Source organism: Marinobacter algicola DG893 (assembly GCF_000170835.1).
Lineage (GTDB): Bacteria > Pseudomonadota > Gammaproteobacteria > Pseudomonadales > Oleiphilaceae > Marinobacter > Marinobacter algicola.
This window is the reverse complement of the sequence record NZ_ABCP01000020.1, coordinates 1-57671: the sequence shown is the minus strand read 5'-3', so window position 1 is coordinate 57671 and position 57671 is coordinate 1. Positions and strand designations below refer to the sequence as shown.

Below are 57671 nucleotides of genomic sequence, written 5' to 3'. Positions count from 1 at the left end.
CACTATCGCTTCGATAGAAATGATATTGATCACCTTTTCACCGGCCATACGTTACACTGAACACCCGGCTGAATGGCCCGGAAGCCAGTCGTAGAGCGGCTTCCGGGGCAGTCGTTTTTTACCGGCGTCTCTGGCATAATAGCGCGCCTGAATTGACCCGATTGCTCAGATTTCCGTCAATTTTTAGGGGGGACGGCCTGAGCAATCACGATCACATCCCGAGGGCGAGGTCGAAGTGAGTAACACTTATAATGATCTGAGTGCAGCACAACTGGTTGAGCAGGCACTGGAAAGACGCGAGGGCCAACTGGCCGCAAATGGTTCCCTGGTGGTCAAAACCGGTGAACGTACAGGCCGGTCCCCGAAAGACCGCTACATCGTCGAAGAGCCCAGCACCTCTGACGATATCCATTGGGGCCCCATCAACCGCCCGTTCGACGCGGACAAGTTTGATGCCCTCTGGGATCGCGTTGAAGCCTACATCGCCGAGAAAGACAGCTTTGTAAGCCAGGTACACGTCGGCTCTGACCCGGAACATTACCTGCCGGTACGCATGACCACCGAAACCGCCTGGCAGAACCTGTTCGGCCAGAATCTGTTCATTCGCCCGGATAGCTTCAACCCGGCTGACAAGCAGGAATGGCAGATCCTCAACGCCGCCAACTTCGAGTGCGTGCCCGAGCGTGACGGCACCAACAGCAACGGCTGCGTGATCATCAACTTTGCCAAGCGCAAGGTACTGCTGGCAGGCATGCACTACGCCGGCGAAATGAAAAAGGCCATGTTCTCCGTGCAGAACTTCCTGCTGCCGGAAAAAGACGTGCTGCCGATGCACTGCTCCGCCAACGTCGGCGAAGACGGCGAAACCTGCCTGTTCTTTGGCCTCTCCGGCACCGGCAAGACCACCCTCTCTGCAGACCCTGATCGCTTCCTGATCGGCGACGATGAGCACGGCTGGGGCCCAGGCACCGTCTTCAACATTGAAGGCGGCTGCTACGCCAAGTGCATCGACCTGAGCCAGAAAAACGAACCCATCATCTGGGACGCCATCCGCTTTGGTGCCATCGTTGAGAACGTCACCATCGACCCGGAAACCCGCGAACCGGACTATACCGACGTCTCCCTCACCGAAAACTCCCGCTGCGCCTACCCGCTGGAGCATGTTGAGAAGCGCGTTATTGAGAACCGCGCCGGCGAGCCGTCACACATTGTCTTCCTGACCTGCGACATGACCGGCGTACTGCCGCCTGTGTCCATCCTCAGCAAGGAAGCCGCGGCTTACCACTTCCTCAGTGGCTACACCGCGCTGGTGGGCTCCACCGAAATGGGCTCTTCTTCCAAGCTGAAAGCCACCTTCTCCACCTGCTTCGGCGCACCGTTTTTCCCGCGCCCGGCCGGCGTCTACGCCGAGCTGCTGATGAAGCGCATGGATGAGTTTGGCAGCAAGGTCTTCCTGGTGAACACCGGCTGGACCGGCGGCCCCTACGGCGTGGGCGAGCGATTCAGCATCCCCACCACCCGTGGCATCATCGCCGCCATCCAGAACGGCGACCTGGACGATGCCGAGACCGAGCACCTGCCCACCCTGAACGTGGACGTGCCGGTTGACGTACCGGGCGTAGACAACAATCTGCTGAACCCGCGCAACACCTGGGCCAGCAAGGAAGACTACGACGCCAAGGCCGCCGAACTGATTGGCCAGTTCGTGGAAAACTTCAAGAAGTTTGATGTTTCCGACGCCATCGTAGAGGCCGGGCCGAAAGCGTAAGCCCGCCTTTATTGAGAAAGCGCCCTGCTCTTTGAGTACGGCGCTTTTTTTGTGTGCAGACAACCAGCCTGCTACTAAACGACTGCCTCTGAACCGGAGCGTGAAGTCGATATGATTGGGAGAACGTTGACTGCCTCGATATTACATGGCGGCATGGAGAGGTGTAGGCTAAGCTGTTGTTAATCTTGGTCGTTAGCGCACGAACACATTGCGATTTGATGGAATCATGAAGCGGTCACATTTTCGCAATCACTGTGACGTCGGTCTAACTGCTGTTATAAGCCAAGGCTCTGGTAATTTATTGGTGGTTGGGTGCATGGGCCTTGGCGGAAAATTGCGTGGTAGTTTTTGGTTTCGCGTCGTTGCCAAGGCCAGCAACATCGTCGTCCAAACTGGAAGCCAGTTTCCGCTTCTATCGGTTTATCATCAGGGTGCCCAGGTTGTGGGGCAATTCGCCGCAAATTCGAAACGGGTCGGGTAGTTTGGTGGTTTGTATCGGTGCCGGATCGTGAGCAGGTGCGGGGCTTCTCTGGCGTTCGCATGCGGGTTGTGGGGGCGGAACGGAAACCAACTGGTGAACCGGCTTCTAACCAGTCGCTGTAGTACGCGGCCGATGGCCGCCGGACGCCCTTTTCATTGCGGCTTCGCCTCCATTACAAGGGCGCCGCTAAGCTCAGCGTTAGCTGTGTAGTGCGTTGCACTTTTTAGTGGCTGGGTGCCATCGGGCCTTGGCCGCAGGCGGGCAGTAAAACCGGAAATTTCGGTGTTCTGCCAAGGCCGTCAGAATCCGCTGTCAGATTGGCAGCTCAGTCGGTCAGCGGTGTTGGTAAAAGCTTGGGTGTTCACCGTGCGGGGCTGTCCGCCGAAACCTGGTTCCTTGCTTACCTGCTACTCTGAAGTTCAGGTTCGTTCACCGCATCGTCTGTAGTGGTTTTTATCAAGGTGCATTGGCTAAGGCTTGTGCCCCAAAGAAACGGAGCAGGCTGTCATGTTGGTTGCCAAAGATCGGGTTTCATTCCGGTTCGGTAGTTCGCAGCTAACAAAGCCATCAAATTCGCTCCCTACGGTCGCCGGACGCCCTTGTCAGGGCGCCGTTTATGGCTGGCGTTATATGGAAATTGAACTATGAATGACCTGATAGTCCCGGTTTATCTCAATCAGAGGATGGTTTTCGACCTACTTGCGATGCTTCAAGGAGGGATCTCAACTGTAACTGCGGTTACCAAACAAGACGGCGGTGAGTCAGGATCAGTTGGTACAGCATCTGCATCGTTGGGTTTGAGCGAGGCACTATCATCTCTTTTTAAAATCGGCTTGAAAGCCGAAGTAGAGACGTCGGATAAGTCATCTACCAATAACTCTATTCAAGAGGAGCGCGTCCATACCCCAGCCTCGCTCTTTTACCAGTTGAGAACCACGCTTTCTGAAAAGAAACTGCTTCAGCAAATCGATGAAGGGAGCCACATCAACGCTGGGCAAATCGTTGAGTTCACCGTAAAGCTCAAGCGAAACCCCATCATCGAAATCATGGATACGATGACTGAAATGATGTCGATGGCTGTCTTGTTTGAAGACAAGTCCCCGAATAATGGTAAAGGAGGGAAAGCTGGAAAGGGAAAACCTAATGAAAACGTCCAGCTCAAAAAACAGATGGAAGAGTTTTCTCAGGCTTTGAAATCCGGGAACACGGTAGATTTGACTGCAAGTGATCTACCCTCTGGTCACAAGGCCGTAATCACGGTGGAGTCACTTTATCTAAACGACCCGGTTATGTCGGACCTAGTTGATGGGGAATTTAAGGTTGTTGGAAAGGTTGTGAGAAGTATTAGCGACGCGTCAGAATCGATCAATCTGATCAGGAAGACAGCCTTAAGCCGGATGCCAAGCCATATATTAGAGCAGGTTTTTCAACAATTTGCGGCGTTGGGTACAACCCAAGGATTTGACATTCCCGAACTCACAATGGAAATCGAAGGGCCTGCGATTCAGATTCTCCCAATCGCTATCTACGCTTAGTCATGGTCCATATAACTGCTGTTAGGCAAAATGAATGAGTAGTCTCAGTCTGATAGAAAAGCAGAAGTTAGAGCGTGAGCTAGGCATGTCGAGTGGCTACGTGCTTGGTTTTTCAAACCGTACATTCGATGACTTTTTCAGAGAAGTTGTCGGCGTTTCGATCTACGACTCCTACTACGATCAAGCGTCTGGTTCAAAAGCTCACAGAACACGTTCATTTTGGCGGCTGGCAACGGATGAACAAGTCTTGCTGTTTTTGAACGGTCTGCGCGAAGGTTGGGAGATCTATTCAGATGAACCTATTCCAGATTCTGCAGAAAAACTTCTAAAGCAAATCATCCGAAGGCTGGGAGGACATAGTGAACCTGTGGCTCAGCCAAAGGATGAGGAAGTACAAGTTCAAATTGATGAAAATCTAAGCCAGCGTATCTTCTCCCAACTTATTGAACTAGCAGATCTAGCCCCACAGAATCGCGGGTTCGCTTTTGAGCGGTTTCTAAAAGACCTGTTTGATGCTTACGGACTCTCTGCGCGCTCTTCGTTTCGTCTCATAGGCGAGCAGATAGATGGCAGTTTCGTATTGAATAAAGAAACTTACCTATTGGAAGCAAAATGGCAAAACGCGCCGACTGGAGCCGCGGACCTACACACCTTTGAAGGTAAGTTAAGCCAGAAGGCGTTCTGGTCCCGAGGTTTATTCTTGAGTAACAGTGGTTTTTCCAGCGACGGCCTTCAGGCTTTCGGTAAGGGAAAGCGGATCGTATGCATGGACGGCTTTGACTTGTCGGAAATGCTCAGACGAAGGCTGTCCGTAGTAGATGTTTTGGAAGCAAAAGTTCGACGAGCGGCAGAGACAGGGAGACCTTTCATCCCTGTCCGTGAACTGTTTGTCTAAACGTGAGCATGCCTAACCAATTGTTGCAGTTCGTTCTGGACTTACCCCGGTCTACTAGACACTCCTGGCCTATGATTGGACTTACCCCGGTCTACTAGACACTCCTAGCCTATGATTAGAGCATAGGAGGAATTGGAAATTGTGCGCCGTGTCGTCATTGATACTTGTTGCCAGCCATCCCACTGAGCCTTTCCTGCAAAGGCCCCACCACGGCATCCAAAAATTGCCGCACTCGTGGTGATAGCAAGCGGCTGTGCGGAAACACCAACTGCACCGGCAACGCCGGAGCATTGTATTCCGTCAACACCGGCACCAGGGTGCCGCGCTCAAAATCCTCCTGGGCCTGATAAGCCAGCACCCGGCAAATGCCAAGGCCCTCACGGGCGGCAGCGAGTTCAGTGTCGATCTGGTTCGCACTGACTACCGGGCGAATGCGCTGCTCCCACAGCTCTCCCTTTACCTGAAACTGCCACACCTCGCCGGCAGGCGTGAACCCCACGGTCGGCCAGTCTGATAACTGTTCGGGGTGGCTGGGCCGCCCTCGTTGTTCGATGAGTTCAGGGCTCGCACAGAGTACATAGGGCGTACTGCCGACCTGTCGTGCCACCAGTGAGCTGTCGGCCAGGTGACCAATACGCAGGGCCAGATCAAAGCCTTCCTCAATAACATCGACAACGCGATCAAGCAGGATCAGTTCCGCGCTCATGGAGGGGTTCTGTTTTAGCCATTGGTTCAGTAGTGGCGCAATGTGCAGGCGACCAAACGTGACAGGTGCAGTGATCGTCAGCTTGCCAGCGGGGTCGGCGCGTCGGCTGTCCAGTCGGAACTCTGCGGTCTGAATGTCCGCGAGAATGCGGCGGCAGTGATCGAGGTATTCGCGCCCCTCATCGGTCAGGGCGATACGGCGGGTGCTGCGATTGAGCAAGCGTACGCCAAGATGCTGCTCCAGACTGGCAAGGGTTCGCACGACAGCGGCCGGGGATCGGTCCAGTTTGTCGGCGGCGGCGGAGAGGCTGCCCTGATCCACAATGGCGACAAAGGTACTCATGGCTTTGAGTTTGTCCATCGGCAGGCACCGCGCAGCGTGTGGCAGGGATTTGTGCAAAAACCTGAATAATCCTAACAGGTAGACGGCATTTATTGAATCCGCGTGAAGGCGTTTACTGGTGACACCAAGTCACTCATTCGGAGTTTAATCTGCCATGGAACAACCTCAGCCGATTCGTCAGTACGATCACGTCGGTATTCGAGTCAGCGACCGCCAACAAGCCATTGCTTTCTACGAGCAGCTGGGCTTTCGGGAGGTGCGTCGCTTCGATAAGCATGAAGCCAACGAGATGGAAACCTCAGACGGCGTGCGTATCAACCTGATCTTCAACGCCACGCGTTTGCCCCACGGCCGGAACGTGTTGCTGGACGAGCCCGTCAAGCTACCCGGTGTGACCCACCCTGCCTTTGTGGTCGACGATCTTTACGCAATGAAGGACTGGCTTGATCAGGCAGGCATTGCCATTACCGAGGGCATCCATCGTCTCGGCCCACGCCGAATCACCCTGTTTATCCGTGATCCCGACAGGAACGTACTGGAGTTCAATCAGTTACTGCCCGAGTCCGCGAATGCTGACGCGCCCCCCAGTAACGACCACTAACCTAAAGGAAGCATCTCTCATGAAACTGTACGATCTGGAATTGTCCGGTAACTGCTACAAAGTTCGTCTGTTTGCTGCATTAGCAGGCATTGATCTGGAGCTGGAACCCGTGGACCTCCCTGGCGGGGCTCATAAACGATCCCCGTTTATCGAACTCAATCCCTGGGGCCAGGTGCCAGTGTTAGCCGATGACGGCGTTGTACTTCGCGACTCCCAGGCGATTCTGGTGTATCTGGCCCGCCAATACGGCGGCAACCAATGGTGGCCAGACGGCGCAGCACAACAGGGCGAAGTCATGCAGTGGCTGTCGACTGCCGCCAACGAGATTCACGCTGGCCCCAATGCAGCCCGTTTGATCGACAAGTTTGGATACCCGCTGGACAAGGAAAGGGCCTTGGCCGTCAGCGCAAAAGTTCTTCCGTTGGTCGAAAAGCACCTCAGCGAACACCAATGGCTGGCATTGGGCCGGCCCACCATCGCAGACTGTGCCGTGTTCCCCTATGTTGCAACCGGCTGGGAAGGTGGCGTAACACTCGAGCGATACCCAGCCATCCGGGCCTGGATCGACCGTATAAAATCGCTGCCTGGATACATCGGGATGCCAGGGATTAAATGAGGTTTAAGACTCCACGACGAGAACAATAATCGCTATGCTTTGATCTGGGTGGTAGAACAATGCAATCTACGCAGATCCAGGCATTTAAATCGTCCTGTTTTGGAATGGAGTCTGTACATGCAGCCAAAAGACGTCGTGGAGCAGTTCATCGCCGATACCCGTGCTCATCGCTTTGATGAGGCAAAAGCGTGGCTGGTTGCCGACGGGTTTGAATATGTGGGGCCGAACATGCATTTCCTCAGTCCGGATGACATGTTGTCCTACCAGTTCGGCATGGCCGCCATCCAGAAAGACCTCGTTCTCCGGCAGCTCAGTGCAGATGGGGAGCACGTATTCGCGATTCTGGATTACCGGACAAACTTTGAACCGATTGGGGATGTACGGCTGGCCGTCTGGTTTCGTGTGCGCGATGATAAGATCCAGACAGTTGAAGCCTTCTATAACGCAGCGGTGGTTGAGAACATGCTGGGAGGCAACCTGCCTTCGGCTAACTGACGCTGACGGGGACCAGAGGACATGAAAGAAACCGGAAAGATCAACTATGTTGAGCTCCCTTCACGGGATCTTGACGTTACGAAACGGTTCTTTACCAGCGCGTTTGGCTGGTCGTTTGTAGACTACGGGCCGGAATACGTTGCCATTGAAAATGCCGGGCTGGACGGTGGCTTCTTCAAATCCGATAAGGTCGCCACCACGAGCAACGGCAGTGCCCTGATTGTCCTCTACAGCACGGACCTGGAAGCCACCCTCGACAAAGTAACGTCTTCAGGTGGCACCATCGTGCAGGGCATTTTTTCATTTCCGGGCGGTCGCCGTTTTCATTTCTCGGACCCCAATGGCAATGAGTATGCCGTTTGGTCTGAGCCAGTGGTGTAAACCGACTTCAGGAGCCCAAAATGCCAAGGAAGACATTGCGCAATATCAGCTTGCCAGCACTTTTCACCCTGCCTGCCCTGACGTTAGCCGGCCAGTCCACATCGGTTGACTACCTCGCCAGCAAGCCTTTGCTTCTGGAAATCCGCTACTGTGAGTGCCCGGCCACCACACCTGGTGGCGCCCCAGGCGATGTGTTGCCGGAGTTTCTGGATGAGTCGAGGGTTCTGAGGGTGGGAGCAGTCACAACCGAACACAGTAACTTTGTTGCTTCGCGGGCGCTCTCCATGGGATACGAGATCAGCCCCGCGGAAAATCCTCCTGGTTCGTTTCAGCTTACCTATGCCAGTGAATACACAACTCGCGATGGCACCAGTTCCGCGCAGGGAACGGTGTTGCTGGAAGCGGGCCAATGGGTAAGTCTTTTCGGATCCAGCCACCACACTGAAGCCGGGGCGAAACATATCGGTATTGCGCTTCGGCTGGTGGATCAAAGCGCCTCCCAATAGAAAGCACCTCCCAATAGAGAGAAACGCCGTCGATGATACGCATTCCTTTTTTCCAGGCACCGGATTACCCGGCGGTTGAACCGGGTTTCAATGAACCAAAGGTGGCGGCGATTCACGGCCTCATGGGCCATGACCTTATGCGGAAGCACCTGCTTCGCATGATGAGGGAAACCGGTTACCGCGACACAACCATGTACAGCCATTTGCATCCCACAAAAGCAATCGCGGACGATTTAAGCGAAGCGGCTGACGCAAACCGCAGGATAGCCATCGTCGGCTATAGTCAGGGCGGGTTCGAGGCGATCAAGGTGGCGCGTGAACTCGCCCGGCGTGACATCACAGTCGACCTGGTTGTGACCATTGCGGCGGATGGCTTGGGCCGAACGCTGCCGGCCCAATGGGGGTTCAACCCCCGCGAAGTGCCGGCCAACGTATCCAGATGTCTGAATTTTTTCTCCGAGGGCGACCGGCTTGGCTCCGATCAAAAGCCTGAGCGCAATCTGGTGCAAGCCAGCCGCTCAGGCCAGGACCTTGAGAATATTATCTTCCCCAAGGACGAACACATATCCCACGTTCGATTGGTCATCTGCTACCCGGAGTCACGAGTGCATCCTACCGTCAGAGCTCAGTTGCTGGACCGGCTGCAAACTGAACTGGAGACGTTGACCCGCCAGCATCATGTTTCCGGCAGTGCTGAACGCGCCTCGAAGTAATCCGCCGATTTTACCTCTTCGTTCAGACTGGCGAGCCCCAGTTTTCGAAGCTCTAAGGTTTCCATCGCTTTTTTCATCAGCATCCGGCTATTACGACCTGAATTGGGGAATACACTCTGCCCAGCTCGAAGTTCAAGTGTAACGCCACCGTCTGTTTCCGTCGGAAGATTGCGAAGGCGCTGATACATGTCTCTGTGTTTATCGTGTGCGGGGTTTGTCACGAGCAACACAAACGCACTGGTTGAATGGCGTGCCAGGTAGGTTCCTCCATCGAGTGCTGCCCTAACACTCCTGGCCAGAGCGGCTATTGCGTCTTCAGCTTGGTTGTCGGGAATCTCCCGATGGTTGGCAACCTCCAGGTAGAGCACGGCGAACGCGTGTTTGTCGGCTTCACTCCTTGCCAGTTCCCTGACCAGATGATTCGCCAGGCTGGCCCGGTTGGGCAGTTCGGTGGTCGAATCGTACAGAGCTTTGCGCTCGACACGCTGTGATTCCTCCAGCGCCTGTATTTCAGCGTTCCGGCGTTGCTTGACGTCATTGGCGGAGGCATAGAGAGCAATCAGGATCAACACACCACTGACCAGGGCCAGAGGAGCTCCCAGCCAATCACCCGATAGCAGGTTATCTGCGGCGGGCATGGCGTTTTCAGGATAGATCATGGCGGCCATGCCAGTGTAGTGCATACCGCAGATAGCCACGCCCATGGCCAGGGCGGCGCCGAGCTGGAGGGCGGTTCCTTTCAGGCCTTGTATTGACTGCAAACGGCGACAAATGAACATGGCCACACCCGAGGCCCCGACCGCAATAACAACGGAAGCACTGAATAAAACCGGGTCGTAACGCATCCCCGGCTCCATCTCCATGGCCGCCATGCCGACGTAATGCATGGACGTAATGCCGCCGCCCATAAACAGGCTGCCGATGACGATCTGCAGCGCGCCCGCTCGGTCCTTGCCGATGATATGCAGGGCCAGTCCCGAGGCACCCACAGCGGCAACCCAGGAAATCAGGGTAATGGTGAGGTCGTAGCTCATTTCCATCGGCATCACATAAGCCTGCATGCCTACGAAATGCATAACCCAGACCCCGGTCCCCATCGTCAGAGCTCCGAGCACCAGCCATAGTCTGGCTTTTGCCTGTTCGAGCGTTACAAGCTGTGCGCCGAAGTAGAGCGCGCTGTACGACGCCAGTACCGCAATCACAAAGGATGCGGCAACCAGGGTGTAATCGTAGTATCCCGTCATTCTGAAACCCGTTTTCTGGATGGAGGCTGTTCACGATCAGTTTCGCCAGTGGCCAAACTGCCGTGAAATGAGAAATCCATCACATTTACGGGCGGTGTTGTTCTATCGTTTCAAAAACAATGTGAATTTTCGTGAAATGTATAATGGCGAGGTCGGCGGCTTACCATTGCTCCCGGTCTTCCGCGCTCTCCTCCGCCTCGATTTCGGCCTTGCGCTCCTGAATCTTTTTCATCTTTTCATCAGAAATTTTCATGCTGTTCGCATTGTCACGCAGCACCATCAGGCTGCCGACTATCAGGGCGAAAGCAACTAGGACAATAACCCATCCGATAAGAGGCATAGCTTGGCTCCTTCAATGAACCCGTTTACCTTATAGTGGACCACGCGCCTTCAACCCGACAACCGGATTCGGAAGTTACTCCATGTCCTTCTCCAGAATTTATAATCAGGCGGCCGCCCGAAAAGGAGGCGAAGTCGCGCTACGCGCCATGCTGCCGCGGGTTGCAGAGCCCGGCGAGCTTGAAGCGATGGGTGACGACCGCTACCTGTCGGAAGTTACCCGCTGTGTCTTTAAAGCGGGTTTCGTGTGGCGAGTGATCGAGAACAAGTGGCCGGGTTTTGAAGATGCCTTCAAGGGATTCGTACCGCTGTACTGGCAGCAGGTTCCGCCGGAAGTGCTAGAAGAACTGGCACAGGATGAACGCATTGTGCGCAACATGCAGAAAATTCGCACGGTGCCGGACAACGCCCGGATGATTGTGGATGGCGCCCGTGAGCACGGTGGATTTGGAGCCTTCCTGAGCCAGTGGCCTTCGCACGATCAAGTCGGCCTGCTGATGTGGTTCAAACGCCACGGTGCCCGCCTTGGCGGCAACACCGCCCAGTATTTCCTGCGCCGGGTAGGCTGGGATGGTTTTGTGCTGTCGTCAGATGTGGCTGCCGGGCTGCATCGCGAAGAACGGCTGGATGCCAGCCCCGGCAGCAAAAAGGCCCTGGTGCAGGCACAGCAGGCCTTCAACGACTGGCACAAGGAAACCGGCCTGCCCTACAGCCACCTGTCGCGAATTCTGTCTTACTCAGTGGGAGATTAAATGCGTTCCGCCCTGCCCGTCCTTGCCATTTTATTGATGACATCCACGCTGTCTTCGGTCCATGCCGACCCATTGCTTGAGGCGGTGAAAACCGTGGAGCAGCGCCTGGACGCACGCGTGGGCGTCGCCCTCTACGATTCCGGGACTGGAAAAACCTGGGACTATCACGGCGATGACCGTTTTCCCATCACCAGCACCTTCAAAACCCTGGCCTGTGCGGCGTTGCTGGCGAATGTGGACAACGGCACTGATGATCTTGATCGGCGAGTGGCCTTCAGCAAGGACGATCTGGTGACCTATTCACCGGTCACTGAGACACGTGCAGAGGAAGAGGCAGGTATGAGTTTGCGGGAGCTGTGTGAAGCGCCTGTAACCGCCAGAACCCCCTGCCGGTCTGTCAGAATATTTTACACGATGCCTTCAACGTTACACTCAGAAGTCTCCGTGGCACCTGAATTCATAGAGATTTTTTGATAGTGGCCTGCATGTTGCCCTTCTTGGTTCAGATCAACACCGATGACCATTAAGGAAAGGCCACATGAGCATTATCAACCGTATCGCCACGCTGGGCATCCTTGCCGCTGGCCTCGCATTCGCCACTCCGGCAACCGCCAACCTGATTGAAAATGGCAGTTTCGAAAACCCCAACGTGACCACGGGTACCTGGCAGTTTTTTACCTCTGATCAGGTCGCTGGCTGGACAGGCAGCAACATCGAGATCTGGGAAAGTGGCTTCAATGGCGTGAACGCTTATGAAGGCAACCAGTTCGCCGAGCTGAATGCCCACCCGGACATGGACGGCCCGTTTGGCATTTACCAGACCATTGATACCACCATTGGCCAGACCTACGACCTGAGCTTTGCTTACCGCGCCCGCCAGAGCAATTCTGAAAGCTTCATGTTGTCCCTGATTTCCGATGGCAACAGCACCGATTCGCTGTTGAATGATCATGTGACGAGTGGTTGGAGCATCTTCTCAGGAAGCTTCATTGCCAATGCCCTGGAAACGACCATCAAGTTCACGTCCGTTAGCCCGGATGGCACCATCGGTAACTTCCTGGACGACGTGAAAGTGACTGCGCAAGTCCCTGAACCCGGCACGCTGGCGCTTATGGGGCTTGGTCTGCTCGGCCTGGGCTTTCGCCGTCGTCGCTAGGCGCTGGCTAAGAAAACGCTCGACCTCTAAAAAGGCCCCGTAATGATGATTACGGGGCCTTTTTGCCATCATCGCCCGCCAATGGCAGGATAAGCGCTTTCCGTTGTCATGCTGAAGGGCGCTATGAATCCCACCATTGAACTTCTTAAATCACACCGTTCGATCCGCAAGTTCCAGAACCGCAGAATTCCCCGCGAACTCTTCGAGGAACTGATCCGGGCCGGCCAGAGCGCCGCTACATCCAGCCACGTGCAGGCCTACTCCATTATCCATGTGGTCGATCCGAAGAACCGAGAGGCCCTGGCCGAGTTGAGTGGTGGCCAGCGCTACGTGGCGGAGTGTTCGAATTTCCTGGTGTTCTGCGCGGATATGAAACGGGCCACGGATGCGGCTGAACGGGCAGGTGCCGACGTGGTCCGCGGGATGACCGAGCAGTTGCTGGTGGCCAGCATCGATACTGCCCTGGTGGCCCAGAACGTTGCCACCGCAGCAGAATCGGCGGGGCTGGGCCTGTGTTATATCGGGGGCATACGTAACAACCCAGCGGAGGTGAGCGAGCTACTACGTCTGCCGGAGCATGTATATCCGGTGTTCGGTATGTGCCTGGGGTATCCGGACCAGGCACCCGAGGTGAAACCGAGACTGCCACTGGCGTCCATCCTCAAAGAGGATTATTACCAAAGCGAACGCGATCCGGAACTGGTGGCGGAATTCGACACCACCATGAACACCTATTACCAGGCCCGCACCGGGGGCACCAAGGACACCAACTGGTCGCAACAGCTGAAACCACTGTTTACATCCAAGTTGCGCCCCCACATGCGGGATTTCCTGCGTGGTAAGGGCTTCGAGATGAAGTAAGGATGATCGCCGGGATACTTACCCCGGCGCACCTACCAGCGAGCGGTATACATCCACCATCGCCAGGGTAACCGCTGTGCGGCTACGCACGGCCGCATCCCGGGTAGCGGTGAACTCCTGTTCCGCCGTCAGCACCTCGAAATAGCCGATAAACCCCTCTTCATAGCGAGCCCGGGCCAGTTCCACGGCTTGCTCAGCGTTATTCATCGCCTGTTCCAGCCGTTCTTCCCGCTGTTGCGCCCGCTGATAACGCACCAGCCGCGTTTCTGCCTCTTCCAGGGCCTCAAGCACCGTTTGCTGGTAGCTGGCCAAAGCCGCGCGGCTATCGGCCCCTGCTGCCTCAATACGGGCCTTGACCCTATCGTGGTCAAGGAAGGTCCAGTCGATACCGAGGGCAACTCGGCGGGTTTCCGCCGGGCCGGTGAACAGATCGCTGGTGTCGCCGGCAACGGAACCGATCAGCCCGCTCAGGGTAAAGCGAGGGAACAGGTCAGCGGTGGCCACCCCAATGCGTGCGGTGGAAGCCGCCAGGCGTCGCTCAGCGGCGGCGATATCCGGGCGGCGGCGCAGAACTTCCCCCGGACTATCCACGGGAATCGTCGGCAGGGTTTCCGGCAGTGCCCCAAGAGGCGACAGGGTTTCGACAAGCGCCATCGGCGGCTGGCCGGTCAGCACGGAGATGCGGTGCATGGCCCCACGTATCCCGGCCTGCAGGGTGGGCAGCTCCGCCCGGGTCCGTTCCAGTTGGACACGGGCACGCACCTGATCAAACTCGGTACCACGCCCGGCTTCCACCCGGGCTTCCACGATGTCCAGTGACTGCTGCTGCAAAGCCACACTCTGCAGGGCGACCTGATACTGCTCCTGAAGGCCTCGCAGCTCAAAATAGCTGCTGGCCAACTGCCCCGCGATGGCTACCTGGACGGCACCGAGATCGGCACCGACTGCCTCCAGTTCAGCCCTCTGGGCCTCGGTCGCACGGCGAAGACGCCCGAACAGATCCAGCTCCCAACTGGCGGCAACGCCAGCCTGGTAACGCTGCACCCGCTCCGGCCCGGCACCAGGGGGAGACTGCTCAATATCCGCAAGATACTGTTCGGCGCCAGAGGCACTGGCCGTGACGCTGGGCCATTGATCCCGCTCGGCGCCATACAGCAGAGCGGCCGCGCGCTCATAGCGGGCCACTGCGCCTTCCAGGGTGAGGTTGGTGGCCAGGGCATCGTCAATCAGGCGTGCCAGCAGAGGATCATCAAACCCCTGCCAGAAACGCTGCTGGTCGGTTCCCCCAGCAACCATGGTTCGCCCTTCCGAAAACGCGTTCGGTTCCGGTGTCGCCGGGGCCTGGTAATCCGGGCCCACGGCGCATCCCGTTAACAGGGCCAGAACCCCAGTCATGGTGATGACTTTAAGCATGGCTACCTCCTGGCAATGCGTCTTCGCTACCGCCGTCATCGGAAGACAGTGTGGATGTATGATGGCTCTTCAGCGGGTGGCTTCCAGAGAGCTTGCGCAGCGCCACATAGAACACCGGTGTCAGGAACAGGCCAAACAGGGTGACCCCGATCATGCCGGCAAACACGGCCGTGCCCAGAGCCTCACGTACCTCGGCACCCGCACCGGTAGCCAGCACCAGGGGAACAACTGCTGCCGTGAAGGTGATGGAGGTCATGATGATGGGCCGCAGTCGCAAACGGCAGGCTTCCAGCGCGGCCTCTACAATGCTCCGCCCCTGAAGCTCCAGCTCGCGGGCGAATTCCACGATCAGGATGGCGTTCTTGCAGGCCAGGCCAATCAACACCACCAGACCCACCTGGACAAAGATATTGTTGTCCCCCTCGCTAAACCACACGCCGATCAATGCCGAGAGCATGCACATGGGCACGATGAGGATCACCGCCAATGGTAGGGTCCAGCTCTCATAAAGCGCTGCCAACACCAGGAACACCAGCAGGATGGCCAATGGGAACACCACCAGCGCGGCATTGCCCTGGGTGGCCTGCTGATAGCTCAGGTCAGTCCATTCAAACGCCATTCCGGCAGGCAGCACCTGGTCCGCCAGCGCGGTCAGCGTATCCATGGCCTGGGCCGATGACAGCACCCTTGGGTCCGCCTCCCCGGCGATATCCGCTGCGGGGTAGCCGTTGTAACGCAATACCGGGTCCGGTCCGAAGCTCTGGCGGATGTTCACCATCGAGCCGATCGGCACCATCTCGCCCTGGTCGTTACGGGTGCGCAGGCGGGCAATGTCCTCCACGCTGTCGCGGTAGGGGGCGTCTGCCTGGGCGATGACCTGCCAGGTACGGCCAAACCGGTTGAAGTCGTTGACATAGGTGGACCCCAGGTAGGTCTGCAGGGTGTCGAACACTTCGGTCAGGGGCACGCCCTGGGCCTTGGCCTTGAGCCGGTCCACTTCCGCATCCAGTTGCGGCACATTGGCCTGGTAACTGGTGATGGGATACCCCATGCCCGGTGTCTGACTGATGGCACCCTGGAACTGATTCACCGCGTTTTGCAGGGCCCCGTAACCAAGATTCCCACGGTCCTCGATGAATAACTGATAGCCAGAGCCATTGCCCAAGCCCAGGATCGGCGGTGGCATAAAGGAGAAGGCAAAGCCTTCTTTCAGCCCGCTGATTCTCTGGTTGATCTGGGCATTGATCTCCCCGGCACTGAGGTTGCGCTCGTCAAACGGTTTCAGGGGAAAGAACACCACACCGGTGTTGGAGGTGTTGGTGAACTGCAGTGCATTCAGGCCGGGAAACGCCACGGCGTTGGCCACACCTTCGGTTTCCATGGCGATGTCGGTGACTTTCTGGAGCAATTGATCGGTACGCTCCAGGGAGGCCCCTTCCGGCAGTTTCACGCCCGCCATCAGGTAGAGCTTGTCCTGGATGGGGATGAAGCCCGGCGGCACCGCCTTGAACATCAGCCCGGTACCCGTCAGCAACAGCGCGTATACCACAAACACCGCACCGCGCCGGCGCAGGGATCGGGACACACCACCCTGATACTTCTCGGCGCTGGCGTTGAAGAAGCGATTAAAGGGCCGGAACAGCCAACCAAACAAGACGTCTATCACACGCTGAAGCCGGTCCTTGGGGGCACTGTGAGGTTTCAGCAGCATCGCCGCCAGCGCCGGCGACAGGGTCAGCGAGTTAATGGTGGAAATTACGGTGGAAATGGCAATGGTCACCGCAAACTGCCGGTAGAACTGGCCGGTAACCCCGGAAAGGAACGCCATGGGGATGAACACGGCGCACAGCACCAGACCGATCGCAATGATAGGGCCAGACACTTCCTTCATCGCCTGGTGAGCCGCCGCCAGCGGTTTCAGGCCTTCCTCGATGTTACGCTCGACGTTCTCCACCACCACGATGGCGTCGTCCACCACGATACCAATAGCGAGCACCAGGCCGAACAGCGTCAGCGTATTGATGGAATAACCCAACAGGTAAAGCGCGCCGAAGGTACCTATGACCGACACTGGCACCGCCAGCAACGGGATAATCGATGCCCGCCAGGTCTGCAGGAACAGCGTGACCACCAGTACCACCAGCAACACCGCCTCCAGGAGGGTGGCAATCACCGCCTTGATAGAGTCGCTGACGAAGATCGTAGTGTCGTAAACCGCTTCATACTCTACGCCTTGCGGGAAACGGGCAGACAGTTCGTCCATGGTTGCGATCACTTCGTCGCGGATCTCCAGGGCGTTGGCGCCCGGCGCCTGGAAAACACCCAGGGCCACCGCATCCTTGCCATCCAGTTGCGAGCGCAGGGTGTAGTCACCGGCCCCCATTTCCAACCGGGCCACGTCTTCCAGGCGCAGAATCTCACCGTTGTCGCCGCGCTTGAGCACGATGTCACCAAACTCTTCCACCGTCTCCAGTCGGCCACGGGCGTTGATCAATGTCAGGAAGTCGCTATCCGGCACGGGTTCCGCACCGATCTGACCGGCAGACACCTGCACGTTCTGCTCGCGCATGGCACGAACCACGTCACTGGCGGTCAGGCCACGGGCCGCAATACGGTCCGGGTCCAGCCAGGCACGCATCGCGTAATCGCCACCACCAAAGATCTGAGCGTCACCAACGCCCTGAATACGGGCCAGCCGGTCGCGCACATGCAACCGCGCGTAATTACGCAGGTAGAGCGTATCGTAGGTGCCGTTCGGTGATGTCAGGTGCACCACCATCAGGAACGTGGGCGACTGCTTCTGGGTGGTCACACCCTGGCGCCGCACCTCCTCCGGCAGCCGGGCCTGGGCCTGGCTAACACGGTTTTGCACCCGCACAGTGGCCTCCTCGGCGTCGGTGCCTGGCCGGAAGGTGACGGTCATCTGAAGAACGCCGTCCGAGCCCGCCACAGACTTGAAGTACATCATGTCTTCGACACCACTGATGGCTTCTTCCAGCGGTGTGGCCACGGTTTCGGCAATTTCCTTGGGGTTGGCACCGGGGTAGACGGTGCGCACGACCACCGACGGAGGCACCACTTCCGGGTACTCGCTGACCGGCAGGTTCGGAATCGAAATCAGCCCAATGGCAAAGATGATGATGGACAGTACCGCCGCGAATATCGGCCGGTCGACAAAGAATCGGGAGATATTCATTGCGCCAGCTCCTGGGCGACGGCAACGGCGCCTTCTCCCTGGTCGGATTCTTTCATGGCAACCAGCTGCGGCTTGACTTGCATACCGGCGCCAAACACCTTCTGCACACCATTAATGATCACAAGGTCGCCATGGTTTAGGCCTTCACGGATCACCTGCAGATCATCCACCTGGCGGCCAGTGGTGACCTGCCGGGGCGCGACCCGATTCTGTTCATCCACCACGTAGACAAAACGGCGGTCCTGGTCAGTCAACACCGCCTTGCGGCTGACCAGCAGTGCCTGGTCCAGTTCGGCTACGGGCATTTCCACGCGCGCAAACTGGCCGGGTTTGATCAGGCCGTCCGGGTTGTTAAGCACCGCACGGTACTGCAGGGTACCGGTCCCCGGGTTCAGGTGATTGTCGACGAAGTCCAGCTCGCCCTTGTACTGACGGCCGCCCTCACCACCCAGTGAAATGCGCACATCCCTGGGCTGGCCATTGGCAAGCAGCTGCTGGCTACTGAACGCCGATTGCTCATCGGCCTCGAAATACACGTGCACCGGGTCCACCGAAACTACCGTGGTGAGCAGGCTCTGGTCGGCGTTCGCCAAGTTGCCCTGGGTCACCATGGCCCTGCCGGTACGGCCACTGACGGGTGCAGTGACACGGGTGTACTGCAGGTTCAGCTCGGCGGTATCCAGGGCTGCCTGGGCCGCCTGCACACGGGCCCGGGCGCTCATCAGCGCGGTATTGCGCTGATCGTATTCCTCACGGGATATTGCCCGGCTTTCCAGCAGCGTCTTGGCCCGGCCGGCTTCACTTCCGGCCAGATCAAGCTGGCTGTTGGCCAGCGCCAGTTCGGCACTGGCCGCCTGCTTTTGGGCTTCGTAGGGACGTGGATCTATCTGGAACAACAGCTCGCCGGCCTGCACCAGTCCGCCTTCCTCAAAGGCTACCTTGTCGATGTAGCCACTGACGCGGGGCCGCAAATCGACCGTTTCCGGCGATGCCACACGGCCTGTGAATGATTCCCAGAGAGTGACAGGTTCCACGACCACTTCCGCCACATCCACCTCCGGCGGAGGCGGCATGCTTGCAGCTTCATCGCTTTGCGCCTCGCAGCCGGTCAATAAAACAGTGATCGCTACAGCCAGGCCCAGTAAACGGCCAGACCCTCTGAACGGTTTTGCAGTCAGACTTTCCATGGTTTCTCGCTCCGCTATCGGGTTCACCTTGTGGGCGTTCCCGTTTTTGCCAAGTAATCGGTTGGATCGCTTGTTAAGTCGCTTGGGGTACAACGAATTCGACACGAAGCTTATTTCCTCAAGTTAACTTGAGGTCAATAACCTTGAATCGAGATGCGGGCTATGGGTGACATAGCGCCGGTTTATCGGATCGGGTAATGTTTACCCAACGGGAGCACAACAATAGCCAGTCGAAGGAGAAAAGCGGTATCGGGTTACTGCGGGAAGCTTGCCCGATTCTGCCGGCGTGGTTTATGCCGGAGAGATCGGGTTGCCAATTTCTGCGCGGTCATTGCCTGATTCTGCAAAAAGTGCATGAGGACCCGTACAGTTCAGGTTATGAAGGATTATACTGCCGCCAAAGGGAGACCCACCGATGACTGCCAACGTTCCTGAGATTTCCGGAAATCTCACGCTCAACCTGCAGCAACAACTCGCCCGTGTCGCCAGTCAATGGACGACACACCAGGGTATTCAGGGTTCCGCCATTGATGGCTTGGAATTAATACGCTGCGACGAGCCTTCCAGCTGTGGGTCCAGTGTCTATGAACCCTCTTTGTGCTTCGTGATTCAGGGCACCAAGACCATCCAACTGGGTGACCGCGAGATCACCTATCAGCCCCTGTCCTATCTGGCCAGTTCGGTACATCTTCCGGTACTGGGGCGAATTGTTGATGCCTCGGAGGAATACCCCTATCTGGCGGCAAAGCTCAAGGTCGACCCCCAGGAAGTGGCGGAGCTGGTGCTCGAACTGGGCGACAAGGCGCCCCCACTGCACCCGAACGAATCCTGCCCGGAAGTGCAGTGTGGCCTGTGCATGTCGTCGATGGACGAGCGGATGCAGAGCGCGCTCTACCGGCTTCTTAGCCTGCTGGATTCTCCCGGGGATATTCCTATTCTGGCGCCCCTGGCGCGGCGGGAAATCATATATCGCGCACTGATTGGCGAGATGGGGTCACGGATGCGCAAATTTGCCGCCGCTGATTCCCAGGCACACCGTATTTCCACGGTTATCTCGACGTTGAAGGACCACTACGCCGAACCGCTACGCATCAGTGAGTTGGCGGAAGCCGCCAACATGAGCGAGTCTACCTTGTACCACAGCTTCAAGCAGGTGACTCGGATGTCGCCACTGCAGTTCCAGAAGAAACTGCGTCTGCATGAGGCCCGGCGCCTGATGCTGACCGAGGGGCTTGAGGCTGCCACCGCCAGCTATCGGGTGGGTTACGAAAGCCCTTCGCATTTCAGCCGCGAATACAGTCGCCTGTTCGGTGCACCGCCCAGGGCCGACGTCACTCTGCTGCGTGGCGAACACCGGGCTGCAGAGCCCGTTTGACCCCTGAAACTCAGGCGTAGAACAGCAGCGGCACAAACGCCACCAGTACCAGTGAAATGCCCATGGCAATCAATGGCATGATGATGCGCTCGTGGCGCTGGTAGAAGGTGCCCTCTTCCTGCTGCGCCGCCAGCACTTCCCCCTCCCCGACGACCTGCCGCGTCAGCAGGTGGTTCAGCGCCACCGGCGGGCTTAGATACCCCAGCTCGAAGGCGACCAGGGTCACCATCCAGAAGTGAATCGGATGTATGCCACTGCTGTAGGCGATGGTAGCCACGGTGGCGGTCACCAGGATAACGGCTCCGAAGGCGTCCATGATCATGCCCAACACCACCAGGATCAGCACCATCAGCAGCATGGCAGACCAGGCACTGTCGAACGCCTGAGGGAAGGCTCCCATGATGTGGGAGCGTTCGATCACCCCGCCGATACTGACCGACAAGCCCAACAACAGTAACAACGCACCGATTTCCGCCGTGGTGTCGTTGGTGGCCGAGCGCAAGCTGCGTTCCAGGCCCTGGTGATTGATCTCGCCACTGGCCCGACCCTTACGGTTTTTCAGGCTGACATGTTCGTACAGCAGGATGGCCAGCATGATTACCGGCAACAACCGCGGGGCAGAGAATTCATCCATCTGCACATCCAGTGCAAAACGGTACAGCAGTACCACCGCAGTGATCACCAGCGCATAGGGGATCAGCTGCTTCAACGCTGACATCATGGGTGGGAAGGCCATGGAGGCCGGAGCCAGGTTGAACTTGCTCTGACGGTTCACCGTAAGGACCACCACCGTGAACATGGTCGCGGTGAGCACGAACACCCATATACCCCAGCCAAACAACTCGTCCGTGGTCACTTCCCGGTTCAGGTAGGCAATGACTACCACCAACAGGCAGGGCCGCAAGACCACACCCATGGAACCGGACATCGCGGTTGCCGCCAGCGCCAGATGGCGGCGGGCACCGGCAGCGCGCAGTTCACTGTAAATGACCGCACCGGCTGCAATGACAAAGATCCCCGACGCGCCAGTGTAGGCAGTAGGCACCGCAGCCACCAACACCGCTACGACAGCGAGCATTTCAGGCGGCATGCGCCAGGGCCGGAAGACGTTGAACACCAGGGTGGCCAGGCGCGTCTGCTTCAGCATCATACCTACCCACACGTACAGTCCGACGTTGAGGAACATGTCGGACAATTCCATCATCTTGCCCAGATAGATACCAATACCGGAGGCGTGACCAATCAGCGCAAAATAGGTCCCCGATATCAGGCACATGACGGTATAAAGAGGCACAGCCAGGAAAGCTTTGTTCAGATCACCGCCTTCCCTCAGGTCATCCGGCACCCTGATGAGCCGGTACAGGCTGGTGAGCGTCAGCGCCGCGAAACCGGTAATCCACAGGTTATGGAGCAACAGTTCATCGGACGACATGGTGGTGTCGGCGCCAAAACTGGACTGGCGGAAAATCACGCTGGACCCCAGAAGCATGGCATTGGCGATGGTCTGCAGCGTGTGGGAAACCATGTAGTCGAGGCGGGTTTCCATGGCCCGCATGGCAATATGGTGGCGAGTCAGGGTGGCGGTCACCGCGCACAGCATGACCAGGATCACCAGTATGTAACGCTGGGACTCCAGGCCGAAGGCGATCAGGTCGGCCACAAACAGCTCCACTGCCCGGTAGGCTTTGACGCCGGGGGTGAGCTTGTCCTTGAGGTTCTCGTAACTCTGATAGCTCTGGCGGCAGTCCGCCACCGAACGTTCAATGGCCAGGCGAACTTCATCCGGGTCCTTTTCCGACGCTCCCAACAGGGCCGCCATGGGGTTGTCGGAGCCCTCTTTCGCCAACTCTTCCTGAACAGCGGCGTCGATGTCCACGTTCGGGTCACAGGTGGGTTGTACCGGGTCGACCCTCAGCTTGTAGTAGCCGCTCCACAACTGCTCGCCGCCTCGCAGCATCTGATTGTGGATGTCGCTGCTGGTGGAAAACAGCACCACCGACAGCAACAGCAGACAGGCCGGCAGAGAGGACAACCACTCCAACCCATTACGTCGAAAACCACCCTGGGACATAACAGCTCACTCTGGGAACATTGATTTACAGCAGATCGTCCAGATCCATGGTTTCGACCGCTTCCTTCTCGTCATCCCAGAAGGTACCCAGTTGCCCCATGGGCGTCCTGTGCCCGGTGTTCTCCATCCACAGTCGGTCGGAGATGGCCACAATCATGTCTGTGGCCATCGCATCGACAAAGGTCCACTCCTCGTTCGCCGGCGTTTCCTCAATGGCCTGTGCGTGGCTACGGATCACATCACGGAGGCGTTCCTCGTCACCCTTGTTCTGGGCCGCGATGGCGTGGAACACATGGCTGATCCGGACACCGGCTTCCTCGCCCTGGGCGTCGGCAATTTCCAGCCGCTCAAAAGGATCCTCACCCTCTGGCAGTGCGCCAGGAATCATTGCCCAGACCGTCGCACGCAGTGCCATGGGAGCACCCCACCATTTGTCGTTTTCCAGACAACGGGTCGCGCGAGAAACCGTGGAGCCAATATTCTTGGGAACACCGATGGACGAGGTGGACTGAATTTCAGCGTTCAGGGCCTGCAAGCCAGATAACAGGCCTGCCATATAGATGAACTCGCCCAGGTCATCATCGAAACCAGGGCATTCACCCGCATCGGGTTTGCCATAGAAGGCGTTATGGTGTTTCCAGCCCCGGTGATAGCGCTTGGCGGCCAGGGCAAGTGCGCGCTTCTGGCGGATCATGGCGTCTTCCGCTTCTTCCGCGTCCATCGCGCGCAGGGCCGCCAGGCCATCCAGTTCGTGTTCCCGTGCCTGCTCCTCTGCACACCCGCCAGCGGACAGGTACAGCATTACCGCCAATTGATCAGGCTCGCTGGTAACCCGACCGAAAGACATCAGCAGGGGCGCGGTGGCCTCACTCATGGCGCAACCCATGGCGAGATCGTCACTTTCCAGTAGATAGGGCACGGTGTGATTGCGGGAAAAGCCCTGCATCACGTCACCGGTGGTTTTATAGATCATGTTGTTGACGACACCACAACCACTCAAAAGCACACTGGCAAGTACGGCGGCCACTGCGCCGCGGAAAGATGTATTGCTCCGGCAAGCCTGACTGGCAGGTTTCTGAATACTCGTCATAACGTTGTACCTTCTACTCTATCTGCGTTTTTGTTGTTCGGAGCGTTTGTTCAGAACCGGAGTGTCACCAGGCCACGGCCGCACTCACAATCTGTTACGGTTTGTAACCGAACCGGCATTATCGCCGACAACTCCCTGTTTTTATGAGACCTATCCCGCAAATGGAAACGGCGTTTCAAATGCATTCTGATTACCGGTTTGCACATTGGCCCACAAACCGCTATAGATTTGATCAGCCGACGGTGTCGCACCCGCCGGCCAGTGACCAAAAACGACAAAAAGGAGTACCTGATGCGCAAACCTGAACTTGCCGCCGCCGTTGCGGACAAAACCGGACTGTCCCGGGACAAAGCCAGCGAAGTCATCACCGCTTTTACCGACCAGATCTCCGCCGCCGCGGCCCGTGGCGAAGACACCACTCTGATTGGCTTCGGCACCTTCAACATCCGCAGCCGTGAGGCTCGGGATGGCCGCAACCCTCAAACGGGTGCAACCATCAAAATACCCGCCAGCAAAACGGTCGGCTTCAAGGCAGGTAAGGCACTGAAGGACTCCATCCGTTAAGGCGACAACCGGGGCCCGCCCGGGCCCCTTTCACTGTCGGCTCAGGAGGCACACTCGGAACGGGAACCGTCCACCCGGCAACGAATCGCTTTCATCAGGCTGATCGCACGCTCGTCGTAGACACCATCCTCCAGCAATGACAACCGCACCTTACGCAGCATCTTGTCGTATTCGGCAACGTCTTCCTGTGGCGGATGCATCCAAACATCGCTGGGAATACCGGCTTCGGCTTCGGCGATGATTTCATAGGCCTCGTCAATGCGCTTGATGGCCTGATCACGCACCATCTGGCCAGCGTCGTCCGGGAAGCGGTCGCGATGGATAATCACCTGGAAGTTCATATAGGCCAGGGCGTACTTGAACACCCCGCCGTTGGGATTCACGCCCTTGTAGAGTTCCAGGGGAGAGTAAGCAACTGCCGGAGCGTAGGCCAGGTCGACACTGCCATTGTTGAATTTGCCGGCAAAATTGGCCGAGTTGGAGCCCACCACGGACGCCCCCACGTGGCGCACCATACGTACGGACGCGGTGTCGAAATCCAGCGTGGCAATACGCTTGCCCTGCAATTTTTCCACCGAATCAATGGCCCGATCCCGGGTATGGAGATACACCGCGCCACCGGGGAACACACCAGCCACTTCGTAGTCACCGTCAATCAGGAACGGGCGCGCCTTTTCCTGGCTGAGGGTGTTGTAAAGCAGCCGCATTTCCTCTTCACCGGGCACAGCGCCCATCGCTTCCAGGGTGCCGGTAAATTTGTTGAACTCGCGGGCACGGGTACCTGTCAGCAGGACGGCGTCACATTGGCCGGCCTTGAAGTCCTCGGCCGCCACTTTCTCGTCGGTATAGGCACGCAGGTCCAACTTGATGCCTTGCTTCAGGGCAATGGGCTGAAAGGTTTTGGTAATGGCAAACAGGGGGCCGTTGGCACCAACCGGATCAAACACACAGAAGCTTCGCTCCATGATGTCCGATTCCGCCTGGACGAACGGCGACAACGCAAGAGCGGCACACAGGGCTGCCACCGCAGTGGCCTTTCGCGGGAGGTTGACTGATTTCACGGGGATGACTCCTGAATTATTATTGTTGGGCGACGGCACATCCACATGTGCACAGGTCACCGCATTCCTTCGCCGAGACTAGGCCGGCGACGGTAAGAATACGTTGGCACAGGTGCCTGTCTTCAAGGGCTCTGGGGCAAAAAGATAAGGAACTGTGACGGGCTCGACAGAGGTTACGCAACCTCTGCCACACTTTGCCGATGTGAAGCGATATGAAGACGGGAGCTACAGGTCAGATTGGGGCCATGCCTGCCGCCCGTCGCACAGAGTCAGTCGAACCACGCCTGGAAGTGTCTTTCCTGGCAGCGGCACATGACGCCCAACGGAGCTGAGGCTGCTGTCACCAGGAACCCAGGTGGCATCGGGATCAAACACACACAGATCTGCAACCGTACCCTCCCGGAGCTCGGCAGTACGGCCAATCACCCCAGCCGGGCCGCTGGTCAGCGCTCGAATCAGACTTGCCATGTCCAGCTCGCCGCGTTCGACCAGCAGCAACCCCATGGACAAGGTGCTTTCAATGGTGGACAGACCGGGTTCCGTGGCTGCCAGAGGTGCCTGTTTTGCAGCAGAATCATGGGGCTGGTGCTGGCTGGTGATGGCGTCGATCACGCCATCCCGCACACCGCCCAGCAACGCCTGGCGGTCCTTTTCGGAACGCAGTGGCGGTCGCACGTGATAGCGGCTGTCGAATCCCGACAGGGCTTCTTCGGTGAACATCAACTGGTGCATGGCCACATCGGCGGTCACCGCAATGCCGCGCTTGCGGGCATCAGCCAGCATTTCCACGCTGCGAGCACAGGAGAGCTGGCCAAGATGCAGCCGAACTCCGGTTTCCTCCGCCAGCAACAGCATTTCCATGATCGCGGCGGTTTCCGCCACCTCCGGGATGCCCAGCAGGCCCAGCCGCGAAGCCACCAGGCCGTCGTGGGCGTAGCCGTCCGCCGCCAGCGCCTGGTTCTCGGGGCTGAACATTACCGTCAGGCCAAATGTCCGGGCGTAGGCCATACAGCGGCGCAACACCCTGGCGTTTTTTACCGGGCGGGCGCCGTTGCCCAGGGCAATACAGCCTGCACCCGCCAGGCCCGCCATGTCACTCAGCAGGTCGCCTTCCAGGCCACGGGTTATTGCGCCAACCGGCAATACCCGAACCGAAGAGCGCTTCGCGGCCACGTCCAGGATCAGGTTAGTCACCGCGCCGGAATCATTGACCGGCGACGTATCCGGCGAGGCACACAGGGTTGTGAAGCCGCCATGAGCGGCGGCGAGGCTTTCCGAGGCAATATTGCCTTTCTGACCGTTGCCCGGCTCCCGCAGGTTACAGCACAGATCCACAAATCCGGGTGTCAGGAGGCAGCCTGTGGCGTCGAAATCGTGGTCGGCGGGTTCCTTCCCGGCCGCATCACCCAGGGCGACGATACGCCCGTTACGGACCAGTATGGTGGTTTCGGCATTGGTGTCGGCCAGGCGGCCACCGACAATCTTAAGGCTGCTCATCCCTGGGCCCTCCCCGCCAGCTTGCGACTGCGCTCGGCCATCTGACCTCCCATGGCCATGGACATCACCGCCATACGAATGGCGATACCATTGGTGACCTGATTAAGGATTACGGATTGCGGCCCATCGGCCACCGCGGACTCGATTTCCACACCCCGGTTGATCGGCCCCGGGTGCATGACGATGCACTCGGGGTGAGCCAACGCCAACTTTTCCTGATTCAGGCCATAGAGCCGGTAAAACTCGCGTTCGCTGGGTAACAGTGCGCCTTCCATACGCTCTTTCTGAAGACGCAGCATGATCACCACATCCAGATCTTTCATGCCCCGGGTCATGTCGTACTCCACGGTGCACCCCAGGCTTTCGACGTCCCTTGGCAACAAGGTGGCAGGCGCAATCACGCGCACTTCAGCGGCGCCCAGTTCATTCAGGGCGCGAATCTGGGAACGGGCCACCCGCGAGTGCAGCACATCACCGACAATCGCCACTTTCAAACCTTCAAATCCGCCCTTGTGCTGGCGAATGGTGAGCATGTCCAACATGGCCTGGGTTGGATGGGCGTGGCGGCCGTCGCCGGCATTGATAATGGCCACTCCAGGGGTCACGCTCTCGGCGATAAAGTGGGGCGCGCCACTCTGGGAATGACGCACCACGAACATGTCGCTGGCCATGGCTTCCAGATTCAGTAGCGTGTCCGACAAGGATTCACCCTTGGACGTGGCAGACGTGTTGATGTCCAGGTTGAGCACGTCGGCCGACAGCCGTTTGGCAGCCAACTCGAAGGTGCTGCGGGTACGGGTACTGGATTCGAAGAACAGGTTGACCACGGTGCGGCCACGCAGCAACGGCACCTTCTTGATACTGCGCTCTCCCACTTCGATAAACGAATCCGCAGTATCCAGGATTTCCGTCAGTAGAGCGCGATTCAAGCCGTCGAGGGTCAGGAAATGGCGTAACTGGCCATCTGCGGTCAGCTGCAGGGAGTTTTTTGAGGGATCGGTTGCCGTCATGGGTCGCCTGTTGGTGTTATGCGTTCGCTGATTAGTGGCCTGTTTCCTGAAGTTCTATGTGCAGTGGGTCCGGCCCGCGCAGTTTGACGCGCTGATGCGACTGCAGGGCAAGCACCCGCCCGGTCACATCCGGCTGCACGGGCAGTTCCCGAGCGCCCAGATCCACCAACGTGGCGAGGATGATACTCGCCGGCCGGCCATAATCGAAAATTTCGTTCATGGCCGCACGAATGGTTCGGCCACTCATGATCACGTCATCGATCAGGATGATGTCTCGGTCTTCGGTACTGAACGGCAGGCTCGACGGCTTCACTTTCGGGTTCAGTCCAATGCGGCTGAAGTCGTCACGGTAGAAGGAAATATCCAACTCACCCCAGGGTTCCTGGAGCCCCAGGCGCTTACTCATGACATCCGCCAGCCAGACACCACCGGTGCGAATGCCAATCAGTGCCGGAGAGGTTACTCCCCGCTCTTCCAGCTTCTCGCGCAGGCCAGCTTCCAGGTCATCCAGCAGCCGGTCGATTTCAAGCAATGCAGTCATTTAAATCCCCATAGTCAGCAACCCGGACCCGGTCATGACGAGCGGGACTCCTGCTGGTGAAACCAGGTTTCCAGAATCAGAACGGCGGCGCGGTCATCGACGCCATCGCGGCCGAAATCACGGCTGCCGCCGGACGCCATGACATCGCCCTTGGCCTCAAAACTGGTGAGACGTTCGTCCACCATTTCCACTTCAACGTGAAAGCGACCGTGCAGGCGTTTGCCAAACTTGCGAGCCCGTGCGCACATGTCATTTTCCGTGTCATCCATGTTCAGGGGCAGGCCGACCAGTACCCGGTCCGGCTGCCATTCTTTCAGTAGCCGACCAATCTGGTCCCAGTCAGGAACTCCATCACGGGCCGGCAGCATGGTCAGAGGCTTGCCGGTGCCCAGCATTTCCTGACCACTGGCCACACCGATTCGCCGGGTGCCGAAATCAAACGCCATTACCCGACGGTTTCCAGCCTCAGGCATGGCCCACAAACTCACTGAGCTGGTTGAGGTCGATGCCAATGAGCTTCAGCACAGCCTGATACCGGTCCTCCCAGGGTGTCCTGAACAGGACATCTGCGGTGGCGGGACAGGTCAGCCAGGCGTTGCTGGAAAGCTCTTCTTCCAGCTGCCCCTCACTCCAGCCCGCATAACCCAGGCACACCAGGTAACTCCTAGGCCCCCGACCTGCACCGATGTCCGACAGCACGTCACGGGAGGTGGTCAGCAGAATGTCGTCAGCCACCTGCGCAGTGTTCTGCCAGCCGGCGTCCGGGGAATGCAGCACAAACCCGCGCTCGGGCTGAACCGGGCCACCTCCGTATACCGGCACGTCCAGCTCGCCACCGTCCATGTCCAGCTGTTCCAGAATTTCCCCCAGGTGGATATCCAGGGGGTGGTTCACCGTCAGCCCAAGGGCGCCTTCATCCGAATGCTCGCACAGATAGATCACCGCACCGTGAAAACGTGGGTCCTGCAAATACGGAGACGCCACCAGAAACTGGTGCCGCAGGCTATGTGGAGAGTGTTTTGATGCTGTCATCCCGATGTCAGCCCCCGCCGTTCGAATACCCAGGTGCGGATAATTTCCAGTTCGTCGACATTCTCGCGCATTTCATCCGGAAAAGGCGCGAAAGGCGCGGCCATTCTCACGATGCGTATTGCCGCATCATCAAGCACGCTACTGCCGGATGATTCGAGTATAGCCAGTTCCTTTATTGTGCCATCCTTCTTCATGGAAACCAGCATCCGCAGGGTGCCATAGATTCCAGCTCGCCTGGCCTCGGTAGGATAGTTGATATTGCCAACACGGGTTACCTTGCTGACCCAATTCTGAACGTACCAGGCGTTGGTTGATTTCAACGTCGAGGCTGCGGTAACACGCATGACCCGGGGCTTCTTGGCGTAGGCCCTGCGTTGCTGATCAAACCGCGCCTCCAGACTGGCAATTTCCAGGCTCCGCTCCATCAGGCTTTTCTTTTCCTTTACCGGTAGCGGCTCATCCGATGTTGGTTCCGCTGTTGAAGGCTCCGACACCTGGCGCTCATTCTTAGCCTCGGTTTGTACCACCGGCTGTTCCTGTTGTTGCCTGGGCTCAACACGGGACGGAGGTTCCGGCTGCACCTCAGCGATCTCCGGCTGGCTGACGTCGGAGGGCTGCGGCGTGGTCATTTCCACCGGCTCCTCCTCGGTACCACTGCCTTTCTGGCTGGTCTGGGCCAGGAAATCGGCCTTCTCAGGGTCGGTTTCGTCGTCAAACTGGGAAAGGGTGATTTCCATGGTCTGGGCTGAAGAGCGCGGGGACTCCGGTGCGAAGGTAATACCCAGCACCACGATGGCATGGAGCGCCAGCGCCATGAAGAGCGTGAACGAAAACCGATCGAAATCGCTGACCTGTACTGCCATTCCTGCTGTTTACCCTCGGTTAGACCTGGCCGGAACCCATTATTTCAGACGGCGCTCGATGGCATCCAGCAGTTGACTGGAAATATCGATGCCATAGGCCGCATCCAGTTCCCGGATACAGGTGGGGCTGGTGACATTGATTTCAGTGAGGTAGTCACCGATGACGTCGATGCCGACAAAAATGAGCCCTTTTTCCTTGAGCACTGGCGCCACACGGTCACAGATTTCCCGATCGCGCACCGTGAGCTCACGACCTTCCCCTCGCCCTCCGGCGGCCAGGTTCCCCCGATTTTCACCCTGCGAGGGGATACGCGCAAGCGCGTAGGGAATCGGCTCGCCATCGATCAGCAGGATGCGTTTGTCGCCCTGCTTGATCTCGGGGATGTATTTCTGCGCCATGGCCTGGTGGGCACCATAGTTGGTCAGGGTTTCAATAATAACCCCGAGGTTGTCGTCGTTTTCCTTGACCCGGAAGATGGAGCGCCCGCCCATGCCATCCACCGGTTTCATGATGACGTCACCATGCTCGGCGTAGAATTCCTTCAGTCGTTCAGCCGAGCGGGTAACGATCAACGGCGGCGTGCAGTCCTCAAACTGGGCGGCGAACAGCTTTTCGTTACAATCCCGCAGTGTGGAGGCCGGGTTGACCACCAGCGCGCCCTGCTGCTCGGCGATTTCCAGAATGAACGTGGCCATCAGGAACTCCCGGTCCACCGGTGGGTCCTGTCGCATCAGGATGACGTCGAGATCCCCCAGTGCCCGGTCCTGTGTGCCACCGAAGCCGAACCAGTCTTCCGGGTCCGGGCGTACGGTCAGGTCACGGGTTCGCGCCCTCGCCTGCCCGCCTTTCAGGTACAGGTCCGGCAGCTCCATATACTCAATTTCCCAGCCCCGCTTCTGCGCCGCCAGCAACATGGCCAGAGAGCTGTCTTTTTTGAAATGGATCTTTTCGATGGGGTCCATCACGATGCCAAGTCGGACTGTCATAATGCCTCGCCAGTTAAAAGGTTGAAAACACGAACCGGTCTGCAGAGCGATCCTGGGAATAAGTGCTATGCTGTGGACACAGATGGTATTGTACCCGAGCCGCGAATGCATCCGGAGAAATCCCGTATCAATTACGTGACTTTCCGGGCAGAAGTACATTTGGTCACAAAGTTATACTTTTTATCCGGCCGCCAATACTCTATAAATGAGCGGGATTTATAGAACATCGTTAATGTTTGTGTTAAAAACCCCGGTTGAAAATAACGACAGTCGCTGAGCGCAAGGCAGTTGGACAATGGATGACAACTTCGAGAATCTGAAGATTATGGTGATCGACGACAGCAAGACCATTCGTCGCACCGCCGAAACCCTTCTTAAGAAAGTCGGTTGCGAAGTCATTACCGCAACGGATGGCTTTGACGCTCTGGCGAAAATTGCCGATTCCCAGCCCAATATCATTTTCGTCGATATCATGATGCCCCGGCTGGACGGCTACCAGACCTGCGCACTGATCAAGAACAACTCCTCTTTCAAAAAGACGCCGGTCATCATGCTCTCCAGTAAAGACGGACTGTTCGACAAGGCCAAAGGCCGGATTGTCGGGTCAGACCAGTACCTGACCAAACCGTTCAGCAAGGACGAGCTTCTAAACACGATTCGCCAGTATGTTCCCCAGGCGGAACAATAAACCTGCTGAAGCAAAGAACTATTGAGGACACCATGGCCCGCATTCTGATTGTTGATGATTCCCCGACCGAGGTTAAGAAAATCTCGACCATTCTGGAAAAGCACAAGCACGAAGTGCTGACTGCTGACAACGGCGCAGACGGCGTTGCCAAGGCACGCGCCGAAACACCGGATCTGGTCCTTATGGACGTCGTTATGCCCGGCCTGAACGGCTTCCAGGCAACTCGTCAACTGACCCGCGCCCCGGAAACCGCTTCCATCCCGGTGGTGATTGTCACCACCAAGGATCAGGAAACGGACCGCGTATGGGGAACACGCCAGGGTGCAAAGGGTTACCTCGTAAAACCTGTCGTTGAAGACGACCTGATCAAAACAATCAATAGCCTGATTGCCTGATCCCCAACCGTGGAGTAAGCATGTCCGCCCAGGCCGCCCCTTTTGCCGTTCTGACGGATATCGCCCGACGCAGCCGCGCCATGGCTGCCGGTCTGCCGGAACAACAGGAAGCCGTTGAACTCTGGAACGGAATCGGCTTTGTTCTGGCGGGTGAGCGTTACGTAGCGCCCATGGGTGAAGTCACTGAAATTCTCCATGTCCCCCGCTATACCCATATACCGGGGGTTCATCCGTTTATGATGGGCGCCGCCAACGTACGTGGCCGCCTCCTGCCACTGGTCGATCTTGCCGGTTTTTTTGAAGTTCCCCGTTCTTCACGCAGCACCCGCGAACGCAGGGTGCTGGTTGTCGAACAGGGCGACGTATTCAGTGGCCTGGTGGTCGATAGCGTCTCAGGCATGCAGTATTTCGCAGTGGACAGCTTCGTGGCATCGCCACAGGATGTGCCTGCAAGCGTTCAGCCGTTTGTGAATGGCGGCTACGAGCGTAACGAGGAAGTCTGGAAAGTGTTTTCCGCCGCCGAGCTTCTTGGCGACGAACGCTTCCTGGATGTAGCGCAATGGTAAGGGTGGTGACATTGGCAGGAACATCTTCCCGCCTGCCCAACGCCCGCAGAAACAAACTTGCCACTATTACGAAGAGGCCGGGAGCCAGAAAATGAAAAATAGAGCCGGAAGACTCAGTATGGGACAGGGAGGCAACAAACTGGTTGCCGGCCTGATTGCCGCGCTGATCGCATTGACCGTCCTGCTCGTTGCGGTGCTGTTCATTATCAATCGGGACAGCCAGAACGATCAGGAATACATCGCTCACTCAGCCGAACTGAGGGTGCTGTCTCAGGAAATCGCGAAAAACGCGACGGAAGCCGCTGGCGGCACCGCGTCAGCGTTCGACGCACTGCGACGTTCCCGTGACGAGTTCGAACGGCTGTGGGGCTATGTAGTTGACGGTAATCCGGAAACCGGCCTGCCCCCAAGCGAGGTTGCACAGGACAGCAATGTGCAGGCGACCTGGGAATCGGTTCGTGACAACGCCGACAGCATCCTGTCCACCCAGGACGCGGTACTCGGCCTCCACGAAGTGGCACGGACCCTGAACGAAACCATCCCGCAGTTGCAGGTGGAATACGACGACATCGTTCAGATCCTGCTGGATAACGACGCACCCGCCGAACAGATCGCACTGGCACAGCGCCAGTCTCTGCTGGCGGAGCGGATTGTGCGCTCGGTTAACAACGTACTCTCCGGTGACGAAGACGCGGTTATCGCCGCCGACCGATTTGGCCGCGACGCCAGCCTGTTTGGCCGAGTTCTTGACGGCCAGGTCAATGGCAACCCGGCCATGGGCATCTCCCAGGTAAACGATGAAGATGCCATCTACGGCCTGGAAGCCGTTGGCGAACTGTTCGAATTCGTTTCCCAGAACGTAGACGCCATCCTTGAAGCCTCTCCCGACCTCTTCAAGGTGCGTACTGCGGCCAGCGACATCTTCCAGAACTCACAGGTTCTGCTGGACGAACTGTCGGTTCTGTCCGAAAAATTCACCGGCCAGGCCGGATCCCGTTTCGTCAGCCCCACGCTGGCGTTCATCATCCTGGCCGCGATGGTCGGTATTGTTGTGATGATCGGCGTGGTGCTCTACCGCGAAGCCCAGGAGCGCCTGGCAACAACCCAGGAACAGAACGAACAGAACCAGAACGCGATCCTGCGACTGCTGGACGAACTGGCTGACCTGGCGGATGGTGACTTGACGACGGAGGCCACGGTTACCGAGGACTTCACCGGTGCCATCGCCGACTCCATCAACTACGCGATCGACCAGATGCGCGGACTGGTTCAGGCGATTCGTGGCACGGCGGTACGGGTAGCGTCAGCCGCCCAGGAAACCCAGGCCACGGCCATGCATCTGGCTGACGCTTCCGAGCACCAGGCCCAGGAAATTGCCGGCGCCTCCGCCGCGGTGAACGAGATGGCGGTGTCCATCGACCAGGTATCTTCCAACGCGGCTGAATCCTCTGCGGTTGCGGAGCGGTCGGTTGCGATCGCCAAGAAAGGCGCGGAAGTGGTACAGAACACCATCCGCGGCATGGACAACATCCGTGAGCAGATCCAGGAAACCTCCAAACGGATCAAGCGTCTGGGTGAATCTTCCCAGGAAATCGGTGACATCGTATCCCTGATCAACGACATCGCCGACCAAACCAACATTCTGTCTCTGAACGCGGCAATCCAGGCCTCCATGGCCGGCGACGCAGGTCGAGGCTTCGCGGTCGTTGCGGACGAAGTTCAGCGACTGGCGGAACGTTCTTCTGCGGCAACCAAACAGATCGAGGCACTGGTTAAGACGATCCAGTCAGACACCAACGAAGCCGTTATCTCCATGGAACACACCACCGCAGAGGTGGTCCGTGGTGCCCGTCTGGCACAGGACGCGGGTATCGCGCTCGAGGAAATCGAGAACGTATCCATGTCCCTGGCGGAATTGATCCAGAACATCTCCAACGCCGCCCGTCAGCAGTCGTCCTCTGCGGCGCACATTTCCAACACCATGAACGTCATCCAGGAAATCACCTCGCAGACGTCCTCCGGTACCAACGCAACCGCGAAATCTATCGGTAACCTGGCAGAGATGGCGTCTGAACTGCGGTCCTCTGTTGCGGGCTTCACGCTGCCCGAAGAAGAGTCGGCCGATCAGGAAGAAGAGGAAGACAGCGACGTACCGGTGGTGAGCTGACAACCGCTCCGAGGCTGCTGACAGTTTATGGCTGAAACACGCAACCATCTGTCACCCGCCGAAGGCATCTGGTCACTGCGCCGACTTCCCGATATGGACGAGGCGCAGTTCAACCAGTGGCAGACGCTGCTTGAGCATCGTACCGGCATTACCCTGTCTTCCGGGCGCAAATCGTTTCTCGAGACCAACCTCGGGATTCGCATGCGGGAGATTGGCTGCAGTAGTTATCAGGCCTATTACGAGAAGATCGTATCCGGCCCGGACGCTGTCGTTGAATGGTCCACCCTGGTGGATCGGCTGACGGTGCAGGAAACCCGGTTCTTCCGGGATCCGGATGCCTTCCGGCTGGTGTCTGACTATGTGCTGACCCGGCCCCGGGAGACGCTGAAACGGCGCCCTCTGGAGGCCTGGAGTGTGGGATGTTCCACCGGCGAGGAACCCTACACGCTGGCCATGCTGCTGAATGAGAGTATGGAGGGGTTGTCGCTGCAACCATTGTTTGGCGTTACCGGCTCCGATATCAGTAAACCGGCCATCGACAAGGCCCAGTCCGGCCTGTTCAGTGCCCGCAAGCTGATGGGAATGGATGATGCCATGAAAGCCCGGTATTTCCGGCCGGCGGAACGGAACAACGTCGAGATTATAGAAAGCATCCGGGAGCGGGTGTGTTTTACCAGACTGAATGTGCTGGATCTGAACCACGCTCCGATGCATGGAATGAACATTATCTTCTGCCAGAACCTGCTGATTTATTTCCGGCGCTGGCGCCGGCGGGAAATCGTGAAAAGGCTTGCAGAGCGGCTGGCGCCCGGGGGGTTGCTGGTCCTGGGCCAGGGAGAGTTGACCGACTGGCAACCCCCTGGCTTACAGAGGGTACCCTCGGAACATGTGCTGGCGTGGATCAAACGCCAGACTGACGAAGAATAACCGGAGTGGTTATGGGCAATCACCATGACAGCATCGCCCTGGACTGGGTTCGGGGCGAAATACAGGACACGTTGACCCAGGGTCAGCACGCACTGGAAGCGTATGTCGAGAATCGTGACGACACCGCACGCCTGCGCTTCTGCCTGAACTATCTCCACCAGGTTCACGGTACCCTGCAGATGGTCGAGCTATATGGCGCGGCGCTGCTGACCGAGGAAATGGAGAAACTGACCCAGGCGGTCCTGAATGAAACCGTCGCCAGTGTGGACGATGCCGTCGATGTGCTGATGCAGGCCATTCTGCAACTGCCCCAGTATCTGGAGCACCTGGCCAGTAGCAAAGACGATTTCCCGATGGTGCTGCTGCCGCTGCTGAACGATCTCCGTGCTGCACGGGGCGAGTCTCTGCTGTCCGATACATCGCTGTTCAAGCCAGACCTGTCGCCCTCACGGGCAACGGCTGCCGCCAACGTGTCCCAGCGTCTTCAGGATCCGAAGGTACTTGGACATATCCGCAAATTGCGTCAGATGTATCAGTTCGCCCTCGCTGGCGTGATTCGCGAGGCCGACCTGGACGCCCATTTCGACTACATGCAGAAGGTGATTCAGCGCCTGATCAGGTTGTGCCAGAAAACGCCTCGGGGCGAACTCTGGAAAGCAGCCGGAGCATTCGTGGAAACGCTCCAGCAGCATGCAAACCCGGTCAATACCGCCGTGAAGTCCCTGCTGCGCGAGCTGGACGCCGAAATCCGCCGTCTTACTGACGAACACATTGATATCCTGCAACAGGCGGTTCCAGAAGCGCTGTTGAAGCATCTGCTTTACTACGTTGCTCGCGCCCGCGACCTCGACACACCCCACGTGAAGGAGCTACGAGCCAGTTACCGGCTCGATCAGGCACTGCCTTCCGACGATGATGTGGACGCTGCCAAGAGCCGGGTTTCCGGCCCTGGCCGTGACGCTATCCATTCAGTGGTCAGCGCCCTCAACGAAGAACTGGCCAAACTCAAAGATCAGCTCGATCTGTTTGTGCGCTCCGAGCTACGCCAGAACGATGAACTGGAAGAACTGCTTCCGGGCCTGCGTCAGGTCGCCAATACCCTGGCGGTACTGGGCCTGGGCATACCCCGCAAGGTCATTACCGAACAGATCGAACTGGTGGAAAAACTGGCCAACCAGTCCGACTCCGTGGATGACGGCACCCTGATGGATATTGCCGGCGCTCTGCTTTACGTCGAAGCCAGCCTGGCTGGCCTGGACAGTGACCGACCGTCGGAATCGGATGTCACCGGCGACGACACCCAAACCATCAACCTTGGCTCCCGCGAACTGGGTGAAGCCAGCAGCGCTCTGCTGAGGGAGTCCCGCAACACGTTGGAGCAGGTGAAAACGGCCATCGTCAACTTCATCGCTTCCCAATGGGAAACCGGTGAAATCGAACACGTCCCCGGCCTCCTCCACAGCATTCGTGGTGGCCTGAGCCTGATTCCCCTTGATCGCGTGGCCGACATGCTCGCCTCCGCCGAGCGTTACATCTCCGAGGTTCTGCTGGGGGGCAAGCAGGTTCCCGACTGGAAGCAGCTCGACACGCTGGCCGATGCCATTACCAGTATTGAGTACTATCTGGAGCGTCTTGCCGAAGGTATCAGCGATAATGAGAGCGTGCTCGGGGTTGCCGAGGCGAGCCTTGATTCCCTGGGCTTTCCGGTCGGAGAAGAGCCTACCTGGAAACATCCAACAGCTGACGACGTGCCAGTTGTTGACTCGGAAATACCCGTTGAGTCAGTGGAAGCCGAATCCAAGAGCTCCGATAGAGAACTGCTGGATGACGAAATCCTCGGCATTTTTATCGAGGAAGCCGAAGAAGTTCTGGAAACCATCAACGAATTCTATCCTCGCCTGCGCCGGAACCATGATGACCGCGACGCGCTGACGGAAGTCCGGCGCGCGTTCCATACCCTCAAGGGCAGCGGTCGGCTCGTGGGAGCCACCAGTATCGGTGAGCTGGCCTGGTCGGTGGAAAACCTGCTCAACCGGGTGATCGATCAGACGCTTCGGCCCACCGATGACATGTTCAGTTTGATCGATGACGTCAACAGCCGAATTCCTGCGCTGATCAATGACTTCCGTGACGGCCAGGCCGATGGCGAAGTTAGCAAGCTGATTGAACGCGCTGAAGCTCTGTCGACCACGCGAAAAACGGACATCGACACTGCCTCGGAAGACGCCAGTTCGGCGGATGAAGAGCCACCCGTTATCGACAGTGGCAACGACAGCGAAGCCGTCAGTACCGGGCAACACTCCGCAGCCGAGGCAGAGTTTGAGGATGACCTGATCGACGATGAAATCCTCGAGATTTTCATTGAAGAAGCCGGCGAGGTGCTGGACACCATCCGCGAATACCTTCCCATGTTGCTGCGCCAGCACGACGACCGTACGGCGCTCTCAGAAGTCCGGCGTGCTTTCCATACCCTGAAGGGAAGCGGTCGAATGGTGGGTGCGCTGGTTGTCGGCGAACTGGCCTGGTCTGTCGAGAACATGCTGAACCGCGTGATTGACGGCAGCATTTTCATGAACGATGACATTGCGGCGCTGCTGGAAGATGTTACTGCAGCCCTGCCGGAGTTGGTTGACGATTTCGAGAAACGCCAGCCCCCTTCCCGCGATACATCGAGCATGGAAGCCCGCGCCAATGCCCTGGCAAACGGTGAAATTCCCGATGCCAGCACCATGCCTCCGTCTGAGCCACAGTCAGGAGCGGTGAGCGGAGAAGCCGAGCCAGAATTGACAGCCGCGGAAGATGAAGACGATGCCGTCGTCGATCCAGTGCTGCTGGATATTTTTGAGAGCGAGACCGAAACCCATCTGCAAACCCTGCAGGACTTCCTCGACGCCGCAGGCGACAAAGCGAGCGTTGCCTATACCGATGACCTGTCACGCGCGCTGCACACTCTTAAAGGCAGCGCGCACACTGCCGGTATCGCACCCATTGCCGCAGTCATCACGCCCCTGGAACGTTTCGTCAAGGAAGCCCGGGCACAAAACAAACGGGCCGATCGCGACGCTATAAGCCTGATTCACGATACCTGTCATTTCCTGACTCAGGGCCTTGGCCAGATCCGGGAGAACCCCCAGGCGGACCTACCCGGAACCGAAACCTTCCTGGCAAAACTGGAGCAGGTCAGCGATGCCACCCTTCGTGGCGACGGCTCCCGAACCGATGAACCGCAAGAAAGCGCTCGCCCGCAACTGGTCCAGCTGTTCCTGAATGAAGGTCTGGATATCCTGCTGGATGCAGACCGAATTCTCGATGAGTGGGCGGAGAACCCCGAAGCAACCTCTGCCCTGGAAACCCTTCGCAAGGAACTGCACCTGCTCACCGAAGGCGCCCAGGACGCCGGGTTAGCCGATGTTGCTGAACTGTCAGGTGCTCTGAGACAGGTTTACGAGCGTGCCTCAGGCCCCGATTTCGTTCCGGATTCGCCTTTCTACGACAGTGTACGCGCAGGCCACGAACACTTGATCAACATGATGGATCAGGTCGCGGCCGGACTCGCCACAGAGGCCAACGCCGATCTGATTGCCGACCTGGAAACCCTGGCTCCCGCAACGCCAGAAGACAATGAGCCGGATGCGTTTGAGCAGGAGTTTACCGAGGATCTGGAAGAGATCGATCGTAGCCTGGAAGCCGAGGTGGAGGATGCTCCGGAATCCAGTGGCGAGCAGCCACCGTTGGCGGAAACCGATGAAGACATGGATCAGGAACTGGCGGAGATCTTCCTTGAGGAAGCCCGCGACCTGATCGACAGCACCGCCGATGCCTTACAGAGCTGGAGCGACAACACCGAAAATCTCGATCTTTTACGCCTTCTGCAACGGGACCTGCATACCCTCAAAGGCGGCGCTCGCCTGGCGGATATCCAACCGGTGGGTGATCTTTCCCATGAGCTGGAGAACCTGTTTGAAGGACTGACCGAACAGCGGCTTGCCGTTACCGGTGAGCTTTCCGACCTGTTGTTCCGCAGCCATGATCGACTGGCAGGCATGGTCGATGCCCTTGAGCAACAGGAGCCACCGCGCCCGGCGCCGGACCTGATCAGTGAAATCCACGCCTACATGGACAGCGCCACGGGCTCCAGACCAGTGACCGATGTCAGACAGCAGGACGCTGAGCCGGAAGACGACGAGATTCCGCTGGCCGAATTGGAAGAGGATGATACCGAGGAGCCAGAAACAACGGCGGAGCAACCGGAAGAGGAACACGCCACCGATCTGTCTCACCTGGATCCGGAACTGATCGGCATCTTCCTGGAAGAAGCCTACGATCTGATCAACTCCACAGGCAGCGCCTTACATACCTGGAGTGAGGACCCCAACAATCGCGACGTGGCGGCGGAGCTGCAACGCGACGTGCACACGCTCAAAGGCGGCGCCCGGATGGCGGGCGTCGACGCTATTGGCGACCTGACCCATGTTCTTGAAGATTTGTTCGAGAAAGTCGCCGAAGGCCAGCTGAACGCCAGCAACGACATGAACGATCTGTTGTTTGCCTGCCACGACCGGTTGGCACAAATGGTTGAACAGGTTGCCACCCAGAAACCCTGCCCGCCGGCAACAGAACTGGTGGCCAAGGTCGAAGCCATACTCTCTGGCAAGCCAATACCATCCGCTGAATCTGAAGAACCTGCCGAAGAACCGGAGCCCGTCGACGAGGTACCCATAGCCGACGAACAACCGGCATCCGTCACGGACGCTATTGCAAAGGCCTCCGACGATGACCTGGTCGGTATCTTCCTGGACGAGGGCCTGGAGATTCACGAAGCCATCGGCGAATGCCTCGCCCAATGGCGCGACGAGCCCGAAGAACTGGCTGGTGTTACCCAGTTACAGCAGGAGTTGCACACGCTTAAAGGTGGCGCTCGCCTGTCCGATGTTGATCCGATTGCCGATCTCGCCGAGGCCTGGTCCGATGCCCTGGACCCTCTGATCGCCGGTTCCAGCAATCAGTCGATCCTGTTGGAGCTCAGTGACAAAGCGCATGGCACATTGAGAGCCATGCTCACCAGTCTGGAAGAGGGCAACAAGCCCACTGCAGACGAGGTATTGGTTGAGGCGCTGAACGACGCCCACAAAGTATCCGGTGACGAACTGTCCGGGTCCGCCGCTCAGGCAGAACCGTCTGCAGACGGTGAAACCGTCGATGCCGAAGTCCTGGAGATTTTCCTGGAAGAAGCCGGCGAGATCCTCGACCAGTTGGAGCAGTTACTGGATGACTGGCGTAAGGACCCGGCAAACCACCACTTTAACCAGGAAGCCCAGCGTGCCCTTCACACCCTGAAAGGTGGCGCTCGACTGTCGCAGCTTGTCGAGCTGGGCGACCAGGCCCACGCCCTGGAAACACGGCTGATCGATCTGGGCGGTAATACCCCGGGCGACGAGGCTTGGCAGGCCATTACCAATGACCACGACGCGATTGTGGCGCTGGTGGGTGATATCCGAAAGCGGTTTGAAGACACAGGCGCTGTTCCAGAGCCCACCAAACCAGATTTAGAAACAGAGGATTTGCCGAAGCCCCAGGAGCCGGCTGCGAAAGCGCCTGCCAAACCGGAAAAACCAGTCGCTCCCGCACCCAAACCCAACAAGGTTCCGTCCAAGGCACCGGCGACTGCCGCCCAGCGTGCGCCTCAGGAAACCATACGGGTCTCCGCACCGCTGCTGGACGAATTGGTTAACCTGGCCGGTGAAACCAGTATTACCCGTGGTCGACTGGAACAGCAGACCAGCGATTTCAGCCACAACCTGGACGAAATGGCCGCTACCATCGAGCGTCTGCGCGAGCAGCTGCGCCGGATGGAAATCGAGACCGAGACCCAGATCCTGTTCCGGGCGGAGAAAGAGCACGGCCCGGATTACGGCGACGACTTCGATCCACTGGAGATGGACCGCTATTCCGCCATCCAGCAGCTGTCGCGGGCCCTGACGGAGTCATCGTCTGACCTTGCGGACCTGAGGGAAACCCTGTCCGACCGGGTTCGCGATACCGAGACCCTGCTGGTGCAGCAATCGCGGATCAACACGGAACTTCAGGAAGGTCTGATGAAGACCCGCATGATTCCGTTTGCCTCCATGGTGCCCAGACTGCGTCGGATTGTCCGCCAGATCAGCGGCGAGCTCAGCAAGAAAGTCGAGTTTGATGTCCGTAACCCGGAAGGGGAAATGGACCGCAACATCCTCGAGCGCATGATTGCGCCGCTGGAGCACATGCTGCGCAACGCGCTGGACCACGGCATCGAAAAGCCGTCTGACCGCAAGAAGGCCGGCAAACCGGAAACCGGCGAAGTCACGCTGTCGCTGACCCGCGAAGGGGGCGATGTGGTGTTGCGGATGATTGACGATGGTGCGGGTATTCCTGCCCAGGTCATTCGCGACAAAGCCATCAGCCAAGGCATGATGGCCAAGGACGAGGACCTGAGCGAGCGGGAAATCCTGCAGTTCATCCTGCAACCCGGTTTCTCCACCGCCCAGGCTGTTACCCAGATTTCCGGCCGTGGCGTGGGCATGGATGTGGTGGCCAGCGAGATCAAGCAGCTCGGCGGCAGCCTGGACATCGACTCCACCGTTGGCAAGGGCACGGTCTTTACGGTTCGACTGCCGTTTACGGTATCGGTCAACCGGGCATTGATGGTGTCTACTGGCGAGGACTTCTACGCCATTCCGTTGAACACCATTGAAGGCATCGTTCGGGTCAGCACCTACGAGCTTGAGGAGTACTACAAGCCCGACGCACCGATGTACGAATACGCTGGCCAGCAGTACCGCCTGCAGTATCTGGGCAGCCTGCTGAACAGTGATCACCATCCCAAGCTTCAGGGTCAGGCACTGCCGTTGCCGGTCATCCTGGTGCGGGGCGCCGAACAGCCCATGGCCCTGCAGGTGGACAGCCTGATGGGCAGCCGCGAAATCGTGGTCAAGTCTCTTGGGCCGCAGTTCAGCACAGTCCGGGGTGTGTCGGGCGCCACCATTCTGGGTGACGGTAACGTGGTGGTGATCCTCGATCTGCCGGCCATGATCCGTTCCGATATTCTCTCCGAGCGCCAGCGCCTGGCGAACCTCGAGAAGGCGAAAGAGGCCTCGCGCCGCGAGGAGCAGTCCACCGTGGTGATGGTAGTGGATGACTCGGTGACCGTGCGCAAGGTCACGTCCCGCCTGTTGGAGCGTAATGGCATGGAAGTGATCACGGCCAAAGACGGTCTCGATGCGGTCGCACAGCTGCAGGACCACAAGCCGGATATTATCCTGCTGGATATCGAAATGCCCCGCATGGACGGCTTCGAGGTGGCGAGCTTTGTACGCCATGATGACAATCTGCGAGACACACCGATCTGTATGATCACCTCCCGTACCGGTGAAAAGCACCGCGAGAGGGCGCTGGCCATTGGTGTCAACGAATACCTCGGCAAGCCTTTCCAGGAGACCGAGCTGCTTGACACCATCATGCGGTTGACCAGGGATCAGTGATGGCCGGCCAGCCAGGACGGCCAGCGGTCGGTATCGTTTCGGATATCATCCTGCAACGCCACCGCCTGCAGGAAGCCTCGTCCAGGTTCGGCCTGGACGTTTGCTTTTCCGGAGACCCGGATCGCCTGCAGGGCTACCCTGAATTCCCGGAAGCCAGCCTGTGGTTGATCACCCTGGAAGATGAAGCTGATCACCCAGTGTTGTTTGACCACCTGTTGGAGAATACCGAAGCCCCCGTACTGTTTGGTCTTGACCCGGCCCCAAAACCGGGCACCACTGACTACTTCCGCTGGGAACGCCGTTTGCTGGACAAGCTGGAGCAGTCCCTGGGGCATCTGGAAAAACTGGATTCCGCAGCCGCTATTGAAGAGCTGGCCGCCGAACAACCGCCGTCGGAGACCTCTCCCAAACTGCCTCACTGGATCCAACCAGCCTCAGTGGACCTGCCGGCGGAAGAGGTCTGGATTCTGGGGGCGTCACTGGGCGGCCCTGCAGCGGTCAAAACTTTCCTGGACAACCTGCCCCCCGGCTTGCCAGTGGGGTTTGTCTATGCCCAACACATTGATGATAACTTCACCGAAGTGCTAACACGGGTGCTTGGCCGCCACGCCCACTACAAGCTGAGACGGGCGGAAACCGGGTATCGTGTTCACAATGGCGATGTGGTGCTGATGCCGGTCGAACGCGAGTGGACTCTCGATGACAGTGGTGCACTCAAGGAACGGGAAACGCCCTGGCCCGGCCCCTATGGCCCTTCCATTGACCAGGTGCTGCTGAACATCGGAGACCATTACGGTGCCCGGTGCCATGCCATCATCTTTTCCGGTATGGGCAACGATGGTGCCATTGCCGCGCCACTGCTGAAAGCCTATGGTAGCCGCATATGGGTCCAGGAGAGTAGCAGCTGCGGCAACAGTTCCATGCCGGATTCCGTGGCGGCAACCGGATGTTCCGTATACTGTGGTACACCGGAACAGCTCGCCCGCGAACTCGTCAAAACGATTGAAGAATCCTGCCTGCTCAAGGGCCGGCAAAAAAGGGATTCCGCCTGAGGAAATGAGTGATGAACGATAACAGCCAAACCCTGCCCTGCGTCATGATACCGATGAGCGAGAAACAATTGCTGCTGCCCAACGTGTCGATTGCGGAAGTGGTGGATTTCGCCAGCTCCGACCCCGCTGCGCATTCGCCGGAGTGGCTGGTGGGCGAGCTTGATTGGCGAGGCCTGAATCTGCCGGTGATCTCCTACGATGCCGCGAATGGCGGCAAGCTGACCGTGCCCGGTGGCAATCGCGGTCGAATCGTCATCCTGAACACCATCGGTGATCACCATAACTCGGTCCCCTTTATGGCGCTGGTCACCCAGGGCATCCCCAGCCAGACACGTCTGACCGAAGATCAATTGAAGAAGATTGACGGCGATACGGGCCCCGCCGACCTGATGGCGGTTGAAGTCGAAGGCGAAACCGCCTTTATTCCCGACCTCGGCTACCTGGAATCGTTGGCACTGGAAGCCTCCCGCTAGCGCCTGCCGGCAATCAGCACACCTATCATACGTGGCACTGTTTTTTGCTAATGTTATAATGTTGCAAATTCTACAGGACAGTGCCCATGTCACCCAGCGCTCTTCCCTATCGACCGCACAATCATGACGCCTGTGTCGCCCAGGCGCTGACAGAGGCCCGAACCATCTGCCAGCAGCACAATGCCCGTCTGACGCCCACCCGTGAGCGAGTATTGGAACTGATCTGGCAATCCCACAAGCCACTTGGCGCCTATGACGTGCTTGCCGTGCTGGCCGCGGATGGTCACAACGCCGCCCCCCCGACGGTGTACCGCGCATTGGATTTTCTGCAGCAGCACGGACTTGTTCACCGGATTGCGTCACTGAACGCCTTCGTCGGCTGCACTCACACAGATAAAAAACACCATGGGTTGTTCCTGATCTGCCGTTGTTGCGGCAACGTGCTGGAACTGACAGCGCCCGGCGTGTCCGATGCCGTCCAGAACGCGGCGGCGGACGAAGCTTTCCAGCCGGACAATATGACCATCGAGGTATCCGGTACTTGCCCCGGCTGCACATCGGACACCACCCATGACTGATGCATTGGTAGAACTGCACCGATTAACCGTCAATTTCGATGACCGCCCCGTGGTGGACCACGTGGACCTGCGGGTCCAACGCGGCGATATCATCACCATTATCGGCCCTAATGGTGCCGGAAAGACCACACTGATCAAGGCGATACTGGGCCTCCAGCCGATCTCGGGCGGTGCCCTGAAAATCGCCCCCGGGCTGACCATCGGTTACGTGCCCCAGCACCTGACACTGGAGACGACACTGCCACTCAGCGTAAGGCGGTTCATGCTGCTCAGTGGCCGGTCACACCAGGAGTGCATGGAGGCGCTGACCAAGACCGGCGTCGAGCACCTGCTCCACGCTTCGGTTCATCGATTGTCCGGTGGTGAAAAGCAACGACTGCTGCTCGCCAGAGCACTGGCTCGCAGGCCAGACCTGCTGGTTCTGGACGAACCGGCCCAGGGCGTGGACATCAATGGCCAGGCCGCGCTCTATGAGCTGATCCGTAGCCTACGGGACGAACTGAACTGCGGCGTGATCATGATCTCCCATGATCTGCACCTGGTCATGGCGGCCACCGACAAGGTTATCTGCCTCAACCAGCACGTCTGCTGCAGCGGATATCCAGCCGATATCTCTCACGATCCAGCCTTTATCGAAACCTTCGGTCGTCCGGTGGCGGAAAGCCTCGCCGTATACCATCACCACCATAATCACAGCCACGACCTGCATGGCGATGTGGTGTCCGCCGACCACGACGACCACACGGAGTGTTCCCATGCCCATCATTGATGCCGTACTCGGCGACTTTTTCTGGCGGGCGCTGATTGGTGGTCTCGGTGTAGCCCTGATCGCCGGCCCGCTGGGCTGCTTCGTGGTGTGGCGGCGGATGGCCTATTTCGGTGACACACTAGCGCACTCGGCGCTGCTGGGCATTGCCCTGAGTTTTTTGATCAGTGTTCCGCTGAATGTGGGGGTTATCGTAACCTGCGTCGTCCTGGCGATTGCCCTGGTGCTGTTCTCCCGCAGCAAGACCCTGGCCACCGATACCCTGCTGGGTATCCTTGCCCATAGCGCCCTCGCCATCGGCCTGGTCACACTCAGCTTCATGCCCGACATTCGAGTGGACCTGACCGGCCTGCTGTTCGGGGACCTGCTAGCCATGAGCCGAAACGACCTGCTGTGGATATACGGCGGTGCACTCTTGATTCTGGCGCTGTTGACGGTGCTCTGGCGTGGCCTTCTGATGAGCACCATTCACGAGGAACTGGCGCGGGTTGAGGGGGTACCGGTTGAACGCCTGCGGCTGGTGCTGATGCTGATGTTTTCCATCGTGATTGCGGTGGCAATGAAGATTGTGGGGGTACTGCTGATTACCGCATTGCTGATTATTCCGGCCGCCACCGCCAGAAGATTGGCCGGCAACCCCGAACATATGGTGGGACTGGCCATCCTGTTCGGTTTTATCGCTGTCAGTGGTGGCCTTACGATGTCCTGGCACCTGGACACACCGGCTGGCCCCTCGGTGGTGGTGACAGGTTTTGCCGTCTTCCTGCTGGTCTACGGTTCGGCACGGCAGGTCCAGACCTGACAGCGGTGGATTCCGGAGCAAAGTTTCCCAGGTCACGAGCAGTGGTCTAAAGTAAAGGAGCAGGAAGTTCCCAACACGTTCGCCACCGGTTATGGATCAACCTATGGAAAGCCGCCGATTGACAGGGACAGGACACGTTATGGCGCTGCCACACCTATGGGCGCCTATGCTGGTATTGTTCGTCGGCTTCGTTGTTACCGGCCTGACCGCACAGGCACTTGAAGCGCAGTCGCGTTCACTTGCCGAACAGGTATACCGCAAGCAGCATAACGCGCTAGTCGCCCGCTTACGTGGGTATGACGAGCTTCCGCCGCTCTATACAGACGGCGCCGCACCAGCGAGAACCATTAATAACGTAGCGCCCGCTGAGCTATGGCTCGCCACGGTGTTCAAGGATGCGATACCCGGCATGCTCGATTTGCGCGTGGACACCCTGGAGCGACATACCAAAATCCCACTGTTCCAGGCCACTCACACGGAGAGCCCGGACCGTTCCCACTCCCTGCGTTCTGAAGTCGCAATCGGAGAGCATCGCTGGCTGATAACCACATTGCCGGATTCCGGATTCCTGGCGCAACCCGCCCACCGCTCCTTCCGTTTTATCTGGCTTGCAGGGCTGGTGATCACAGGGCTGGCAACGGTGGTGGCGGTTTTCCTGTGCCTGCGCATCCGCCGGTGGCAAAGCCACTATCGCAACGCCGAAAAAGTCTCGCACGGGTACGAACAGCAACTGAACAACATGCAGGTTGAAAAATCGATCCTGAGGCAGGCACTGAACGACAGCGAACAACGCAGCCGGGACCTGGTCGCCCTTTCCGGCGCCACTATCTGTGAGCTGGATGAGAAGGCAATGACCGGATACATTTCACCCCAGGTGGTGGACCTTCTGAAAAAGGCACCGGCGGACCTGGCCGGTATCCCATTCGAGCAATTGGTCGACCCCGCCTACCTGGAAAACTTCCTCAGGACCCTGCAAGCGTCCCGCCAGGAGCGGCAAATACAGCGTATCGACCTGAAACTGTTGGATGCCGACGATCGCCAAGTACCCGTTACGCTAAGAGTGCTTGCATTGCAGGATACGCTACACGGTTTCAGTGGTTACCGGCTAAGCCTACAGCCTGGTATTCAGGCGCCCTGATCCAGAGTTTTGTGGGTGCCATCGCACAATGGTGGGTTGCCGGTGTGCTTGCAGCCGCAGAACCACACCCATTCCTTCTTTTCGGCCGTGTATTTAACCGGCGTAAATCCTGTTCCCTTGTGGGAACCGTCGCAGAATGGCTGGCTGTTACTGCGGCCACAGGCGCACCAGAAGTAGTTCTTGCCGCCCTCGACCAGCACTGAACACGGCGTGGTTCTGGGTATTTCCGGCTTGTCATCAGTCATGGGTTAGCCCCTGCTTTATTCTTTTGTCTTCAGGGGCAGTATAGTCAAAGCGGAGCTTGTTGCCTGCGCTCAACGCTTCCCATTCAGAGGCCGCATGACATCCTTCAGACGGCCGGACACCACCAGTTCCATGAACTCATCGCCTAACCGGTCACTTTCGGCAATCGCCTTGCGCCAGGCGCGCTCGCGGCCAGCGTCGTCTCCGATGTAGCGCTCGAAGTCCTTGCGGTCCGGCAGTTTCCTGTCTGGCAGGGATTCCAGGTATTCCGGGGAGGGTGACACCAACAGCACATCCTGCAGTCGGGTGGCATCGCCCCGACGCCAGGGCAGGGTTTTATCGAACCAGCCTGGAACCACCTTGTCGGTAAAGTGGGGATAGAGGATCACCCCGGGCTGTTCGTACGGCAGGTCAAGATGGTAATCCAGCAGGCCGCCGTCCCGATATAACCCATCAGGGGCACCGGGAATATTGCGGACGCCGGACATCACCATGGGTATGGACGCAGACGCGAGCAGCGCTGACATCAGGTTATCGCGGCTCAAGGGCACCTCGTGGCTGGGAAAATCCACCAGCTTGGCCAGGGGCGCTTTCACTCGCGCATCGTGGATGATGCCCCGCTCCATGAACCGGCCCAGATGTCGACGGCTGACCATGTTGGCACTGATGGCATTCATCAGGCCCAGGCTGAGGCGCCCCCTGGTATCGTGCTCCAGCATGCCGCGGCTGCGAACCACAACCACGTTCAGGCGGTACCAGGGATGATTGAGAATATGGTCTTCGTGGCCTGCCAGCAGTTCTTCCAGAAACAACACACTCTTGCGACTGACTTCCGCCATGCTGACGCCTTTGGCGAAGCGCTGGGATGTGTAGAGATCCGCCAGCCGGGCCAGTTGCGCCTTGGGGTCATCCGTCGAGGCCACCGCGGCAAACCGCCAGCTACCGATGGAGGAGCCTATCAGCGAGCGTTCCTGTGGAACGCCAGGCAGGAAATCCCCGAAAATGGCCTTGTCCAGCCCGGATATGCCCAGTGCCTTGGGCCCCCCGGCAGCTCCCGGGATGACATGCACGTCGCCCGCTGTAAACGGTTGCTCCCGCAAGCGCTCAAAAGCGCGGCGACCGGCGCGGACAGTCAATGCGGGATAACGGGTATGTACTGCGCTCATAACGGCTCCTTGTTCCGAGCCCGCCAGTTTAGCGAACTGGGCTCCCAGCAACCAGAGCGCGATTAGCACGCATTGAAAGGTGTAAAACCAACTACCTTCCCATGAAGGCCGTGCTAGACTTTGAAAAAGCCCGGATCAAGGAGTGCGGGCCCACCACAAACAGCGGGAGTGTGCTGTGAATCCTCTTGCCACTACAGACAACCTGGCCACCAACCCCACCCTTGCAGTGATCGGTTTCAAGCGTCAGATCGTTTATCACCTGCATTTCTGGGCTTTTATTGCCGTCGCTCCGTTGGTCATGGTGCAATGGCAAAAGGGTAATGGGCTGTTGGCGTCACTTCTGGTGCTGTTCTGCCTGAATGCGGTGGCCGTTATTGCGTTCCTTCGGTTCCGCGGTATCTATTTTCTCCAGGGACGCCTGTTCCCAACATTGGCGGTGGTCTGCGCGGTGTACTCCACCCTGATCAATGGCCACGCCGGGCTCTACTGGGCATACCCGGCTGCTGCCGCGCTGTTCTTTTTGCTTCCGTTGAAGGAGGCCACCGCCAGCAATATCGTGTTTGTAGTCAGCATGTCCGTCGTGTCGTTTATTACGTTTCCGGAAGCGGATTTCTGGCGCATTACCTTTTCCCTCGGCCTGACCTGCCTGTTCGTGATGATCTTCGCCTGGCTGGTGGGCCGCCTGCAGGTCGAACTGACTCGCCTGGCCACCACCGACCCCCTGACCGGTTGCCTCAATCGCTCGCAATTGGCGGACATCCTCAACGGACAGATTCAGATGCGTGAGCGATACGAACGAGTGTCCAGCCTCATATTGCTGGACCTGGATTACTTCAAGATGATCAATGATCGTTGGGGGCATCTGGCCGGCGACAAGGTGTTGCAGGAGCTGACACAGCGGATTGGCAGGCGGCTGAGAGAGAGCGACCGCCTGTTTCGTATAGGCGGAGAGGAATTCATGTTGGTATTACCGGAAACCCGCCAGAAGGACGCTGACAAAGTCGCGCGAGAACTGCTGACCAGCATCAGTGCCCGCCCGTTCGTAGAAGGGATACAGATCACGGCCAGCGCGAGTGTGGCGGAAGTGGGCAAGGGTGAAACCTGGTCGGTCTGGCTGAACCGGGCGGATCAGGCACTTTACGAAGCCAAGGCGAGAGGCCGTAACCAAGTGATCAGTGCTGCCAGGAGGCTGCACGAACAGCCACCCGAAGATACTGAAAACAGGGCTTTGGCCGACGACCTGTAACACCTTCAGGCCTCACTCGGACTGCTTGCAGAAGTCACGCCACGCCCGATACACCTCACCAGCGGTTTCAAAATGTGGGTAGTGGCCGACGTTGCGAAGGCTCACCACATCCGCGTTCGGCACCAGTTCCCGATAACGTCTGGCCATGGCGGAACCGGACACCGGGTCGACAACACCCGAGATCAGCCTCATTGGCTGTTCTGCCTTCTGTAAGGCCCCTACCCAGCGGTTACGATGGCAACGGCGCTCTTCCATAAAGTGGATCAGGTTATGCAGAATTCCGCGGCCGTTGTTGTAGGTCAACAGATACCAGAAGTCATCCATATCTTTTCGTGACGGCGGGTTCTCCGGTCCGAACAGACGCCGGAAGTTGCGCTCGAAGGTGCGACGGGTGAGGCCGCGACTGATCAGGCCACCGAGGGGGCTTCCCAGGAGCTTCTGGATTAACAGCGGGCTGTGAACTTCCGGGAACAGGGCTCCGTTAAGAAAGCCGACCCGGGTAATGGAGAAAGGCAGTAGCCCTTCCTGATCCCTGGCCAACAGTTCCTGGGCGACACTGCCGCCATAATCATGGGCGAACAAACTGACTTTCTTCAATCCCAAACCGGCGATCCAGCCTTCGAACATGTCGGCCTGGTCTTCGATGCTGTAATCGTATAGCGACGGCTTATCGGAAAAGCCAAAGCCCAGCATGTCGAGAGTGAACAAGGTGTGATGTTGCAGCAGCATTGGCCACAGCCGGCTCCAGTCCCAACTGGCCGTCGGAAAACCATGCAGCAATACCACGGGATCGCCCTGGCCCGCCATTCTGCTGAAGACAGCGTGGCCGCCGTAAGAAAACCACTTACCCTCCTGTTGCCACCATTCCAGTGTCGCATTCCCTGCGCCGGGGGCGGCACCCCGAACTCCCGGTATTACCTGTTCCATTGCGGTTTCCTGAAACCAGCCTGAAACTGAAACTCTAAATCAATCCAATGGTCCCTGCCAGATCTGGTCCGACAATTTGCGAACCAGAGCGTTCCGGGGTGGTCTTTTCGCCCTGTATGGTCGTAAATCTGGAGGGTGCGGGCAAATTCCCTTAAGCTTTCGCCCTGAACTGACTCATTTAACCGGAAGCGACTATGACCAACAAGCTCGACGACCTGGCCAGCCATTTTCAGCAGATCATTGCAGGCCTGGGCGAAAACCCTGATCGCGAGGGACTTCAGGACACCCCCATACGGGCAGCCAAGGCCATGCAGTTCCTGACCCAGGGTTACAGGCAAAGCCTGGATACATTGGTCAACAACGCGGTTTTTGAGTCCGCCATGGACGAAATGGTGGTGGTTCAGGACATAGAGCTATACAGCATGTGCGAGCATCACATGTTGCCGTTCATCGGAAAATGTCACATTGCCTACCTGCCCAGTGGCAAGGTGCTCGGCCTGTCCAAGTTTGCCCGTATCGTCGACATGTACGCTCGCCGGTTGCAGATCCAGGAAAACCTGACTCGCGAGATCGCCGAGGCTATCGAGACGGTCACTGGCGCCAAGGGCGTGGCCGTGGTTATTGAAGCACAACATATGTGCATGATGATGCGTGGCGTTGAAAAACAGAATTCCCGCATGAAAACCTCAATGATGCTGGGCCAGTTCCGCAAGTCACAAGCCACGCGGACTGAGTTCCTGACGCTGATTCGGGATCGCTGAACACCCACTGTTGACCAGGAGATCAGATGACTGCAGTGACCGGAAATCACAAGGCAACCGTACGCATCAAGGATTTGCTGCTGCGCGCGTATATCGGCATCAAGGAAGAAGAGATCAACAATCAGCAGGATGTGCTGATCAACGTCTGTCTGACCTACGATGCCGCGGCCGCCATTTACGAAAATGATATTCGCGCGGCATTGAACTACCGCACCATTACCAAGCAGATCATCGGCCACGTGGACGGCAACCGTTTTGCCCTGCTGGAACGGCTGACCCACGAGGTGCTCAGTATTGTCATGGAGCACGAAGCGGTTCATTGGGCGGCGGTGGAAATCGACAAACCCCATGCGCTACGCTATGCCGAATCGGTGTCCGTTCGTCTTGAGGCGCACCGGGATTCCTGAAGAGTTGACATCGCATGCCCCGAAACAGCCCTGAACAACTGCGCAAAGTTCTGGAAACCGTCCACACGATTGCGCTTGTGGGCGCCAGTGACAAGCCCCATCGTCCGAGCCATGAAGTAATGGCCTACCTACAGGGGCGTGGCTACCGGGTGATCCCGGTAAACCTGCGGCTGGCGGGCAAGACACTATTAGGCGAAACCGTATACCCCAATCTTGCATCCGTTCCCGAGACGATCGACATGGCGGACCTGTTCCTCGCACCGAACCACACCGACCCGGTTATCGATGCCGCCATAGAACAGGGCATACCGGTTATCTGGATGCAGATCGGTGTCATCAACGAAACCGGGGCCCGCAGAGCGGAAAATGCCGGCATAACCGTGGTCATGGACCGATGCCCCAAGCAGGAAATCCCTCGCCTGTTCTGAAGACAACACTTCTGCCATAATCGAGTCAGACAATCAGAAGACTGGCAGAGCCATGTGGTTCCGACGTAAAACCAGCAAACCTCCTTCACGAAAACCAATCGCCCGCTCGCAGGCAGGATTGTATGACCCTGATGCTCAAACCAGAGTCGACCGCGTCCGTCTGCCGGTCGATTTGCTGACCTACGGAATGCGCATCGTCAAGCTGGACCGCCCGTGGACCGAAGTGCCTGTGCTGTTCCAGGGATTCACTTTAGACAACGACCATCAGGCTCGCATACTCCGTCAGTACTGCGAATGGGCACTGGTTGAAGGCGACGAGCACGTATTGGCGGAGGCCCTCGCAAGAGTCACCAGCCACAAGCAGCGCACGGCAAACCCGCTTCCGGAAACCCGCTCCCTGGCGGAAGAAATTCCCCGCGCCAATCGTGTCTGGGGAAAAACCCAGGCGTTCGTGGAACAGATTACCCTTGCCATTGAGCAGGGCAACGACCTGAACCTGCAGGACGCCCGCCCGGTTATCCGGGAGTGCGTTGAAAGCGTCAAAGCCAACGCCAGTGCGATGTTCTGGATGAGCCGTATCAAGTCCAGAGACGCCTATACCGCCGAACACTGCCTGCGGGTAGCCATTTTCACCGTAGCCTTCGCGCGTTTTCTGGGCCTTCCCGAAGAGGACCTGGAAACTGCCGGTATGTGCGGACTGCTTCACGATCTGGGCAAGCTTAAGGTTCCTGACGAAATTCTTAATAAACCTGGCGCTCTGAGCCCGGCTGAATATGCGATCATGCAACAACACACGACGTTCGGCTATGAGCTGCTGAAGTCTGACCCGAATCTGGACCCGATTATCGGGGACGTGACCCGTCACCACCATGAGCGCCTGGATGGCCGCGGCTACCCGCAGCAACTGGAGGAATGGCAGATTAGCCGCTTTGCACGTCTGGTCTCCATTGTTGACGCATTCGATGCCATGACCAGCGACCGATGCTACCGCGACGGGATTCCGGCGTCTGACGCCATCCGGGTGTTGTATCGAAATCGCGGCAGGCAGTTCGATGCAGACATGGTAGAAGCCTTTATTCGCATGGTGGGCATTTATCCACCCGGAACACTAGTGGAGCTCAATAGCGGAGAAGTGGCCTTGATTGTGGCCGTACATCCCGGCAAAAAACTCAAACCCAGGATTGAGATACTGATGGATGCCAACAAAAAACCGGTCACGCCTCGGATCGTTGACTTGGCAAACCCGACAGCCGATGAACAACTGGCGATAAACCATCCTTTGCCGGATGGCGCTTTCGGGATTTCGTTGGAGAACAGGGTTCAGCAATTGGTAACAGGTCATCGCGTTTATCCCTCATAATGAGGTGAGTTCGGCCGATACGCTGTTCAGTCAATTCATAATCGGAGTACGTTGTGGACAAACCTGCATCAGCGCTAACCCTGTTCGTGAGGGGACTGCTGAATCCGGCATTTCCAGTACTGATTTTCCTGGTATTCCTGGGAATCGCCCTGGTATTGCAGTACGGCATCGAAAAGCAGGAGCACACCCAAATCCAGTCCAATCTCGGCAGCGAGGCCAGTTCCATGGCAAAGCGGCTGGAGCGGGAATTCCTTGTTCACGCCAACTCCATCAGCCGTATGGCGAAACGATTTGAAGCCTTACCGAACATGCCAAAAGAGATCTGGGAGCAAGACGCCCGCCGATATCTGTCGGATTTTGGTGTCTACCAGGCGATTGAATGGATTGACCGCGACTATATCATCCGCTGGATGATGCCGGTCGAAGGTAACGAAGACGCCATTGGTTTCAATGTGGCCTTCTCTCCGGAACGACGGGCATCACTGCTTGAGGCAAAGACCACCGGGAACCTCGATATCTCCGGCATTGTGAACCTGAAACAGGGCGGCAAGGGTATGGTCATCTACGCGCCCATATTCACCGGCGATGCCAACAACGGCTTTATCGCCGGCGTTTTCCGGATGGAAACCCTGGCCAGCCACATGCTTTCCAACCGAGCCCTGACCTCCTTCCACATCGAAATCAGAGAAAAAGGTGACCCCGCCTACGAGCTCAACGGTTCAATGGATACCGACTCCCGTTTCTCTCGCACCCTCGATGTTGACCTGCCAACACTCGACTGGACACTGGCGGTAACCCCATCCATCTCGTGGGTTGAGGAACAACGCAGCCGCTGGCCATTTGTGACCTTCGTCGTCATGCTGTTCATGGGCTTGCTGACCAGCCTTACCACACTTCTGGTGCAACTGACTCTCAAGCGCAACCGGGCACTGCTGAAAACCCGCCAGGAGCTGGATGCGGAAATCAGCCAACGTCAGGCTGTGCAAAAGGATCTCGCTCGCCTGGAAACCACCGACGCGCTGACCGGCCTGGCCAACCGCCGCTTCTTCATGGAAGATCTGGCGCACACCCTGAGCATCGCCGACCGTCAGATGCGCCAGGCAGCACTGGTGATGATCGACCTGGACCGTTTCCAGATGCTTAACGATTCCCTCGGCCATCAATTCGGCGACGAACTGCTCATCAAAGTCGCTGAACGCCTGAATGCCCTCAGTGACGAAAAAGTGATGGTGGCCTATTCCGGCGGCGACGAGTTCATGGTGTGCCAACAGCATGTTGAGAATATCGACGATGTGATCAATCTGCTGGGCCAGATCAAGCAGTGCTTTGAAGAGCCATTTGCTGTGCAGGGTGAGGAACATAGCATCACTGCCACCATGGGGGTGGCTGTCTATCCTCAAAGCGGCCTCGATGCCGATACCCTTCTGCGCAATGCCGATGTGGCGCTCTACCGGGCCAAGGAGCAGGGCCGCAACACCTACCAGTTCTACACCGAAGGCATGCAGGACCGGGAGGTCATGCGCCTGGAATTGGACAAGGATCTTAACCACGCGCTGGCCAACGACGAGTTCGTGCTCTATTTCCAGCCCCAACTGGATCTCAACGACTCTTCCATTAACAGCGTGGAAGCGCTGATCCGCTGGCAGCATCCTCGCCGTGGCCTGTTACCGCCGGTGGACTTCATTCCCCTGGCGGAGGAAAGCGGCCGTATTACCGACATCGGTCGTTGGGTGGTTATGGCCGCCTGTCGGCAACTGGCGAAGTGGCAGAAAGGCCCGTACTCCCATCTGCGTATCGCGGTGAATCTCTCTGGGCGTGAGCTGGATGACGAAAGCATTGTCGATCATATCCAGGAAGCGCTGGAGAGCAATGGCGTTCCCGCGAGCCGGCTGGAGGTGGAGCTGACCGAAGAGATCTTCATCCAGAATATCGAGCACAATCTGAACCAGTTGACCAAGCTCCACAAGCTGGGTGTGCACCTGGCCATTGATGACTTTGGTGTGGGTTACTCTTCGCTGGGCTACCTGCGGGATTTCCCGGTGGATCTGCTGAAGATCGATCGTTCCTTCATTACCGACGTTACCGAGCGCCACGACGACGCGGTGATTACCCGCGCGGTGATTAACCTGGCCCATAACCTGGGCATTCAGGTGGTGGCAGAAGGCGTGGAAACCCATGAGCAGCTGACCTTCCTCAAGAATCACCGCTGCGATTTGATTCAGGGTTACCTGATCAGCCGCCCGATTCCGGCAGGCGAACTGGAGCGGGCACTGAGTGCTGGTTTGCTGGAAATCGACACGCCGGTTGGTAGCTGATTGAAATGAGTGCCGCAATTCACCACTATTGCCGTATTCGTTTTCAAGGTGCGGTTTAATGAGTTCAAGATATCTGACGTCGGAACAGGATGTTCGTCTGCGACGGTGGGAAGCCTGGAATAAGCGTTACTTCATTTTCGCGTTCTTCTCGCTGGTCATTGTTCTGGTCTTCAGTAGCCAGCTAGGGCTGTCCAGTGGCGACAGCTGGGGGCCGCTCGGGCTTCTGATTGCTGCGTTAGTTACCCCTATTATCATTCTGCAACTGCGTCTTGCATGTCCCGCCTGCGGGCAAAAGATTGGCTGGCAGGCCAAGCTGATGGCCCCGGACCAATGCAAGGCCTGTGGCACCTTCCTTCGAGCTAAAAGCGCCTCTTCCTGAAAAAACCTTTGACCTGTGAGTTGCTCACAGGTTTTAGTCTACTCTTAATCCAAAACAGGATGGCATCCGTGGCCGGGTGCCCATCGTGACTG

General features: G+C 58.0%; 54 protein-coding genes (1 of these 54 running past the window's edge). 35 read left to right on the top strand and 19 right to left on the bottom strand.

The genetic code is table 11. The annotated features are described in order from the left end of the window. The 4 genes from hslO to MDG893_RS13030 all read left to right on the top strand — a co-directional run. Window positions 1-60, top strand: partial view of an Hsp33 family molecular chaperone HslO gene (gene hslO, locus MDG893_RS13045; protein ID WP_007154260.1) — the end only. Its footprint begins 795 nt before the window's first position; only the last 60 of its 855 coding nucleotides appear in the window; its start codon lies beyond the left edge, outside the window; its stop codon occupies window positions 58-60. A gap of 175 nt (window positions 61-235) precedes the next feature. After that, a complete protein-coding gene (locus MDG893_RS13040; RefSeq protein WP_007154259.1) occupies window positions 236-1768 on the top strand; it encodes a phosphoenolpyruvate carboxykinase in 1533 nt (510 codons plus the stop codon). A gap of 1125 nt (window positions 1769-2893) precedes the next feature. Continuing rightward, the gene (locus MDG893_RS13035) at window positions 2894-3784 is read left to right on the top strand and encodes a DUF6414 family protein (protein ID WP_007154258.1); all 891 of its coding nucleotides are present in this window, start codon (window positions 2894-2896) and stop codon (window positions 3782-3784) included. Window positions 3785-3818: 34 nt separating this feature from the next. After that, the gene (locus MDG893_RS13030) at window positions 3819-4679 is read left to right on the top strand and encodes a restriction endonuclease (RefSeq protein WP_007154257.1); all 861 of its coding nucleotides are present in this window, start codon (window positions 3819-3821) and stop codon (window positions 4677-4679) included. Between the two features lie 154 nt (window positions 4680-4833). Here the strand turns inward: MDG893_RS13030 and MDG893_RS13025 are convergent, their stop codons facing one another. After that, a complete protein-coding gene (locus MDG893_RS13025) occupies window positions 4834-5745 on the bottom strand; it encodes a LysR family transcriptional regulator (protein WP_007154256.1) in 912 nt (303 codons plus the stop codon). A 136-nt stretch (window positions 5746-5881) separates the two neighbouring features. Here MDG893_RS13025 and MDG893_RS13020 point away from each other — a divergent pair, with 136 nt between their 5' ends. The 6 genes from MDG893_RS13020 (at window position 5882) to MDG893_RS12995 (ending at window position 9039) form a co-directional block, all read left to right on the top strand. Beyond that, window positions 5882-6328, top strand: coding sequence for a VOC family protein (locus MDG893_RS13020; protein ID WP_007154255.1), 447 nt, complete (start codon window positions 5882-5884; stop codon window positions 6326-6328). 19 nt (window positions 6329-6347) lie between these two features. Continuing rightward, complete coding sequence (locus MDG893_RS13015) at window positions 6348-6944, top strand: glutathione S-transferase family protein (RefSeq protein ID WP_007154254.1); 597 nt, start codon at window positions 6348-6350, stop codon at window positions 6942-6944. 117 nt (window positions 6945-7061) lie between these two features. Continuing rightward, entirely contained in the window at window positions 7062-7439 is a 378-nt protein-coding gene (locus MDG893_RS13010) for a nuclear transport factor 2 family protein (RefSeq protein ID WP_007154253.1), read from the top strand. Window positions 7440-7460: 21 nt separating this feature from the next. Then, on the top strand, window positions 7461-7820 hold the full coding sequence (locus MDG893_RS13005) for a VOC family protein (RefSeq protein ID WP_007154252.1): 360 nt from the start codon (window positions 7461-7463) through the stop codon (window positions 7818-7820). A 20-nt stretch (window positions 7821-7840) separates the two neighbouring features. Beyond that, window positions 7841-8326 carry a hypothetical protein gene (locus MDG893_RS13000; protein WP_007154251.1) on the top strand — a complete coding sequence of 162 codons (486 nt, stop codon included), beginning with the start codon at window positions 7841-7843 and terminating at the stop codon, window positions 8324-8326. A gap of 32 nt (window positions 8327-8358) precedes the next feature. Next, complete coding sequence (locus MDG893_RS12995) at window positions 8359-9039, top strand: lipase family protein (RefSeq protein WP_007154250.1); 681 nt, start codon at window positions 8359-8361, stop codon at window positions 9037-9039. Here MDG893_RS12995 and MDG893_RS12990 read toward each other — a convergent pair. Beyond that, window positions 9003-10283 (bottom strand): MHYT domain-containing protein, encoded by a 1281-nt coding sequence (locus tag MDG893_RS12990; RefSeq protein ID WP_007154249.1) that lies wholly within the window; start codon window positions 10281-10283, stop codon window positions 9003-9005. The genes MDG893_RS12995 and MDG893_RS12990 overlap by 37 nt on opposite strands. A 160-nt stretch (window positions 10284-10443) precedes the next feature. Next, the gene (locus MDG893_RS12985; protein WP_007154248.1) at window positions 10444-10623 is read right to left on the bottom strand and encodes a DUF2897 family protein; all 180 of its coding nucleotides are present in this window, start codon (window positions 10621-10623) and stop codon (window positions 10444-10446) included. Window positions 10624-10705: 82 nt separating this feature from the next. On the opposite strand from MDG893_RS12985, the gene MDG893_RS12980 reads away from it, so the two are divergent. The 4 genes from MDG893_RS12980 to nfsA all read left to right on the top strand — a co-directional run bounded on the left by MDG893_RS12980 (window position 10706) and on the right by nfsA (window position 13391). Then, a complete protein-coding gene (locus MDG893_RS12980) occupies window positions 10706-11374 on the top strand; it encodes a DNA-3-methyladenine glycosylase I (protein WP_007154247.1) in 669 nt (222 codons plus the stop codon). Beyond that, complete coding sequence (locus tag MDG893_RS12975) at window positions 11375-11848, top strand: hydrolase (RefSeq protein WP_007154246.1); 474 nt, start codon at window positions 11375-11377, stop codon at window positions 11846-11848. A 64-nt stretch (window positions 11849-11912) separates the two neighbouring features. Further along, entirely contained in the window at window positions 11913-12530 is a 618-nt protein-coding gene (locus MDG893_RS12970) for a PEP-CTERM sorting domain-containing protein (protein ID WP_007154245.1), read from the top strand. Between the two features lie 123 nt (window positions 12531-12653). Beyond that, a complete protein-coding gene (nfsA, locus tag MDG893_RS12965; RefSeq protein WP_040474588.1) occupies window positions 12654-13391 on the top strand; it encodes an oxygen-insensitive NADPH nitroreductase in 738 nt (245 codons plus the stop codon). A gap of 18 nt (window positions 13392-13409) precedes the next feature. Here nfsA and MDG893_RS12960 read toward each other — a convergent pair whose 3' ends face one another. Genes MDG893_RS12960 through MDG893_RS12950 form a run of 3 tightly spaced genes read right to left on the bottom strand, consistent with a single transcriptional unit; the run spans window position 13410 to window position 19292 of the window. After that, window positions 13410-14804 carry an efflux transporter outer membrane subunit gene (locus MDG893_RS12960; RefSeq protein ID WP_007154243.1) on the bottom strand — a complete coding sequence of 465 codons (1395 nt, stop codon included), beginning with the start codon at window positions 14802-14804 and terminating at the stop codon, window positions 13410-13412. After that, complete coding sequence (locus tag MDG893_RS12955; protein WP_007154242.1) at window positions 14797-18000, bottom strand: efflux RND transporter permease subunit; 3204 nt, start codon at window positions 17998-18000, stop codon at window positions 14797-14799. The genes MDG893_RS12960 and MDG893_RS12955 overlap by 8 nt, the downstream gene beginning before the upstream one ends. Beyond that, window positions 17997-19292 carry an efflux RND transporter periplasmic adaptor subunit gene (locus MDG893_RS12950; RefSeq protein WP_244264429.1) on the bottom strand — a complete coding sequence of 432 codons (1296 nt, stop codon included), beginning with the start codon at window positions 19290-19292 and terminating at the stop codon, window positions 17997-17999. Before MDG893_RS12950 ends, MDG893_RS12955 begins: the two co-directional genes overlap by 4 nt. Window positions 19293-19602: 310 nt before the next feature. Between MDG893_RS12950 and MDG893_RS12945 the strand changes: the two genes are divergently transcribed. After that, entirely contained in the window at window positions 19603-20562 is a 960-nt protein-coding gene (locus MDG893_RS12945) for an AraC family transcriptional regulator (protein ID WP_007154240.1), read from the top strand. A gap of 10 nt (window positions 20563-20572) precedes the next feature. Here the strand turns inward: MDG893_RS12945 and MDG893_RS12940 are convergent, their stop codons facing one another. Next, window positions 20573-22633, bottom strand: a complete 2061-nt coding sequence (locus tag MDG893_RS12940) for a TRAP transporter large permease subunit (protein ID WP_007154239.1) — start codon at window positions 22631-22633, stop codon at window positions 20573-20575. Between the two features lie 25 nt (window positions 22634-22658). Next, the gene (locus MDG893_RS12935) at window positions 22659-23723 is read right to left on the bottom strand and encodes a hypothetical protein (RefSeq protein ID WP_007154238.1); all 1065 of its coding nucleotides are present in this window, start codon (window positions 23721-23723) and stop codon (window positions 22659-22661) included. Window positions 23724-24014: 291 nt separating this feature from the next. Here MDG893_RS12935 and MDG893_RS12930 point away from each other — a divergent pair, with 291 nt between their 5' ends. Continuing rightward, a complete protein-coding gene (locus tag MDG893_RS12930; RefSeq protein WP_007154237.1) occupies window positions 24015-24287 on the top strand; it encodes an HU family DNA-binding protein in 273 nt (90 codons plus the stop codon). A 41-nt stretch (window positions 24288-24328) separates the two neighbouring features. Here MDG893_RS12930 and MDG893_RS12925 read toward each other — a convergent pair whose 3' ends face one another. The 8 genes from MDG893_RS12925 to gshB all read right to left on the bottom strand — a co-directional run bounded on the left by MDG893_RS12925 (window position 24329) and on the right by gshB (window position 31278). After that, window positions 24329-25252, bottom strand: a complete 924-nt coding sequence (locus tag MDG893_RS12925) for a putative solute-binding protein (protein ID WP_244264430.1) — start codon at window positions 25250-25252, stop codon at window positions 24329-24331. 321 nt (window positions 25253-25573) lie between these two features. After that, complete coding sequence (locus MDG893_RS12920; protein ID WP_007154235.1) at window positions 25574-26845, bottom strand: dihydroorotase; 1272 nt, start codon at window positions 26843-26845, stop codon at window positions 25574-25576. Beyond that, window positions 26842-27855 (bottom strand): aspartate carbamoyltransferase catalytic subunit, encoded by a 1014-nt coding sequence (locus MDG893_RS12915; protein WP_007154234.1) that lies wholly within the window; start codon window positions 27853-27855, stop codon window positions 26842-26844. Before MDG893_RS12915 ends, MDG893_RS12920 begins: the two co-directional genes overlap by 4 nt. A 31-nt stretch (window positions 27856-27886) precedes the next feature. Continuing rightward, window positions 27887-28396, bottom strand: a complete 510-nt coding sequence (pyrR, locus tag MDG893_RS12910) for a bifunctional pyr operon transcriptional regulator/uracil phosphoribosyltransferase PyrR (protein WP_007154233.1) — start codon at window positions 28394-28396, stop codon at window positions 27887-27889. Between the two features lie 32 nt (window positions 28397-28428). Further along, on the bottom strand, window positions 28429-28869 hold the full coding sequence (gene ruvX, locus MDG893_RS12905; RefSeq protein WP_040474583.1) for a Holliday junction resolvase RuvX: 441 nt from the start codon (window positions 28867-28869) through the stop codon (window positions 28429-28431). Continuing rightward, window positions 28862-29428, bottom strand: a complete 567-nt coding sequence (locus MDG893_RS12900) for a YqgE/AlgH family protein (RefSeq protein WP_007154231.1) — start codon at window positions 29426-29428, stop codon at window positions 28862-28864. The genes ruvX and MDG893_RS12900 overlap by 8 nt, the downstream gene beginning before the upstream one ends. Further along, a complete protein-coding gene (locus MDG893_RS12895; RefSeq protein WP_007154230.1) occupies window positions 29425-30291 on the bottom strand; it encodes an energy transducer TonB in 867 nt (288 codons plus the stop codon). The genes MDG893_RS12900 and MDG893_RS12895 overlap by 4 nt, the downstream gene beginning before the upstream one ends. Window positions 30292-30330: 39 nt before the next feature. Further along, window positions 30331-31278 (bottom strand): glutathione synthase, encoded by a 948-nt coding sequence (gene gshB, locus MDG893_RS12890; protein ID WP_007154229.1) that lies wholly within the window; start codon window positions 31276-31278, stop codon window positions 30331-30333. Window positions 31279-31573: 295 nt separating this feature from the next. Here gshB and pilG point away from each other — a divergent pair, with 295 nt between their 5' ends. The 12 genes from pilG to MDG893_RS12830 all read left to right on the top strand — a co-directional run bounded on the left by pilG (window position 31574) and on the right by MDG893_RS12830 (window position 48347). Beyond that, entirely contained in the window at window positions 31574-31966 is a 393-nt protein-coding gene (gene pilG / locus MDG893_RS12885; RefSeq protein ID WP_007154228.1) for a twitching motility response regulator PilG, read from the top strand. 32 nt (window positions 31967-31998) lie between these two features. After that, on the top strand, window positions 31999-32361 hold the full coding sequence (gene pilH, locus MDG893_RS12880) for a twitching motility response regulator PilH (protein ID WP_007154227.1): 363 nt from the start codon (window positions 31999-32001) through the stop codon (window positions 32359-32361). 20 nt (window positions 32362-32381) lie between these two features. Continuing rightward, window positions 32382-32927 (top strand): chemotaxis protein CheW, encoded by a 546-nt coding sequence (locus MDG893_RS12875; RefSeq protein ID WP_007154226.1) that lies wholly within the window; start codon window positions 32382-32384, stop codon window positions 32925-32927. A gap of 91 nt (window positions 32928-33018) precedes the next feature. Beyond that, window positions 33019-35094, top strand: a complete 2076-nt coding sequence (locus MDG893_RS12870; protein ID WP_040474582.1) for a methyl-accepting chemotaxis protein — start codon at window positions 33019-33021, stop codon at window positions 35092-35094. 27 nt (window positions 35095-35121) lie between these two features. Next, window positions 35122-36021 carry a CheR family methyltransferase gene (locus MDG893_RS12865; protein WP_007154224.1) on the top strand — a complete coding sequence of 300 codons (900 nt, stop codon included), beginning with the start codon at window positions 35122-35124 and terminating at the stop codon, window positions 36019-36021. Window positions 36022-36032: 11 nt separating this feature from the next. Continuing rightward, entirely contained in the window at window positions 36033-43538 is a 7506-nt protein-coding gene (locus MDG893_RS12860; protein WP_007154223.1) for an Hpt domain-containing protein, read from the top strand. Continuing rightward, window positions 43538-44590 carry a chemotaxis protein CheB gene (locus tag MDG893_RS12855; protein WP_007154222.1) on the top strand — a complete coding sequence of 351 codons (1053 nt, stop codon included), beginning with the start codon at window positions 43538-43540 and terminating at the stop codon, window positions 44588-44590. Before MDG893_RS12860 ends, MDG893_RS12855 begins: the two co-directional genes overlap by 1 nt. A gap of 11 nt (window positions 44591-44601) precedes the next feature. Further along, window positions 44602-45063 carry a chemotaxis protein CheW gene (locus MDG893_RS12850; protein ID WP_007154221.1) on the top strand — a complete coding sequence of 154 codons (462 nt, stop codon included), beginning with the start codon at window positions 44602-44604 and terminating at the stop codon, window positions 45061-45063. A gap of 86 nt (window positions 45064-45149) precedes the next feature. Next, window positions 45150-45641: a Fur family transcriptional regulator gene (locus MDG893_RS12845; protein WP_007154220.1), complete on the top strand. Its 492-nt coding sequence runs from the start codon at window positions 45150-45152 to the stop codon at window positions 45639-45641. After that, a complete protein-coding gene (gene znuC / locus MDG893_RS12840; protein ID WP_007154219.1) occupies window positions 45634-46410 on the top strand; it encodes a zinc ABC transporter ATP-binding protein ZnuC in 777 nt (258 codons plus the stop codon). The genes MDG893_RS12845 and znuC overlap by 8 nt, the downstream gene beginning before the upstream one ends. Continuing rightward, entirely contained in the window at window positions 46397-47209 is an 813-nt protein-coding gene (locus MDG893_RS12835) for an iron chelate uptake ABC transporter family permease subunit (protein WP_007154218.1), read from the top strand. The genes znuC and MDG893_RS12835 overlap by 14 nt, the downstream gene beginning before the upstream one ends. A 139-nt stretch (window positions 47210-47348) precedes the next feature. Beyond that, window positions 47349-48347, top strand: a complete 999-nt coding sequence (locus MDG893_RS12830; protein ID WP_157132838.1) for a histidine kinase — start codon at window positions 47349-47351, stop codon at window positions 48345-48347. Here MDG893_RS12830 and MDG893_RS12825 read toward each other — a convergent pair. Both MDG893_RS12825 and MDG893_RS12820 read right to left on the bottom strand, forming a co-directional pair. Next, on the bottom strand, window positions 48335-48592 hold the full coding sequence (locus tag MDG893_RS12825) for a CDGSH iron-sulfur domain-containing protein (RefSeq protein ID WP_007154216.1): 258 nt from the start codon (window positions 48590-48592) through the stop codon (window positions 48335-48337). The two genes, MDG893_RS12830 and MDG893_RS12825, sit on opposite strands and share 13 nt — an antisense overlap. 69 nt (window positions 48593-48661) lie before the next feature. Further along, window positions 48662-49756, bottom strand: a complete 1095-nt coding sequence (locus tag MDG893_RS12820) for a patatin-like phospholipase family protein (RefSeq protein WP_007154215.1) — start codon at window positions 49754-49756, stop codon at window positions 48662-48664. A 175-nt stretch (window positions 49757-49931) separates the two neighbouring features. Here MDG893_RS12820 and MDG893_RS12815 point away from each other — a divergent pair, with 175 nt between their 5' ends. After that, window positions 49932-51002 carry a GGDEF domain-containing protein gene (locus tag MDG893_RS12815; protein ID WP_007154214.1) on the top strand — a complete coding sequence of 357 codons (1071 nt, stop codon included), beginning with the start codon at window positions 49932-49934 and terminating at the stop codon, window positions 51000-51002. Between the two features lie 12 nt (window positions 51003-51014). Here MDG893_RS12815 and MDG893_RS12810 read toward each other — a convergent pair whose 3' ends face one another. After that, entirely contained in the window at window positions 51015-51929 is a 915-nt protein-coding gene (locus MDG893_RS12810) for an alpha/beta fold hydrolase (RefSeq protein WP_007154213.1), read from the bottom strand. Between the two features lie 194 nt (window positions 51930-52123). Here MDG893_RS12810 and folE point away from each other — a divergent pair, with 194 nt between their 5' ends. The 6 genes from folE (at window position 52124) to MDG893_RS12780 (ending at window position 57579) form a co-directional block, all read left to right on the top strand. After that, complete coding sequence (gene folE, locus MDG893_RS12805) at window positions 52124-52690, top strand: GTP cyclohydrolase I FolE (RefSeq protein WP_007154212.1); 567 nt, start codon at window positions 52124-52126, stop codon at window positions 52688-52690. A 26-nt stretch (window positions 52691-52716) separates the two neighbouring features. After that, window positions 52717-53097 (top strand): dihydroneopterin triphosphate 2'-epimerase, encoded by a 381-nt coding sequence (folX, locus tag MDG893_RS12800; protein WP_007154211.1) that lies wholly within the window; start codon window positions 52717-52719, stop codon window positions 53095-53097. 14 nt (window positions 53098-53111) lie between these two features. Continuing rightward, window positions 53112-53525, top strand: a complete 414-nt coding sequence (locus tag MDG893_RS12795; RefSeq protein ID WP_007154210.1) for a CoA-binding protein — start codon at window positions 53112-53114, stop codon at window positions 53523-53525. Window positions 53526-53643: 118 nt separating this feature from the next. After that, window positions 53644-54885, top strand: a complete 1242-nt coding sequence (locus MDG893_RS12790; RefSeq protein ID WP_040474584.1) for a cyclic di-GMP phosphodiesterase — start codon at window positions 53644-53646, stop codon at window positions 54883-54885. A gap of 53 nt (window positions 54886-54938) precedes the next feature. Then, a complete protein-coding gene (locus MDG893_RS12785; RefSeq protein ID WP_007154208.1) occupies window positions 54939-57200 on the top strand; it encodes a bifunctional diguanylate cyclase/phosphodiesterase in 2262 nt (753 codons plus the stop codon). Between the two features lie 58 nt (window positions 57201-57258). After that, window positions 57259-57579 (top strand): hypothetical protein, encoded by a 321-nt coding sequence (locus MDG893_RS12780; protein ID WP_007154207.1) that lies wholly within the window; start codon window positions 57259-57261, stop codon window positions 57577-57579. Window positions 57580-57671 lie beyond the last annotated feature (92 nt).

What these genes read in the sequence shown, in the direction of transcription:
- MDG893_RS13035 (WP_007154258.1), top strand. Translation starts at nt 2,894, where the DNA reads ATGAATGACCTGATAGTCCCGGTTTATCTCAATCAGAGGATGGTTTTC.
- MDG893_RS13030 (WP_007154257.1), top strand. Translation starts at nt 3,819, where the DNA reads ATGAGTAGTCTCAGTCTGATAGAAAAGCAGAAGTTAGAGCGTGAGCTA.
- MDG893_RS13025 (WP_007154256.1), bottom strand. Translation starts at nt 5,745, where the DNA reads ATGGACAAACTCAAAGCCATGAGTACCTTTGTCGCCATTGTGGATCAG.
- MDG893_RS13020 (WP_007154255.1), top strand. Translation starts at nt 5,882, where the DNA reads ATGGAACAACCTCAGCCGATTCGTCAGTACGATCACGTCGGTATTCGA.
- MDG893_RS13015 (WP_007154254.1), top strand. Translation starts at nt 6,348, where the DNA reads ATGAAACTGTACGATCTGGAATTGTCCGGTAACTGCTACAAAGTTCGT.
- MDG893_RS13010 (WP_007154253.1), top strand. Translation starts at nt 7,062, where the DNA reads ATGCAGCCAAAAGACGTCGTGGAGCAGTTCATCGCCGATACCCGTGCT.
- MDG893_RS13005 (WP_007154252.1), top strand. Translation starts at nt 7,461, where the DNA reads ATGAAAGAAACCGGAAAGATCAACTATGTTGAGCTCCCTTCACGGGAT.
- MDG893_RS13000 (WP_007154251.1), top strand. Translation starts at nt 7,841, where the DNA reads ATGCCAAGGAAGACATTGCGCAATATCAGCTTGCCAGCACTTTTCACC.
- MDG893_RS12995 (WP_007154250.1), top strand. Translation starts at nt 8,359, where the DNA reads ATGATACGCATTCCTTTTTTCCAGGCACCGGATTACCCGGCGGTTGAA.
- MDG893_RS12990 (WP_007154249.1), bottom strand. Translation starts at nt 10,283, where the DNA reads ATGACGGGATACTACGATTACACCCTGGTTGCCGCATCCTTTGTGATT.
- MDG893_RS12985 (WP_007154248.1), bottom strand. Translation starts at nt 10,623, where the DNA reads ATGCCTCTTATCGGATGGGTTATTGTCCTAGTTGCTTTCGCCCTGATA.
- MDG893_RS12980 (WP_007154247.1), top strand. Translation starts at nt 10,706, where the DNA reads ATGTCCTTCTCCAGAATTTATAATCAGGCGGCCGCCCGAAAAGGAGGC.
- MDG893_RS12975 (WP_007154246.1), top strand. Translation starts at nt 11,375, where the DNA reads ATGCGTTCCGCCCTGCCCGTCCTTGCCATTTTATTGATGACATCCACG.
- MDG893_RS12970 (WP_007154245.1), top strand. Translation starts at nt 11,913, where the DNA reads ATGAGCATTATCAACCGTATCGCCACGCTGGGCATCCTTGCCGCTGGC.
- nfsA (WP_040474588.1), top strand. Translation starts at nt 12,654, where the DNA reads ATGAATCCCACCATTGAACTTCTTAAATCACACCGTTCGATCCGCAAG.
- MDG893_RS12960 (WP_007154243.1), bottom strand. Translation starts at nt 14,804, where the DNA reads ATGCTTAAAGTCATCACCATGACTGGGGTTCTGGCCCTGTTAACGGGA.
- MDG893_RS12955 (WP_007154242.1), bottom strand. Translation starts at nt 18,000, where the DNA reads ATGAATATCTCCCGATTCTTTGTCGACCGGCCGATATTCGCGGCGGTA.
- MDG893_RS12945 (WP_007154240.1), top strand. Translation starts at nt 19,603, where the DNA reads ATGACTGCCAACGTTCCTGAGATTTCCGGAAATCTCACGCTCAACCTG.
- MDG893_RS12940 (WP_007154239.1), bottom strand. Translation starts at nt 22,633, where the DNA reads ATGTCCCAGGGTGGTTTTCGACGTAATGGGTTGGAGTGGTTGTCCTCT.
- MDG893_RS12935 (WP_007154238.1), bottom strand. Translation starts at nt 23,723, where the DNA reads ATGACGAGTATTCAGAAACCTGCCAGTCAGGCTTGCCGGAGCAATACA.
- MDG893_RS12930 (WP_007154237.1), top strand. Translation starts at nt 24,015, where the DNA reads ATGCGCAAACCTGAACTTGCCGCCGCCGTTGCGGACAAAACCGGACTG.
- MDG893_RS12925 (WP_244264430.1), bottom strand. Translation starts at nt 25,252, where the DNA reads ATGGAGCGAAGCTTCTGTGTGTTTGATCCGGTTGGTGCCAACGGCCCC.
- MDG893_RS12920 (WP_007154235.1), bottom strand. Translation starts at nt 26,845, where the DNA reads ATGAGCAGCCTTAAGATTGTCGGTGGCCGCCTGGCCGACACCAATGCC.
- MDG893_RS12915 (WP_007154234.1), bottom strand. Translation starts at nt 27,855, where the DNA reads ATGACGGCAACCGATCCCTCAAAAAACTCCCTGCAGCTGACCGCAGAT.
- pyrR (WP_007154233.1), bottom strand. Translation starts at nt 28,396, where the DNA reads ATGACTGCATTGCTTGAAATCGACCGGCTGCTGGATGACCTGGAAGCT.
- ruvX (WP_040474583.1), bottom strand. Translation starts at nt 28,869, where the DNA reads ATGCCTGAGGCTGGAAACCGTCGGGTAATGGCGTTTGATTTCGGCACC.
- MDG893_RS12900 (WP_007154231.1), bottom strand. Translation starts at nt 29,428, where the DNA reads ATGACAGCATCAAAACACTCTCCACATAGCCTGCGGCACCAGTTTCTG.
- MDG893_RS12895 (WP_007154230.1), bottom strand. Translation starts at nt 30,291, where the DNA reads ATGGCAGTACAGGTCAGCGATTTCGATCGGTTTTCGTTCACGCTCTTC.
- gshB (WP_007154229.1), bottom strand. Translation starts at nt 31,278, where the DNA reads ATGACAGTCCGACTTGGCATCGTGATGGACCCCATCGAAAAGATCCAT.
- pilG (WP_007154228.1), top strand. Translation starts at nt 31,574, where the DNA reads ATGGATGACAACTTCGAGAATCTGAAGATTATGGTGATCGACGACAGC.
- pilH (WP_007154227.1), top strand. Translation starts at nt 31,999, where the DNA reads ATGGCCCGCATTCTGATTGTTGATGATTCCCCGACCGAGGTTAAGAAA.
- MDG893_RS12875 (WP_007154226.1), top strand. Translation starts at nt 32,382, where the DNA reads ATGTCCGCCCAGGCCGCCCCTTTTGCCGTTCTGACGGATATCGCCCGA.
- MDG893_RS12870 (WP_040474582.1), top strand. Translation starts at nt 33,019, where the DNA reads ATGAAAAATAGAGCCGGAAGACTCAGTATGGGACAGGGAGGCAACAAA.
- MDG893_RS12865 (WP_007154224.1), top strand. Translation starts at nt 35,122, where the DNA reads ATGGCTGAAACACGCAACCATCTGTCACCCGCCGAAGGCATCTGGTCA.
- MDG893_RS12860 (WP_007154223.1), top strand. Translation starts at nt 36,033, where the DNA reads ATGGGCAATCACCATGACAGCATCGCCCTGGACTGGGTTCGGGGCGAA.
- MDG893_RS12855 (WP_007154222.1), top strand. Translation starts at nt 43,538, where the DNA reads ATGGCCGGCCAGCCAGGACGGCCAGCGGTCGGTATCGTTTCGGATATC.
- MDG893_RS12850 (WP_007154221.1), top strand. Translation starts at nt 44,602, where the DNA reads ATGAACGATAACAGCCAAACCCTGCCCTGCGTCATGATACCGATGAGC.
- MDG893_RS12845 (WP_007154220.1), top strand. Translation starts at nt 45,150, where the DNA reads ATGTCACCCAGCGCTCTTCCCTATCGACCGCACAATCATGACGCCTGT.
- znuC (WP_007154219.1), top strand. Translation starts at nt 45,634, where the DNA reads ATGACTGATGCATTGGTAGAACTGCACCGATTAACCGTCAATTTCGAT.
- MDG893_RS12835 (WP_007154218.1), top strand. Translation starts at nt 46,397, where the DNA reads ATGCCCATCATTGATGCCGTACTCGGCGACTTTTTCTGGCGGGCGCTG.
- MDG893_RS12830 (WP_157132838.1), top strand. Translation starts at nt 47,349, where the DNA reads ATGGCGCTGCCACACCTATGGGCGCCTATGCTGGTATTGTTCGTCGGC.
- MDG893_RS12825 (WP_007154216.1), bottom strand. Translation starts at nt 48,592, where the DNA reads ATGACTGATGACAAGCCGGAAATACCCAGAACCACGCCGTGTTCAGTG.
- MDG893_RS12820 (WP_007154215.1), bottom strand. Translation starts at nt 49,756, where the DNA reads ATGAGCGCAGTACATACCCGTTATCCCGCATTGACTGTCCGCGCCGGT.
- MDG893_RS12810 (WP_007154213.1), bottom strand. Translation starts at nt 51,929, where the DNA reads ATGGAACAGGTAATACCGGGAGTTCGGGGTGCCGCCCCCGGCGCAGGG.
- folE (WP_007154212.1), top strand. Translation starts at nt 52,124, where the DNA reads ATGACCAACAAGCTCGACGACCTGGCCAGCCATTTTCAGCAGATCATT.
- folX (WP_007154211.1), top strand. Translation starts at nt 52,717, where the DNA reads ATGACTGCAGTGACCGGAAATCACAAGGCAACCGTACGCATCAAGGAT.
- MDG893_RS12795 (WP_007154210.1), top strand. Translation starts at nt 53,112, where the DNA reads ATGCCCCGAAACAGCCCTGAACAACTGCGCAAAGTTCTGGAAACCGTC.
- MDG893_RS12780 (WP_007154207.1), top strand. Translation starts at nt 57,259, where the DNA reads ATGAGTTCAAGATATCTGACGTCGGAACAGGATGTTCGTCTGCGACGG.